This window comes from Pseudolabrys sp. FHR47, from assembly GCF_005153485.1.
Classification (GTDB): Bacteria; Pseudomonadota; Alphaproteobacteria; order Rhizobiales; family Xanthobacteraceae; genus Pseudolabrys.
The window spans coordinates 1952085-2007586 of sequence record NZ_CP039740.1 but is presented as its reverse complement, the minus strand read 5'-3'; the positions used below and the strand labels follow the sequence as shown (position 1 = coordinate 2007586).

The following is a 55502-nucleotide window of genomic DNA, read 5'->3' as shown; positions in this document are numbered from 1 at the left end:
GCCTGCCGCGTCATGCCCGGCAGACCGGCACAAAGCTGGTTGAGGGTCTGGCCGTTGTCGGCGCGCAGCCGGTCGAGCAGCCGTCTGCGGCTCTCATCGGCAAGGGCTTTGAACACCAGATCCATGAATACAATATGCAACCATTTGGTTGCCTGTCAAGTCCGACGGCCTGTTCCGAAAGCGGAACTTGGCGACACGCCTGCGCGTTAACGCGGAACTTCCACGCAGGATGGGACCACATGGCGAAGCGGAAATCGCCGGCGGCGAAGAATGGCCGCGGCATCACCGATGAAGAAGTGCGCGACGTCGAGGAATTATCGGCGCCGCGCGTGCCGGTGATCTATGAGATCGTGCGCCGCCTTGGCGAAGAGGAAATGGAGCGCCCCGCCACCTCCCTGTGGTGGTCGGGCATCGCGGCCGGGCTTTCGATCAGCTTCTCGGTGCTCGCAGAAGCGATCCTCATCACCCACCTGCCCGATGCCGAATGGCGCCCCCTGATCGCCGACCTCGGCTACAGCGTTGGCTTCCTCATGGTGATCCTGGCGCGCCAGCAATTGTTCACCGAAAGCACCATCACTGCCGTGCTGCCGGTGCTCAAGAACCTGTCGCCGACAACGATCTGGCAGATGGGGCGGCTGTGGGGAATCGTGCTCGCCGCAAATCTCGCGGGCACATTGTTTGCCGCATTGTTCTGCGCTTTCACGCCGGTGCTGAGTCCGGAGCTCTACGAAGGCATGATCGAGGTGAGCCGATCGCTGCTCAAGCTCGACGTACCGCAGATGTTCTTCGCCGGCATTGCGTCCGGCTTTCTCATCGCCGCCATGGTGTGGATGATCCCGAGCGCCGAGAGCGCCAAGTTCATCGTCGTCACCCTGATGACCTATCTGATCGCGGCGGGTGGGTTCACCCATATCGTTGCCGGCTCGCTCGAAGCCTATCTGCTCGTCATCAACGGAGACTGGGCGTGGTGGGAGGCGATCGTGAAATTCGCCCTGCCCGTGCTCGCCGGCAACATGGTCGGCGGCACTTGCCTGTTCGCGGTGCTTTCATACGCGCAGGTCAAGGATGAGATCTAAGCGTCACTGATTAACGCAACTGCCGAGATAAGCCGCCGGGTTGCCCGCCTCCGCGCCGTAAACGCCGAGTTGATGGGCGCAGCGCGCGGCGCGGTCCTGCCCGGTCTCGGTGCCGTTCGGCCCGGAGGGCGACAAAGTCGGCAAGTTCGGCAGCACGCGACCGGTTTGCGGCACCACGATCGCCGGCGGAACGCGGTCGCGGGGCGCGGGCGGCAAAACGTGAGACGGCGGCGGCACGGTCTCCGCGCTGCGCGGCGACTGGTACTTCGGCGGCAGCCACGGCTCGGGCTTCATGATCGTATAGGGATCGTTCTGCGCAGCCGCAGGCGCAGCGGTAATTACCGCCAACGCGACAAGAACCATGCAGAACCCGCGTTTCATCATCTTTAGATGGGGACGCAGGGCATCTTCGCCTAGAGCCTTTCCGGCTTTGATAGAATCAAAACCGGGGCTCTAGCTTCTTGTTTTGACGAGTTTTCTTCACGCGATCCGATTTCCACTTCGCTCGAAAACGCTTTAGTCCTCGTCCGGCGCATCGACGATCGGATCGAAGCGCTCGGCGTCGAGCCCAAGCAGATTCCACGATTGCTGCATATGCGGCGGCAGCGGCGCCGACACGTCGATGGTGCCGCCGCGCGGGTGCGGCACGACGATGCGGCGCGCGAGAAGATGCAGCTTGTTCTGGATACCGCCGGGCAGCTCCCAGTTTTCGATATTGAAGTATTTCGGATCGCCGACGATTGGATTGCCGATATGCGCCATATGGGCGCGAAGCTGGTGCGTGCGGCCGGTGACCGGCTTGAGCGACACCCAGGCCAGCTTCTGCGCCGAGGTCTCGACCACGGCGTAATAGGTCACCGCGTGCACGGCGTCTCTCTCGCCATGCTGCGCAACGCGCATGAATGAGTCTTCTTCCATCTCCTGCTTGGCGAGATAGGTCGAGATACGACCCTGACGCGGCTTCGGCACGCCCGCGACCAGCGCCCAGTAGATCTTTCGCGCCGAGCGGGTGCGGAAGGTCTTGGCGAGCGCGGCGGCGGCAAAGCGCGTCTTGGCGATCAGCAGGCAGCCCGCCGTATCCTTGTCGAGGCGATGCACCAGACGCGGCTTTTGCGCGTCTTTCCCCGGACCGCGCAGCGCTTCCAGTAGGCCATCGACATGGCGCGTCGTGCCGGAGCCACCCTGCACGGCCAGCCCCATCGGCTTGTTGAGCACGAGCACATCGTCGTCCTCGGCCAAGGTAATCGAATGCAGATATTCGCGATCCTTAAGCACTTGCGGCGAATCCTCGCGCAGGCGCGGCGCCGCGAGTTGCAGCGGCGGAATGCGGACCTGCTGGCCGGCCTCGAGCCGGGACTTCGGCTCGGTGCGCTTGCCGTCCACCCGCACCTCGCCCTTGCGAACGATGCGCTGGATGTGACTGAAGGACAGGCCCGGAAACCGGGCCTCGAAGAAACGATCGACGCGCATGCCGTTCTCGTCCGGCGTTACCGTGACGGTCTGGACCTTGGTGGCAGCGGCGAGCTCGGGGCTTATACCCTCCCCCGGCGAGCGCTCGCGAGCAGTGGGGAGGGTCGGCCGCGCAGCGGCCGGGGTGGGGGCATCTTGATTGAAGCGCCCCCCACCAAAGCCGACGCTATGCGTCGGCAAGTCTTTTGAGAAAGACGGCGGCCGCGGGCCGCCTTTCGCCCCTCCCCGCCGCTTCGCTACGCTACGCGGAGGGAGGGGGGCAGACGAGCGCTCAACGCTAGACTTTCCACGCGGACGATCTCCGGCCGCGCGCGGCTTGTCATCGCGGCGTTCACCACCGAACTTGCCGGCCGACCTGCTCGCAGATTTCCCGGCGGTTCTGCCGCCAGACTTGCGCTCGCTGCGTTCGTCCTCGAAGCGCGACTTGCCGCCGCGCCCGCCGAAGCGATCCTTGCGACCACCCCGCCCCTCGACCGGCCGGCCGCCTTTGCGTGGACCTGCCGTCTGCTTGCCGCCGCCCGGCTGACGCGGACCTTTTCTGCCACCGCCACGTTTCATGCGACACCATTGGTTAGACGCGCCAGCGCGTCATCGAGACCGTGAAGACCGTCGAGATTGATATCGAACAGGTCGGTGAGCGCGTCGCGCAATTCGTTTGCGCCGAGCGCGCGTTTGTCGCTGCCGCCATCCATGTGATGCACGGTCAGCATGTTGTTCGCCAGCGCATAGCGCTTGCCCGGCAGAGCCCGCGCGCCCATCAACTGCTTCGTAAAGATCGACTGCGGATGGGTCGAAACGAACCAGTTGCTTTGCACATGATCCTCGTAGATCTGCTCCGACAAATCGAAGCGCAGCAGCCTGAGCCATTCGCCGCGCGGATTGAACTCGACGATGTAGTCCTCGCCCTCGCGCACGATCCGGTACGGTTCGTGCGGCGTCTGCTGCGGCGAGGAATCGTCGAGCAGCAGTGGCGCGGTCAGCACGTTGCCGCCGAAACCGACATCGGAAACGTAACGCGTGCCGTCAATATCGACGACCAGCAGCAAATGCGAGCGCTGCGTGCGCACGCCCTCGGGACGATTCCAAACGACGCGCGCGGTGTGCTCGTTGAACTTGTAACCCAGGGCCCGCAGCACATGGGAGAACAGCAGATTCTGTTCGAAGCAGTAGCCGCCGCGCCCGGCATGAACCAGCTTGTTCTCGAGCGAGGCCCGGTCGATCGGCACCGGGCGGCCGAGCAGCGGATCGAGGTTCTCGAAGGCGATGGCCGCCGGATGCAGGCGGTGTAGTTCGCGCAGGGTCTCCAGCGTCGGCACGCGCGGGCCGTCATAGCCGATGCGGGCCATGTAGGCATCGAGATCGATCGTATCGCTCATCATCTCCTCACGGACAGCGTCTGAGCTCGGCGCGAAGCGCGCGATCCCAGGTCACCGATAACTTGCCGCCATGGGGCCGCAGCGCCACCGGAATGGAGCGCTCGCCGGCCATATCCCAGCACAAGGCCTGGATATGGACGGTATCGCCGGTCTTGTACATGCGACCGACGCGGCAGGAATCGCCCTTCCAGCGCACGGCGTAGTTGCTCACCGTCAGCGGTGCATCGGCCGAGAAGAACGCGGCGTTGCACGAGGCCTCGTCGCCCCAGCGGCCGGCGATGGCATCGGCCGCAGCGGCCGGCGCCGCTGCAATCACTAGCGACGCCGTTAGAAGCCCCCGAAACGCGATCATTCCCCGCCCTTCTCCCGGCGCAGTCTGGCCCAGTAGTCCAGCCGCTTCCTGATCTCACGCTCGAATCCGCGCTCCGGCGGGTTGTAGAACTGCTGGCGGGGCAGCGCATCGGGAAAATAGTTCTGGCCCGAGAAGGCGTCCTCCGCGTCGTGGTCGTAGGCGTAGCCGCGGCCGTAACCTTCCTCTTTCATCAGATTGGTCGGCGCATTGAGGATGTGCTTGGGCGGCACCAGGGAGCCCGCCGTCTTCGCAACCTGCCGTGCCGCGCCATAGGCCTTGTAGCCGGCATTCGATTTCGGCGCCGTGGCGCAATAGATCACGGCCTGCGCGATAGCGAGTTCGCCTTCCGGCGAGCCGAGAAAGTCGAAAGCGTCCTTGGCGGCGTTGGCGATGACGAGCGCCTGCGGATCGGCCAGGCCGATATCCTCGATCGCCATGCGCACGACGCGGCGCGCGATATAGAGCGGCGGCTCGCCGGCATCGAACATGCGCGCGAGATAATAGAGAGCTGCATCTGGATCGGAGCCGCGCACCGACTTATGCAGCGCCGATATGAGATTGTAATGGCCGTCCTGCGACTTGTCGTAGATCGGCGCGCGGCGCTGCACGATCTCCTGCAGCTTGACGCTGTCGAAGATTTCATCCGGCCGCGCGGCGCGCCAGACTTCCTCCGCCAAGGTCAGCGAAGCGCGACCGTCGCCGTCCGCCATACCGGCCAGCATCAGCCGCGCGTTTTCGTCGAGGGGGAGCGGCCTGCCTTCGATGTGTTCGGCGCGTTCGAGGAGTTGCTCGACGTCGTCGGGGCCGAGCGATTTGAACACCAGCACCCGCGCGCGCGACAGAAGCGCGGCGTTGAGCTCGAAAGACGGATTCTCCGTGGTGGCGCCGACCAGCACGATGGTGCCGTCTTCCATCACCGGCAAGAACGAGTCCTGCTGGGCGCGGTTGAAACGATGCACCTCGTCGACGAAGAGCAGCGTGCCCTGCCCCAGTTCGCGGCGGCGGCGCGCTTCCTCGAACACCTTCTTGAGGTCGGCGACGCCGGTGAAGATCGCCGAAATCTGCTCGAAATGCAGGTCGGTCGCCTGCGCCAGCAGCCGCGCCACCGTGGTCTTGCCGGTGCCGGGCGGGCCCCAGAAAATCATCGAGCCAAGCGAGCGCGTTCCCAGCATGCGCGTGAGCACGCCATCCGGGCCGAGCAGATGGTCCTGCCCCACGACCTCGTCGAGCTTTTGCGGGCGCAAGCGGTCGGCCAGCGGCCGCGGCGCATCGCGCTCGAGGCCGGCGGCGGCAAACAGAGACGGCCCGCTTTGCTTGCCGCGCGCGACCATCGTCAGCCCCCGAACATTGCGGAGATCTTCTGCCCGCGCCGCAGGATGATGATGCGCCAGCCATTGGCCGGCGCATGCGCGATGCGATCGAGATCCCGCGTCCGGCCGATCGGCTTGCCGTTGACTTCCTGGATCACATCGCCACGCTGAAAGCCAAGGCTGCCGGCGACCGAGCCGTCGTCGGTGCCGACGATGACCACGCCTTGATCGACATTCTGCAGTTGCAGTTCATCGGCCAGCGCCGGCGAGAGATTGGCGACACGCGCGCCGGCAAAGGGCGAACGTGCGGTGATGGTGATCTCGTCACGCGGTGCGTCGGGCGCGGTCGCAAGTTCGATGGTCGCGGCCATGTCGCGGCCGCCCCGCACGATGCCAAGTTTGGCCGTTCCCCCAAGCGGCTTGGTGGCGAAGCGATAATCGAAGGCGTTGCTGTCATCGACGTCCTGACCGTCGATTGAAACAATGAGGTCGCCGGCCTTCAGCCCGGCCTTGGCCGCCGGCCCATCCGGCCGCACGCTGGCAACGAGCGCACCGGTCGGGCGCTTGAGATTGAGACCGTCGGCAATGTCGGGGGTCACGCTCTGCAGCGTGGCGCCGAGCCAGGGCCGGCGCACCCCGCTGCCGCCGGCTTTGGCGGAGGCGACCACGACGCGCACCATGTTGGCGGGAATGGCGAAGCCGACGCCCTGCGAGCCGCCGGAGCGCGAGAAGATCGCGGTGTTGATGCCGACGAGCTTGCCGCCGATATCGACCAGCGCGCCGCCGGAATTGCCGGGATTGATGGCGGCATCGGTCTGGATGAAGAATTGATAGTCGGACACGCCGACCTGGGTGCGCGCCAGCGCCGAGACGATGCCGTGCGTCACCGTCTGACCGACGCCGAACGGATTGCCGATGGCAAGCACAAGATCGCCGACCTCGAGGGCATCGGAGTTGGCGAATTCAAGGAACGGAAAGGCGGCGCCGTCCTTGATGCGCATCACGGCCAGATCGGTGCGCGGGTCCTTCAGCACCACGGTCGCCTCGAACTCGCGCTTGTCCGCGAGCGAGACCTTGATCTCGTCAGCGCCTTCGATGACGTGGACATTGGTCACGATCAGTCCCGTCGGATCGACGATGACGCCGGAGCCGAGCGAGCGCTGGACCTGGTTCGGGCCGCCCGGCCCGCCGCCGAAGAAGCGACGGAAGATCGGATCGTCGAACAACGGATTGCGCGTCTGCACGGTCTTGGCGGCGTAGACGTTCACCACCGCGGGCGACACGTGTTTGACGATCGGCGAATAGGACAGCCGCACTTCATTGGCGGTCGGCACACGGCGGTCCTGCGCCGGCGCGGCCGCAGCCGAAGCAGCGACAAGAACAAGAGCGGCAACAATCGAGCGGATCATTGAGAAGTCCCGGCAACGCGATCGGAAGGAGCTTTGATCGATAAACCTGTTGGCCGAATGAAGGCGGTTACAGCCGCGCTTCGTCGGCCGGCATGGCATTGATCGGGCCGGCCTCGCCGCGCTTACGGCCCTTGAGATAGGTCTCGCCCCAGCCCTTCAGCGTCTGGATCACCGGCTGCATGGTCTCGCCTAGCGGCGACAGCCGGTATTCGACCCGCGGCGGCACCTCGGCAAACACCTGCCGCAGGATCAGCCCGGCCTGCTCCAGCTCGCGGAGTTGCTTGGTCAGCATGCGCTGGGTGATGCCATGAAGACTGCGGCGCAGGGCGTTGAAGCGCACCGGGCCGTCCTGCAGGTGGTAGAGGATCACGCCCTTCCACTTGCCGTCGATCAATTCGAGGGTCGCTTCAACCGGGCATCCGGCGGCGCAGTCATAGTCGCGCGGCGGCTTCGGCGCCCGCTTCGGCAGACGCGTCGGGGTCATCAACATCATGTAACCTCTTGATTCGTCGCATTAGTATCTTTTGAGGCACTAGATACAATAAAATTCCATACTTGCAAGATGGTGCCTGATCGAAGATGTGGAGGGTCCCATTCCGGAGACCGCCATGAAAGCCGTCGGATACCTCAAATCGCTCCCCCTCACCGATCCCAAGGCCCTCGTCGACTTCACCGCCGACAAGCCCGTCCCCGGCCCGCGAGACCTCCGCGTCGCCGTCAGGGCGATCTCGGTTAATCCGGTCGACACCAAGGTGCGGATGCGCGCCGAGCCCAAGCCCGGCGAGCCGCCCAAGGTCTTGGGCTATGACGCCGCCGGCGTCGTCGAAGCGGTCGGTTCCGAGGTGACCTTGTTCAAGGCCGGCGACGAGGTGTTCTACGCCGGGTCGATCGCACGCTCTGGCACCAACGCGGAATTCCATCTGGTCGACGAGCGCATCGTTGGCACCAAGCCGAAGTCCCTCACTTTCGCCCAAGCGGCGGCGCTGCCGCTCACCAGCATCACCGCCTGGGAAATGCTGTTCGACCGGCTCGGCGTGAAACCGACCAAGACGCCGGACGGCCGCGCCTTGCTGGTGATCGGCGGCGGTGGCGGCGTCGGCTCGGTCATGATCCAGCTCGCGCGGCGGCTGACCGGCCTCACCATCATCGCCACCGCCTCACGCCAGGAGACGCGGGACTGGTGCCTCAAGCTCGGCGCCGATCATGTCATCGACCACCACAAGCCGCTGGCCGAGCAATTGAAGGCGATCGGCCATCCGCAGGTGGCGATGGTCGCCGGCATTACCGGCACCGATCAGAGCGCGCCGCAGCTTGCCGACATCATCGCGCCGCAGGGTCAATTCGTCCTGATCGACGACCCGAAGACACTCAACGTGATGCCGTTCAAACCGAAGTCGATCTCCGTGCACTGGGAATCGATGTTCACCCGCTCGGTGTTCGGCACCGCCGACATGATCGCTCAGCACAAATTGCTCAACGAGGTGTCGGAGATGATCGACGCCGGCCTGATGATCACCACGGCGGCGCAGGAGCTGTCACCCATCAACGCCGCCAATCTGATCAAGGCACATGCCCAGATTGAAAGCGGCACGACCGTCGGAAAGGTGGTGCTCTCAGATTGGTGATGAATCACCGTCATTCCGGGGCGCTGCGAAGCAGCGAGCCCGGAATCCATATTCGCAGACAGGGGTTATGGATTCCGGGTTCGCGGCCAAAGCGGCCGCGCCCCGGAATGACAAGAGTTACTCCTTCGCCGGCACCGTGCGCAGATAGGCAACGATGGCGTCGATGTCCTCGCTCTTCATGCGCGCGTAATAGGGATATCCCATCGGCGGCTTGAGCTTGTGGCCGTCCTTCGACACGCCTTGCGTGATCGCGGCCTTGATCTGCGCATCGGTCCAGTCGCCGAGGCCCTTGGTCTTGCTCGACGTGATGTTGGCGGACACCGACTTGCCCCAAGGCCCCGGGAATTCCATGCCGCCCTTACCGAGGTCGCCGACGAAGTCCTTGCCCTTGGCGCCGAACGGCGTGTGGCATTCCATGCAGTGGCCGATGGTAGCGAGATAGAAGCCGTTCTTCACCTTGTCGCTCAGCATCGCCTCCGTGTACGGCTTCTCGCCGCCGGGGAACAGGTGATGCGGCAACTGGATCTTGTAGACCGGGTCCGCCACCTTGTTCTTCACCGGCTTCACCGTGCGCAGGTAAGCGACGATCGCGTCCATGTCGCGCTCGGTGAGAATGCCGTAGAACGACGTTGGCATCACCTCGGCGATCTGCACGCCGTTCGGGCGCTGACCTGTTCGGAGCAAATGTTTGATCTGCGCGTCGGTCCAGCCGCCGATGCCGGTTTCCTTGTCCTGCGTGATGTTCGAGGCCACGACCTTGAACGGCGGCTCGTCGAACAGCAGACCGCCCGATAGCGCCTTGGAGAAATCCGGCCCGTTCGGGCCCATGGGCGTATGGCAGTTCTGGCAGGTCATGATCGTATTGACGAGATAGTCGCCGCGCGCGACCAGATCGCCATTGGCTTGCGCCGTGGCTGTGCCGACGCCGGCGATCATCGAGATAACAAAGGCTGCGGCCGCGCCGAACGCGCCCCGCAACGGATGCTTGAGCATTTGGAGGTTCCCCCGGATGAGACATGCGCTTCTAAACGGCGCTCGAATATCACGATACCGGAAGGCTGATGTGATCGCCATCACAGGCGCGATAGTGCCCGCGGCGGCGCGGCAATAGAAACAACTGCAACTAATAGATCGGATTCACAATTTTCAGGCCGCGGCCGCGCCTGGCCTTGCGTAACCCGTGGCGCTCCGCGCCGACGTCGCCTGCCCGGCGGCGCCTTTGACGATCACGCCATACCAGCCCAACCCCTTATAGGTCTCGTAGCCGGGCGTGAGGTGGAAAGCGACAAGCGCGCCGGATTTGTCCCTGTCACAGCCACTCTTGCGCTTACCGATGTCCAGGTTGAGGCGCTCGGTGAGCAGGCCCTGGCCATCGGAAGCCGCGATCACTCGCAAATTGGCGTCGACCAGCAGCACGCGCGAAGTGTCATCGTCAACCCGCACACCTTGCACGATGGCCCGCGCCTGAGTCTCCCAATCGAAGTGGATGGCGAGAATGCCTGATGGACGGCCCCGCGCCTGACCGCCGAGCCGCACGCTGGCGCAATAGGTCGCGACCTGGGCATTGCCCAGCAGCGGCTGCCGTTCGACGTCGCCCGCGACGTAATCGTCGCCCGTGCGCAGGCCAACAGCCTGCCGGAACCACGGCGCATCGGCGACATTGCGGCCCTGCACCTTGAACTTGTCCGGCCGGCCGTTGGCGAGAATATTGCCGTCGAGGTCGCACAGCCACAGATCGAGATAGACCGTGTAAGCGCCGAGGATGACGCCGAGCCGTTCGCTGGCATAGGCGACGCGTTCCGGCCCGGGCTCGGCGGCGCAATCGACCACCGCCGAATCGGTCGCCCACCACCGCACGTCGCAGGTGCGCTCATAAAGGTTGCGGTCGATCAGTTCGACGGCATTGAGCGACAGGTCGACCATGCGTTCGCTGGTGCTGCGCTCCGTCATCTGCGCGATGGATTTCATCAGCGCGTCGGTGCGCTTGACGAGTTCGGTCTCGAGCTCGCGGGCGATGCCTTCGATACGCTGGCTGACGCCGCCGACTTCCTTGGCGACGACGGCGAAACCACGCCCCTGCTCGCCAGCCCGCGCGCTTTCGACCAGCGCGTTCAGCGCCAGCATCTTGATGTGCTCGGTGATCTCCCGGATCGTGGAGGCCTTGTCGCAGGCAATATGGTTGACCTCCGCCGTCAGGCGGGCGGTCAAGGCCGAGATGTCCGAGGTTTCCTCGTCGGCTCGCTTTGTCGATTCAAGGCGCGACATCGATTCGAGATCCGATCTTGAAAGCGACGCGAATAGACCACATCCCCTATTAGTAGCTGTTTAACATCAGCGGCATGATGAATTAAGAACGTCCGCCCAAAAAAGCGGCAATAAATACTACAGCAATGTTACGTTATTTTAGTCCAATAAAAAAAGGCGGCACCGGAAGCGCCGCCTTTTTTTTATTTATCCCGAACGCGAGGTCAGGCGTCGGCTTCTTCGCTCTGCCGCGCCTGCACCGGGCCCGAATCCAGGCCCTTGGCATCGACGTCGCGATCGACGAACTCGATCACGGCCTGCGCGGCGTTGTCGCCGTAGCGGAAGCCGGCCTTCATGATGCGGGTGTAACCGCCCTGGCGATCCTTGTAGCGCGGCGCCAGCGTGTCGAAGAGCTTCTTGACCATGTCGACGTCGCGCAGCTCCGAGATCGCCTGGCGGCGGGCGGCGAGATCGCCCTTCTTGCCGAGCGTGATCAGCTTCTCGACGATCGGGCGAAGTTCCTTCGCCTTCGGCAGAGTCGTGATGATCTGCTCGTGCTTGATCAGGGAAGCGGCCATGTTCGCCAGCATCGCCATACGATGCGAGGAATGCCGACCCAATTTCCTGTAAACTTTACCGTGACGCATCGCGTAACTCCCTGCCTCTATCCTGTTTGCACCGGACCATTCCGGCACGCCGCGGAAGGCGGCTCTCAAAAAATGCCGCGGAAGGCGGCATAAAAAAGCCGAAGCGGGCGTCATACCCGCTCCGGCCAACCGTTAAACTCAGTAGTGGTCTTCGAAGCGCTTGGCGAGCTCTTCGATGTTTTCCGGCGGCCAGCCCGGCACTTCCATGCCGAGGTGGAGGCCCATCTGCGCCAGCACTTCCTTGATCTCGTTGAGCGACTTGCGGCCGAAGTTCGGCGTACGCAGCATCTCGGCTTCGGTCTTCTGAACGAGATCGCCGATGTAGACGATGTTGTCGTTCTTGAGACAGTTGGCCGAACGCACGCTGAGCTCGAGCTCGTCGACCTTCTTGAGGAAGGCCGGGTTGAAGGCGAGGTCCGGGATCGTCTCCGCGGCCTGCTCCTTGCGGGGCTCCTCGAAATTCACGAACACGTTGAGCTGGTCCTGGAGGATGCGCGCGGCATAAGCGAGCGCGTCTTCCGGCGACACGGCGCCGTTGGTCTCGATGGTCAGCGTCAGCTTGTCGTAGTCGAGGATCTGGCCTTCGCGGGTGTTCTCGACCTTGTAGGAGACCTTGCGCACCGGCGAGTACAGACTATCGACCGGAATGAGACCGATCGGCGCGTCTTCCGGACGGTTGCGCTCGGCGGCGACATAGCCCTTGCCGGTGTTGACGGTGAACTCCATGCGAATCTCGGCGCCCTCGTCGAGGGTGCACAGCACGAGGTCCGGATTGAGCACGACAACGTCGCCGACGGTCTGGATGTCGCCCGCGGTCACGGTGCCCGGGCCCTGCTTCTTCACCACCATGCGCTTGGGGCCTTCGCCCTGCATCTTGATGGCGATGTCCTTGACGTTGAGCACCAGGTCGGTGACGTCCTCGCGCACGCCGGCGATCGAGGAGAACTCATGCAGCACGCCGTCGATCTGGACCGACTGCACCGCCGCGCCCTGCAGCGACGACAAGAGAATACGCCGCAGCGCGTTGCCGAGCGTCACGCCGAAACCGCGCTCGAGCGGCTCGGCGACGACCGTCGCGAAGCGCGACGGGTCGGACCCGGCGGTGACCTGGAGCTTGTTCGGCCTGATCAGTTCCTGCCAATTTTTCTGAATCACGTGTTCACCCATTATGAGCGTCGCTCGTTAGAAGAGCGCATCGCTGAGCCTGCCCAGCGCACCCCACCCGCCGCGTGTGGGGTCAATGAACGGCGGCGGCGGACGCGGGCGATCCCAAGCGTCCGCCTTACGAAATCAATTACACCCGGCGCCGCTTGCGCGGCCGGCAACCATTGTGCGGGATCGAGGTCACATCACGGATCGAGGTGATGGTGAAACCCGACGCCTGCAACGCACGCAACGCCGACTCGCGGCCCGACCCCGGACCGGACACTTCCACTTCAAGCGTGCGCATGCCGTGTTCCTGCGCCTTCTTCGAAGCGTCTTCCGCGGCCATCTGCGCCGCATAGGGCGTCGACTTGCGCGAGCCCTTGAAACCCATCGTGCCCGACGACGACCAGGCGATAGCGTTGCCCTGCGCGTCGGTGATGGTGATCATGGTGTTGTTGAACGACGCGTTCACGTGCGCGACGCCCGACGCGATGTTCTTGCGCTCGCGCCGGCGGACGCGGGTGGTGGCTTCCTTCGCCATAGTCAGTCAGTCCTTTTTGGCCTGTTGGCCCGTTTAAGCCCGCCTGCCGTTACGCGGCGCGGGCGCGTTCAGCTCGGTTAGGCGGTCTTCTTCTTGCCGGCGATGGTCTTCGCCGGGCCTTTACGCGTGCGCGCGTTGGTGTGCGTGCGCTGGCCGCGGACCGGCAGACCCTTGCGATGACGCAGGCCGCGATAGCAACCGAGATCCATCAGGCGCTTGATGTTCATCGACGTCTCGCGACGAAGATCGCCTTCCACCAGATATTCCTGGTCGATGAGTTCGCGGATCTGCAGGACTTCCGCGTCGGTGAGCTGCGACACGCGGCGCTCAGCCGGCAGGTTCAGCTTGGTGACGATATCCTTGGCGATCTTCTGACCGATGCCATGGATGTACTGGAGCGCGATGACGACACGCTTGTTGGTGGGCAAATTAACGCCCGCGATACGAGCCACGGATGCTCTCTCCTGTTACCGGCCAGCCGCTGTGAGGCGGCAAATTCTTGTTTCCCCGAAGGGGGTTAGGCAAAGCGTAAGACGACACCCGTCCCCCGCCCTCTGGGGGAACCGGTATCGCGCCAAACTCTTGGATACGCACTCTATTAGGGGATTCATGAGGGCTTCGTCAACCTCTGCTAGGCGGTCTTTGATGGTTTCAGGATACCATCCAAGGCAGCGGTTACCTGGTCTACCGGGGCCATGCCATCGACGCTCCTGAGCATGCCCTTGGCGTCGTAATAGCCGGCCAGCGGCGCGGTCTGGGCCCGGTACGCGTCCAGACGGCCCTTCAGGACCTCCGGTTTGTCGTCCGAGCGCACTTTCTCGCCCCGCGCGGTCATTTCCGCGACCCGGGTCTCGATGCGCTTGAGAAGGATGCCCTCGTCGACCTTGAGCTCGATCACGGCATCCAGCTTGAGACCGCGGTCGGCGAGCAGCTTGTCCAGCGCCTCGGCCTGCGGCACCGTGCGCGGGAAGCCGTCGAGCACGAAGCCCTTGCTGGCATCCGGCTGGCCGATTCGGTCGGCGATGATCGCGACCACGACCTCATCCGGCACAAGCTGTCCGGCTTCCATGATGCTCTTGGCTTTCAGGCCGACCGGCGTACCGGCCGCGACCGCTGCACGAAGCATATCTCCGGTCGAAAGCTGCACGATGCCGTGCTTCTCGACCAGCCGCTGCGCCTGCGTGCCCTTCCCCGCCCCCGGCGGGCCGAGCAGGATCAATCTCATCTATTGCGCCCCCGCAATTTGGATTTCTTGATCAAGCCTTCGTACTGATGCGCCAGCAGATAGCCCTGCACCTGCGCCACCGTGTCCATCGTCACCGATACGACGATCAGCAGCGAGGTGCCGCCGAAGTAGAACGGCACCGCCGCGTAGGAAATCAGAATTTCCGGAATCAAACAGACAATCGACAGATAGATCGCGCCGACGACGGTGATGCGCGACAGCACATAGTCGATATACTCGGCGGTACGCTCGCCCGGACGGATGCCGGGAATGAAGCCGCCATGCTTCTTCAGGTTCTCCGCCGTCTCGGTCGGGTTGAACACGACCGCAGTGTAGAAGAAGCAGAAGAACACGATCAGCGCCAGATACAGCACCAGGAACAGCGGACGGCCGTGGCCGAGCAGCGTGGTGATCGTGGTGAGCCATTCCGGGCCGGAGCCGGCATTGAAATTGGCGACCGTCGTCGGCAGCAGCAGCAGCGACGAGGCGAAGATCGGCGGAATGACGCCCGAGGTGTTGAGCTTGAGCGGCAGATGCGAGGACTGGCCCTCGAACATGCGGTTGCCGACCTGGCGCTTGGGATACTGGATCAGCAGGCGGCGCTGCGCGCGCTCCATGAACACGATAAACGCGATGACGACCACCGCCATCACGATGACCAGCAGGATGAAGCCGGTCGAGATCGCGCCCTGGCGGCCGAGCTCGAGGGTGCCGGCGATTGCCGACGGCAATTCAGCGACGATGCCGGCGAAGATAATCAGCGAAATGCCGTTGCCGATGCCACGCGCGGTGATCTGCTCGCCGAGCCACATCAGGAACATGGTGCCGCCGGTGAGCGTGATGGTCGTCGAGATCAGGAAGAACAGGCCCGGCTCGCTCACGACATTGCCGGCGCCCTGCAGGCCGACGGCGATGCCGTAGGACTGGAACAGCGCCAGCACCACGGTGAGATACCGGGTGTACTGGTTCATGACCTTGCGGCCGGCCTCGCCTTCCTTCTTCAGCGCTTCGAGCTGCGGCGACACGGTCGTCATCAGCTGAATAATGATCGAGGCCGAGATGTAGGGCATGATGTTCAGGGCGAAGATCGCCATCCGGTGGATGCCGCCACCGGAGAACATGTTGAACATGCCGAGAATGCCACCCGACTGGGTGTTGAAGAGCTGCGCCCAGGCCGTGGGGTCGATGCCGGGCAGCGGGATGTAGGTGCCGAGCCGGTAGACCAGCAGCGCGCCGACGGTGAACCAGATGCGCTTCTTGAGCTCGTCGGCCTTGGCGAGCGCGCCGAAATTGAGATTGGCTGCCAGTTGTTCCGCTGCCGAAACCATTCGCTCGCTCCTGCCGACGCCTGAAAGCCGCTCCCCCGGATCGCCGCTTGCTTGACGAGGAGTGGCGCGGCGTCTTCTTCACGTGGATCCCGCCCCTGCCACCCTATTTAGGGTCTGGCGAACGGAACCGGTAGTCGTCGCAAAGGCCCCGCCTTTTGGGCGAGGCCTCAAAATCGTCCTGGCGCTCAGGCTTCCTTGGCAGCCTTGCGCTTGTTCTTGCCGCGCGGCTCGGCGTCTTCCTCGACCACCGGCTTGAGGATCTTGACCGATCCGCCCGCCTTTTCGATCGCGGCGACGGCCGACTTGGTGGCGCCGTAAACGGCGACATCGACCTTGGCCTTCAGTTCGCCGGTGCCGAGCAGCTTCACGCCGTCCTTGGCGCGGCGCATCAGGCCAGCCTTGACCATCGCTTCGGCGTCAACCGTCGCCTTGGCGTCGAGCTTGCCGGCGTCGATCGCGGCCTGCAGCTTGCCGAGGCTGACCTCGTTGAGGCGCGCCTGGAACGCAGTGTTGCGGAAGCCGCGCTTCGGCAGGCGACGATGCAGCGGCATCTGGCCGCCTTCGAAGCCCTTGATGCGCACGCCGGTACGCGCGGTCTGGCCTTTGCCGCCGCGGCCGCCGGTCTTGCCCATGCCGGAGCCGATGCCGCGGCCGATGCGCAGGCGGTTCTTGCGGGCGCCGGGATTGTCGGCGATCTCGTTGAGTTTCATTGCTCTCGTCCTTTGATCGTCCCTCGTCGCTCAATGAGCAACGCTGGATGAAATCACTTCGTCTCTTCGACGATCCGCACCAGATGCGGCAGCTTGCGGATCATGCCGTGGGTTTGCGGCGTGTCCGGCAGCTCGCTGACGCGGCCGACCTTGTTCAGGCCGAGGCCGATCAGGGTCTGGCGCTGATCGAAATGCTTACGCAGCGGGCTGGCGATCTGCTGCACCTTCACGGTCTTCTTAGCGGTAGCCATGACCTAGAGTTCCTTACCTGTCAGTCGGCCAAATTAATCGGCGACGGCTTCGTCGGCGCCTTCGCGGCGGCGAGCCTGCAAGGCCGAGACCTTGAGGTTGCGGCGCGACGCGACCGAACGCGGCGAATCCTGGTGCTTGAGCGCATCGAAAGTCGCACGCACCACGTTGTACGGGTTCGACGAGCCGATCGACTTGGCGACGATGTCCTGCATGCCGAGCGTCTCGAACACGGCGCGCATCGGACCGCCGGCGATGATGCCGGTGCCGGGAGGCGCCGCGCGCAGATAGACCTTGCCGGCGCCGTGGCGGCCGAACACGTCGTGATGCAGGGTGCGGCCCTCGCGCAGCGCGACGCGGGTCAGCGAACGCTTGGCGGCATCGGTCGCCTTGCGGATCGCTTCCGGCACTTCGCGCGCCTTGCCGTGGCCGAAGCCGACGCGGCCCTTCTGATCGCCGACAACCACCAGCGCGGCGAAGCCGAAGCGCTTGCCGCCCTTGACCACCTTGGCGACGCGATTGATGTGCACCAGCTTGTCGGTGAACTCGCTATCGCGCTCCTCGCGGTCGCGGCTGCGCTCGCGGTCTCTGCGGGGTTCTTGTGCCATCTAATAAATCCGTTCGTCTTTACGAATGCGTTTAGAAGTTCAGCCCGCCTTCGCGGGCGGCTTCGGCCAGCGCCTTGATGCGGCCGTGATAGATGTAGCCGCCGCGATCGAACACGACGTCCTTGATGCCCTGCTTCTTGGCACGCTCGGCGATCAGCTTGCCGACCTGCTTGGCGGCCTCGATGTTGGCGCCGGTCTTAAGGCTGCCGCGCAGGTCCTTCTCGAGCGTCGAGGCGGACGCGACGGTCACGCCCTTCTCGTCGTCGATGAGCTGGACATGCATGTGCTTCGACGAGCGGAACACCGACAGGCGGGCGCGACCGCTGGACACGGCCTTGATCTTGCGCCGAACCGACGCCGTCCGCCGCGCGGTGCGGATATTGGCTTTCGACATGGCTCTCGCCCCTTACTTCTTCTTGCCTTCCTTGCGGAAGATGAATTCGTCGGCGTACTTGACGCCCTTGCCCTTGTACGGTTCCGGACCGCGGAAGGCCCGGATTTCGGCGGCGACCTGGCCGACGACCTGCTTGTCGATGCCGGTGATCACGATTTCCGTCGGCTTCGGCGTCGCGATCGCGATGCCGGCCGGGATCGGATAAACGACGTCGTGCGAGTAACCGAGCTGGAGCTGCAGGTTCTTGCCCTGCACCGCCGCGCGGTAGCCGACGCCGTTGATCTCGAGCTTCTCTTCGAAGCCCTTGCTGACGCCGGTCATCAGGTTCGACACCAGCGTGCGCGCGGTGCCGTACATCGAACGCGAGCGCTTGGTCTCGTTGCGCGGTGCAACGGTAATGGCGCCCTTGTCCATGGACACGACGACATCATCCGGCAGAGCAAGCTGCAGAGCGCCCTTGGCACCCTTCACCTTGACGGTCTGACCTTCGACGTTGGCGGTGACGCCAGACGGAACAGCGACCGGTTTTTTGCCAATACGAGACATCAGAACACCGTGCAGAGAATTTCGCCGCCGACATTGGCGTCGCGGGCGGCGTGATCGGCCATGACGCCCTTCGGCGTCGAGACGATGGCAACGCCGAGACCATTGTTGATGCGCGGCAGGTTCTTGACCGACGCATAGACGCGGCGGCCGGGCTTCGAGACGCGCTCGATTTCGCGGATGACCGGCGTGCCGTCGAAGTACTTGAGCTCGATCTCGAGCTCGCTGCGGCCGTTGGCATGCGCCACCACGGCATAACCGCGGACGTAGCCTTCGACCTTGAGCACTTCGGCAACGCGTTCGCGCTGCTTGGAGCCAGGCATCGAAACCTTGGACTTGTTACGCATCTGCGCGTTGCGGATGCGCGTGATCATATCGCCGATCGGATCGTTCACCATCTCGGCCCCCTTACCAGCTCGACTTCACAAGGCCCGGAATCAGGCCTTTGTTGCCGAGGTCGCGCAGCGCGATACGGCTGAGCTTGTGCTTGCGGTAGAAGGCGTGAGGACGGCCCGTCAGTTCGCAGCGGTTATGGATACGCACCTTGGCGGAGTTGCGCGGCAGCTCGGCGAGCTTCAGGGTCGCGGCGAACCGCTCCTCCATCGGCAACTCCTTGTTCTGCACGATCGCCTTCAGGCGCGCACGACGCGGCCCGAATTTCTTCGCCATGCGGCGACGGCGCTTGTTCTTCTCGACCGAACTCGTCTTAGCCATCTAGTTGCTCCTTGCGGTTCCGCGTATGAGCGACGGGAAATCGTCTCTCACTGCCGGAACGGGAAGTTGAATGCCGCCAGCAGCGCGCGCGCTTCTTCGTCGTTGCGCGCGGTGGTGCAGACGGTGATGTCCATGCCCCAGGTATCGGTGACCTTGTCGAAGTCGATTTCCGGGAACACTGTGTATTCCTTGATGCCGAGGCTGTAGTTGCCGCCGCCATCGAAGCTCTTCGGGTTGAGACCGCGGAAGTCGCGAATACGCGGCAGCGCGATATTCACCAAGCGATCGAGGAAGTCGTACATCTTCGCCTTGCGCAGCGTGACCTTACAGCCGATGGCCTGGCCGTCGCGCAGCTTGTAGTTCGCGATCGACTTGCGCGAGCGGGTGACGACCGGCTTCTGACCGGCAATCAGCGCCAGATCGGCAGCCGCGTTCTCGACCTTCTTGCGGTCCGCGACGCCCTCGCCAATGCCCATGTTGAGCACGACCTTGGTGATCTGCGGAATCTGCATCGGGTTGTCGTAGCCGAACTGCGTCTTCATCTGCTCGCGCACGACCTTGTCGTAGTGCGTGCGCAGACGCGCCGTGTAATCGGACGGCACCTTGGCCTTCTTGACCTTCGGGGCGTCGCCGCCGGCGGGCTTGGCGGCGGGCTTGGCCGCCTTCGGCTTCTTCTGTTCAGTCTGCGTATCAGCCATCGATTTCCGCTCCCGAGCGCTTGGCGACACGCACTTTCTTGCGGTCGGCGCCCTCGCCGATAAATTTGAAACCAACCCGGGTCGGCTTGCCGTCCTTGGGGTCCGCGATCGCGAGGTTCGACAGGTCGACCGCGCTCTCCTTGGAGATGATGCCGCCCTGCTGCTGCGCGGTCTGGCGCTGGTGGCGCTTGACCATCGCGACGCCGCGCACCAGAGCGCGGTTCTCGCCGGGGCGAACCTCGATCACCTCGCCGGTGCGACCCTTGTCGCGGCCGGTGAGCACGATCACCTTGTCGCCTTTACGGATCTTGGCAGCCATCACAGCACCTCCGGGGCGAGCGAGAGAATCTTCATGTGGTTCTTGGCGCGCAGTTCGCGCGGCACGGGCCCGAAGATACGGGTGCCGACCGGCTCGGCCTGGTTGTTGATCAGCACCGCAGCGTTGCGGTCGAAGCGGATCACGCTACCGTCGGCGCGCTTGATATCCTTGCGGATGCGCACGACGACGGCCTTCATGACCTCGCCCTTCTTCACGCGGCCGCGCGGGATCGCTTCCTTCACCGAGACGACGATGACGTCGCCGATGGTCGCGTATTTCCGCTTCGAGCCGCCGAGCACCTTGATGCACATGACGCGGCGCGCGCCGGAATTGTCGGCGACGTCGAGGTTGGTTTGCATCTGAATCATGATGCGGCTCTCGTTCCTTGCGGGCGGGCGGCCCCTTAAGACCACGGCCCCATTAATTTCTATTCGTCTTCATCGGCGAAGCGCATTGCGGCGCTTCGCGTCGAACCTCGGTCGTCAGACCTTGGCTTTCTTCTCGCCGCGGATCACTTCCCAGCTCTTGAGCTTGGAGAGCGGACGGCGCTCTTCGATCCACACCTTGTCGCCGACTTTGAACTCGTTCTTCTCGTCGTGCGCGTGGTATTTCTTCGAACGGCGAACAACCTTGCCCATGGTCGGGTGGGCAAAGCGCCGGTCGACCTGAACGACAATGGTCTTGGCCTGCTTGTCGCTGACGACGACACCCTGAAGGGTACGCTTCGGCATCTTTGACCCCTTACTTCTTCTTCGTCTTGTTGGGCTTGTTGGCGATCGCGCGCGCCGGCTCACGGGCCGGCGACGGACGCGAAGCCTTCAGGCGGCGCGACTTCGCGACCGGCTTGGCGGACTTCTGAGCCTCGGCCTTGACGGCCGGGGTCTCGCCTGCCCGCTTCTGCGAGGCGATCGTCTTCAGCCGCGCGATGTCGCGGCGGATGACGCGCACGCGCGCGGTGTTCTCGAGCTGACCCGTGGCCCGCTGAAAGCGCAGATTGAACTGCTCCTTCTTGAGCTTGAGCACTTCGTCGTCGATCTGGTCGAGTGTCATCACTCGGGCGTCGGAGGCTTTCATGGTCGTCACTCGGCGATACGTTCAATGAAACGGGTCTTGACCGGCAGCTTGGCTGCGGCGAGCGCCAGGGCTTCCTTGGCGATGGCCGGGCTGATGCCGTCGACCTCGAACAGGATCTTGCCCGGCTTGACGCGCACCACCCAGAGCTCGGGCGAACCCTTGCCCTTGCCCATGCGGACTTCGATCGGCTTCTTCGACACCGGCACGTCCGGGAACACGCGAATCCAGACGCGGCCGGCGCGCTTCATGAAGCGGGTCAGCGCACGGCGGGCGGCCTCGATCTGGCGCGCGCTGACGCGCTCCGGCTCGAGCGCCTTGAGGCCGTACTGGCCGAAGGCCAGCGTGGCGCCCGAAGAGGCGGAGCCGTGGATGCGGCCCTTGAAGGCCTTGCGGAACTTGGTTTTCTTTGGCTGCAGCATGACTCTATCTCTTACGCCGCGTTTTCACGGCGCGAACGGCCGCCGGTGTCGCCTTCGGCGAGCTTCTTGTCCTGCGCCATCGGATCGTGCTCGAGGATTTCGCCCTTGAAGATCCAGACCTTGACGCCGCAGGTGCCGAACGTGGTGAAAGCCGTGGCGACGCCGTAATCGACGTCGGCGCGCAAGGTGTGCAGCGGCACGCGGCCTTCGCGGTACCACTCCATGCGCGCGATTTCCGAACCGCCGAGGCGGCCCGAGCAGTTGATGCGGATGCCTTCGGCGCCGAGACGCATCGCCGACTGCACGGCGCGCTTCATGGCACGGCGGAACGCGACGCGGCGCTCGAGCTGCTGCGCGATCGACTCGGCGACCAGCTGCGCGTCGAGCTCCGGCTTGCGGATTTCGACGATGTTGATGACGACGTCGCTGTCGGTCAGCTTGGCAACGGTCTTGCGCAGCTTCTCGATGTCGGCGCCCTTCTTGCCGATCACGACGCCCGGACGGGCCGAGTGAACGGTGACGCGGCACTTCTTGTGCGGTCGCTCGATGATGATCTTGGACACCGCGGCCTGCTTCAGCTCCTTCATCAGAGCCTCGCGGATCTTGATGTCCTCGTGCAGCAGCGTGCCGTACTCGGTCTTGTTCGCGAACCAGCGCGAATCCCAGGTCCGGTTGATGCCGAGGCGCAGACCGATCGGATTGATTTTTTGACCCAATGAAGCCTCCTCAGGCCTTAGCCGCGGCTTCGACCTGACGAACGACGATCGTCAGATGCGAAAACGGCTTCAGAATTTGACCGACGCGGCCGCGGCCGCGTGGGGAAAAGCGCTTCATGACGAGCGACTTTCCGACGTGAGCCTCGGCGACGATGAGATCGTCGACGTCGAGGTCATGATTGTTCTCGGCGTTGGCGATCGCCGACTCGAGGCACTTGCGCACATCCTTGGCGATGCGCTTGCGCGAGAATTCGAGGTCGGCGAGCGCGCCCGCGACCTTCTTGCCGCGGATCATCTGCGCGACGAGATTGAGCTTCTGCGGCGACACCCGGATGTTGCGGGTCACCGCCTTGGCTTCGTTGTTCGGGAGGTCCCGATCGCGTGAACGCTTGCCCATATCTCTATCCTCAGGCCTTCTTCGCCTTGCGGTCGGCGCTGTGGCCGTGGAACGTGCGGCTCGGCGAGAACTCGCCGAACTTGTGGCCCACCATCTCCTCGGTCACCAGCACCGGAACGTGCTTCTGGCCGTTGTAGACGGTGAAGTGCAGGCCGACGAACTGCGGCAGGATGGTCGAGCGCCGGCTCCAGATCTTGATCATGTCGTGGCGGCCGGACGCGCGCGCGGCTTCCGCTTTCTTGAGCAGAAAGCCGTCAACGAACGGGCCTTTCCAGGCTGAACGGGTCATCGCTGCAAATCCTACTGCTGCTTCTTCTTACGGTCGTGACGGCTGACCATAATGAATTTGTTGGTGCGCTTGTTCTTGCGCGTCTTGGCGCCCTTGGTCGGCTTGCCCCACGGGGTGACCCAGTGCTTGCCGCCCTTGGTACGGCCGCCATGCGGATGGTCGACCGGGTTCATCATGATGCCGCGGTTGTGCGGCATGCGGCCGCGCCAGCGCTGACGGCCGGCCTTGCCGATCGTCGTGTTCATGTTGTCGGGGTTCGACACCGCGCCGATCGTGGCCATGCAGCGGCCGTGAACCAGGCGCTGCTCCGAGGTCGACAGACGCAGGATGACGTAATCCTGGTCGCGGCCGACGATCTGAACGTAGGTGCCGGCCGAACGCGCGAGCTGGCCGCCCTTGCCGATCTTGAGTTCGACGTTGTGCACGATGGTGCCGACCGGAATCGCGCCGAGCGGCATCGCATTGCCCGGCTTCACGTCGGCCTGGTCCGCCGAGACCACCTTGTCGCCCGGGGCCAGACGCTGCGGCGCCAGGATGTAGGAGAGCTCGCCGTCCTCGTACTTGATCAGCGCGATGAACGCCGTGCGGTTCGGATCGTATTCGAGACGCTCGACCGTCGCCACCATGTCCTTCTTGGCGCGGCGGAAATCGATGACGCGATAAGCCTGCTTGTGACCGCCGCCGCGGAAACGCGACGTGATGCGGCCGTGATTGTTGCGGCCGCCGGTCGAGTGCTGACCTTCGGTGAGCGCCTTCACCGGCGCGCCCTTGTACAGCGTCGTGCGATCGACACTGATCAGGTGACGCTGGCTCGGGGTCGTCGGATTATATGTCTTGAGTGCCATCGCCGACCTCTTACAGACCCGTGGTCACGTCGATGCGGTGGCCCTCTTCGAGGGTCACAACAGCGCGCTTCACGTCGGACTGCTGTCCGAGCCTATTGCGGAACGCCTTGATCTTGCCCTGGCGCACCAGCGTGTTGACGTTCTTGACCTTCACGTCGAACAGCTTCTCAACCGCTTCCTTGATCTGCGGCTTGGTCGCGTCGCGACGGACCTTGAAGGTCACCTTGTTGAACTCCGACGCCATGGTCGCCTTTTCGGTGATCACGGGCGAGAGAATGACGTCGTAATGACGGGGATCGCTGGTGCTCATTTGAACCGCGCCTCCAGCGCGTCGACGGCGGCCTTGGTGAGGACCAGCGTCTTGCGCCGCATGATGTCGTAGACGTTGATGCCCTGGATCGGCAGCACGTCGATGTTCGGGATGTTGCGCGCCGCGATGGCGAAGTTCGCCTCGAGCTCGGCGCCGTCGATGATCAGCGCATTGGCCAGCGACAGCTTGCCGAACTGCGCGGCGAGCGCCTTGGTCTTGGCTTCGGCGAGCGAAGCCTTGTCCACGATAAGAATGGCGCCGTCCTTGGCCTTCGACGACAGAGCGTGCTTGAGCGCGAGAGCGCGCACCTTCTTCGGCAGGTCGATGGCATGGCTGCGCACGACCGGACCGAAGGCACGACCGCCGCCGCGGAACTGCGGCACGCGAGCCGAACCGTGACGGGCGCCACCGGTACCCTTCTGGCCGTACATCTTCTTGCCGGTGCGCCAGACCTCGGAACGATCCTTGGTCTTGTGCGTACCGCGCTGACGGCGGGCGAGCTGCCAGTTGACGCAGCGCTGAATGATGTCGGCGCGCGGCTCGAGGCCGAAGATGTCGTCCGACACCTTCACCGAGCCCGCTTCCTTGCCTTCCAGCGTGGTGATCTTGAGATCCATGTTATGCGCCCTCCTTCTCGGCGGCGGCCTCGGGGGCCGGAGCCTCGGCGCTTTCAGCCAGGCGGAACTTGCCCGGCTTGGCGGCTTCCTTCGGCAGCTTCTTCTTCACCGCGTCACGCACGGTGATCCAGCCACCCTTGGAGCCCGGCACCGCGCCTTCGACCATGATCAGGCCGCGCGCGACGTCGATCTTGGCGACCTTGAGGTTGAGCGTGGTGACACGGTCGGAGCCCATGTGGCCCGCCATCTTCTTGTTCTTGAAGGTCTTGCCCGGGTCCTGACGGCCGCCGGTCGAACCGATCGAACGGTGCGAGATCGACACGCCGTGCGAGGCGCGCAGACCGCGGAAGTTCCAGCGCTTCATGCCGCCGGCAAAGCCCTTACCAACCGAGATGCCGCAGACATCGACGAACTGGCCTTCGATGAAGTGGTCGGCGGTGATTTCCGCGCCCACCGGGATCAGCCCGGCTTCGTCGACGCGGAATTCGGCGAGCTTGCGCTTCGGCTCGACCTTCGCCTTGGCGAAGTAGCCGCGATCGGCCTTGCTCATGTTGCCAGCGCGACGCGAGCTCGAACCGAGCTGCAGCGCGACGTAACCGTCCTTGTCCTTGGAACGGTGGGCAACGACCTGGCACTCCGCGAGACGGAGAACCGTGACCGGAACGTGCTCACCGCCATCGGTGAACAGCCGGGTCATACCCACTTTTTGTGCGACGACACCCGTGCGCATCTTTCTAATCCTTCACCCGGCCTTACAGCTTGATCTCGACGTCGACACCGGCCGCCAGGTCGAGCTTCATCAGCGCGTCCACTGTCTGCGGCGTCGGATCGACGATGTCCAAGAGACGCTTGTGCGTGCGCATCTCGAACTGTTCACGGCTCTTCTTGTCGACGTGCGGCGAGCGGTTCACGGTGAACTTCTCGATGCGCGTCGGCAGCGGAATCGGCCCACGCACCTGCGCGCCGGTGCGCTTGGCGGTGTTGACGATCTCGCGCGTCGACGCATCGAGCACGCGATGGTCGAACGCCTTGAGCCGGATCCGAATATTCTGGCCGTTCATTTGTCTGTCTCTCTGGACTGTCATCATCCGTTCAAACGGATGATCCAGTATTCGCTACCTGCTCGTTGTCCCTGCCCGGACACGGGAAACGGTTTGTCCCGCGCACATTCAGGATTGCCGAGCCCCCGCCCTGTTCGGACGGGGGCCCAAGCGACTTGCTTACTCGATGATCGACGCCACGACGCCGGCGCCGACGGTGCGGCCGCCTTCACGGATGGCGAAGCGCAGCTTCTCTTCCATCGCGATCGGCACGATCAGGTGCACTTCCATGGCGACGTTGTCGCCCGGCATCACCATTTCGGTGCCGGCCGGCAGGTGCACGACACCGGTCACGTCGGTGGTGCGGAAGTAGAACTGCGGACGGTAGTTGGTGAAGAACGGCGTATGACGGCCGCCCTCTTCCTTGGTGAGGATGTAAGCCTCAGCCTTGAACTTGGTGTGCGGCTTGACCGAACCCGGCTTGCAGAGCACCTGGCCGCGCTCGACTTCCTCGCGCTTGGTGCCGCGGAGCAGCGCGCCGATGTTGTCGCCGGCCTGGCCCTGATCGAGCAGCTTGCGGAACATTTCGACGCCGGTGACGGTGGTCTTCTGCGTCGGCTTGATGCCGACGATTTCGACTTCCTCGCCAACCTTGACGATGCCGCGCTCGACACGGCCGGTGCAGACGGTGCCGCGGCCCGAGATCGAGAACACGTCTTCGACCGGCATCAGGAACGGCAGGTCGACCGGACGCTCCGGCTGCGGGATGTATTCGTCGACGTTCTTCATCAGCTCGAGGATGGCTTCCTTGCCGAGCTTCGGATCCTTGTCTTCCAGCGCCATCAGGGCCGAGCCCTTGATGATCGGGATCTTGTCGCCCGGGAACTGGTACTTCGACAGGAGCTCACGGACTTCGAGCTCGACGAGCTCGAGCAGTTCCGGATCGTCGACCATGTCGCACTTGTTCATGAACACGACGATCGCCGGCACGCCGACCTGGCGGGCGAGCAGGATGTGCTCGCGGGTCTGCGGCATCGGGCCGTCGGCAGCCGACACGACCAGGATCGCGCCGTCCATCTGCGCGGCGCCGGTGATCATGTTCTTCACATAGTCGGCGTGGCCGGGGCAGTCGACGTGGGCGTAGTGGCGGTTCGTCGTCTCGTACTCGACGTGAGCGGTCGAGATGGTGATGCCGCGCGCCTTCTCTTCCGGCGCCTTGTCGATCTGGTCGTAGGCCGTAAAGGTCGCGCCGCCGGTCTCAGCGAGCACCTTGGTGATCGCCGCGGTCAGCGACGTCTTGCCGTGGTCGACGTGACCGATGGTGCCGATGTTGCAGTGCGGCTTATTGCGGTTGAATTTCTCTTTGGCCATGGATCTCTCCGTTCAGAAACCTAGAGTTTGTTGATCGCCGATTACGCGAACTTCTTTTGAACTTCCGCCGACACGTTGGCGGGCAGTTCAGCGTAATGGTCGAATTGCATGGTGAAGGTCGCGCGGCCCTGAGACATGGACCGCAACGTGTTGACGTAACCGAACATGTTCATCAGCGGCACCATCGCGTTGATCACGTTGGCGTTGCCGCGCATGTCCTGGCCCTGGATCTGGCCGCGCCGCGAGTTCAGGTCGCCGATGACCGAGCCGGTGTAGTCTTCCGGGGTCACCACTTCGACCTTCATGATCGGCTCGAGCAGAACCGGCTTGGCCTTCTGCATGGCTTCACGCAGCGCCGCGCGCGAAGCGATTTCGAAGGCGAGCGCCGACGAGTCGACGTCGTGATAGTTGCCGTCCACGAGGCGAACCTTGAGGTCCACCACCGGGAAGCCGGCCAGGATGCCCGAGTTCAGCACCGACTCGAGACCCTTCTCGACGCCCGGGATGAACTCCTTCGGCACCGCGCCGCCGACGATCTCGTTCTCGAATGCGAACGGCGTGCCCGGCTCGGTCGGCTCGGCGATGATCTTGACGCGCGCGAACTGGCCCGAACCGCCGGTCTGCTTCTTGTGGGTGTAATCCACTTCGGCCGGCTTGGTGATCTTTTCGCGGAACGCCACCTGCGGCGCGCCAATGTTGGCGTCGACCTTGTAGGTGCGCTTCAGGATGTCGACCTTGATGTCGAGATGGAGTTCGCCCATGCCCTTGAGGATGGTCTGGCCACTCTCCTGGTCGGTCGACACGCGGAACGACGGATCTTCCGCGGCGAGCTTGGCGAGCGCAACGCCGAGCTTTTCCTGGTCGGCCTTCGACTTCGGCTCGATGGCGATTTCGATGACCGGCTCGGGGAACTCCATCTTCTCGAGGATCACCGGGGCCTTCGGATCGCACAACGTATCGCCGGTGCGGGTTTCCTTCAGGCCGGCCAGCGCGACGATATCGCCGGCATAGGCTTCCTTGATGTCTTCACGGTTGTTGGCATGCATCAACAACATACGGCCAATGCGCTCTTTACGCTCTTTGGTCGAGTTGATGACGCCGGTGCCGCTCATCAGCGTGCCGGAATAGATGCGGCAGAAGGTGATGGTGCCGACGAAGGGGTCGTCCATGATCTTGAACGCCAGCAGCGACAACGGCGCCTCGTCCTTCGGCTCACGGGTGGTCTCTTCGTTATTCTTGTCCGGATCGATGCCCTTAATCGCCGGCACGTCGAGCGGCGACGGCAGATAATCGACGACCGCGTCGAGCAGCGGCTGCACGCCCTTGTTCTTGAAGGCCGAGCCGCAGAGCACCGGATAGAAGGCGCCGGTGATGACGGCCTTGCGGATGAGCTTCTTCAGCGTATCGACGTCCGGCTCCTTGCCGTCGAGAAACGCGGTCAGCGCATCGTCGTCGAGTTCGACGGCGGCTTCGACCATCTTCTCGCGATATTCCTTCGCCTTGTCGGCAAGGTCGGCCGGAATGTCGACGGTGTCGAACTTGGCGCCGAGCGCCTCGTTGTTCCAGACGTAAGCCTTCATGATCACGAGATCGACCATGCCGGTGAAATTGTTTTCCGCGCCGATCGGCAGCTGGATCGCAATCGGCTTGGCGCCGAGGCGGTCGACGATATCGTCCAGACACTTGTAGAAGTCGGCGCCCGTCTTATCCATCTTGTTGGCGAAGACGATGCGCGGCACGCGATATTTGTCGCCCTGACGCCAGACGGTCTCGGTCTGCGGCTCGACGCCCTGGTTGCCGTCGAGCACAACGACGGCACCGTCGAGCACGCGCAGCGAACGCTCGACTTCAATGGTGAAGTCGACGTGGCCGGGGGTGTCGATGATGTTCAGGCGCTTGCCGTTCCAGAAAGCGGTCGTCGCGGCCGACGTGATGGTGATGCCGCGCTCCTGCTCCTGCTCCATCCAGTCCATCGTCGCGGCACCTTCGTGCACTTCGCCGATCTTGTGCGACTTGCCGGTGTAATAGAGAATCCGCTCGGTCGTCGTCGTCTTGCCCGCATCGATGTGGGCCATGATGCCGAAGTTGCGGTAATTCTGGATTTCGTGAGCGCGAGCCATAGTCGTCGTTCCTGAATGCTTGCGCCGCTGTTACCAGCGGTAGTGCGAGAACGCGCGGTTGGCTTCCGCCATCTTGTGCGTGTCTTCGCGCTTCTTGACGGCATTGCCGCGGTTGTTCGAGGCATCGAGCAGCTCGGCCGAGAGACGCTCGGTCATGGTGCGCTCGTTGCGATCGCGGGCGGCGTTGATGATCCAGCGGATGCCGAGAGCCTGACGGCGAGTCGTGCGGACTTCGACCGGCACCTGATAGGTGGCGCCGCCGACGCGACGCGAGCGAACCTCGATCGAGGGCATCACGTTGTCGAGCGCCTGCTGGAAGACGGTCAGCGGATTGGCCTTGGTCTTCGCTTCGATGGTCGAGAGCGCGCCATAGACGATCGTTTCGGCGACCGACTTCTTGCCGTCGTACATGACGGCGTTCATGAACTTCGAAACGACGATGTTCCCGTACTTCGGATCCGGGATGATTTCGCGCTTCTCTGCGGCGTGACGGCGGGACATGTGCGGACCCCTTACTTCGGACGCTTCGCGCCGTATTTCGAACGGCGCTGCTTGCGGTTCTTGACGCCCTGCGTGTCGAGCACGCCGCGCAGGATGTGATAGCGGACGCCCGGCAAGTCCTTCACGCGACCGCCACGGATCATGACCACCGAGTGCTCCTGGAGGTTATGACCCTCGCCCGGGATGTAGCCGATGACTTCGAAGCCGTTGGTCAAACGAACCTTGGCGACCTTACGAAGCGCCGAGTTCGGCTTCTTCGGGGTCGTCGTATAGACGCGGGTGCACACGCCACGCTTCTGCGGGGACGCCTGCAGCGCCGGCACCTTGTTGCGCGCCTTGAGCGGGTGGCGCGGGTTCGCAATCAACTGGTTGATCGTCGGCATCGTTCGCCTTCGTTACGTGTTGAACCTTTGCAGGTCCGGAATTGTTGTGAGCGCGTCCCGTAAGAGGTGTGCGCCCGGCATCGTCGTCGTGCGGCCCGCGAAGGCCGCGCGTTCTCTTTCCGTGCGTTGTCCGCACGCAAAACGAAATCGCGCCATCCGCTTTCAATCAGCGGGGGCGCTTTCCCGTTCTGACGAAGGCGCGCCATCGCGAGATGACGAGCATCCGTTCACGTCTGAACTGACAGTGGCTGTCAGCGACAGCGTTTGAGCTTCTTTGATCGAGGCGAAGGCGCCGGAAACCCGCGAAAACCTGTAGGATTTTCAGTGGATGGCCCGGGCGGCCGTTCCGATCAGACGAAGCTCACCGCCTGTCGAAAAGTGGGTGGTGTGTATCGGCAGGGTCGGTTGAAGTCAAGGCGAAAAAGCCCCGAAAACACTAAGCCGCACGCAGCTTTGCATCGCAAACGGCTCAGCCTTTGCAACATATGAGGAGGCCTTCGTTCGGGCGCAAGACGATGCGGTCCCCTACCACTTCGCCGTCCCGGTCCGGCAAGGTTCCCAAGGCCACATGCCCGGCCCAATCCATTGATTTAAAATACAATTCTGTCTGCTCGCCGGTAAAATTGAGCGCGACGACCCACCAGGCACCCTCCGCCACCCGGACGAAGGCCAGTGCTTTGTCCGACTGGGCCAGTGGCCGATAGTTGCCGCGGTTGAGCGCCGGTTCGCTCCGCCGGAGGGCGATCAGCCGCCGGTAGAGGGTGAGCAAAGAGGTAGAATCGCTGTCTTGCTTCGCGACATTGCGAATCCCCGCGTCCGGATTGAGCGGTAACCACGGCTCGACCGCCGAAAACCCGGAAAACGGGCCTACATCCCACGGCATCGGCGTCCGGCACCCATCCCGGCCCTGCCCCGGTACGTTGCGCCCCCAGGGATCGCGCACGAGCCCTGGCGGGATGTCCACCTGAGGCAGGCCAAGCTCGTCGCCGTAATAGAGCGTCGGCGTACCCCGAAGCGTCAGCAGCAGCATGGCCGCCACCCTCGCCTGCGCGTCTCCGATGCGGCTCGCCAGGCGTGGCCGGTCGTGATTGCCGAGCACCCAGGTCGGCCAGGCTCCCGGCGGCAAGGCCGCCTCGTAGCGCTCGATCAGGGCGGCGATGGCGCCGGCTTCCCAACGCGTCTCGATGAGCGAGAAATTGAACGGCAGATGCGCGCCTGAGAGGTTTTCGCCGTAGTAGGCGACCAGCCTCTCGACCGGCAGGTAGATTTCTCCGATCAGGACCCGCCCTGGATACTCGTCCACCACCGCCCGCAGGCCGCGGACGATCTCATGCACCTCCGGCCGGTCGGTCGAATGGACCGGCAGATTGCGCCGGTAATCCGCCTCGCCTTCCTTCCAATCCGGATTGAGCGGATTGTCGCGAAAGGCTTCGTCCTTCATCAGGTGCCACATTACGTCGACGCGGAAGCCATCGACGCCGCGATCAAGCCAGAAGCGCATGACCTCGTGCATGGCGCAACGCACCTCGGCATTGCGCCAGTTGAGGTCCGGCTGCTCCTTCAGGAAGGCGTGGTAGTAGTACTGGTCAGTGGCCGCATCATGCTGCCAGGCGGAGCCGCCGAATTCCGACAGCCAGTTGTTCGGCGGGCCGCCTTCGGGGGCGCCGTTGCGCCAGATATACCAGTCTCGCTTGGCCGACTGCCGCGACACCCGGCTTTCCACAAACCACGGATGCCGGTTCGAGGTGTGGTTGGGGACGAGGTCGAGAATAATCTTCAGCCCGAGCGCGTGCGCGCGAGCAACCAGCGCATCGAAGTCAACGAGCGTGCCGAACAGAGGATCGATCGCTTTGTGATCGGCGATGTCGTAGCCGAAGTCGGCCATTGGCGAGACGAACACAGGCGACAGCCACACCGCGTCGACGCCAAGGCCAGCGATATAGTCGAGGCGCTGCGCGATGCCCTTGAGATCGCCGACACCATCGCCGTTCGTGTCCTGAAACGAGCGCGGATAGACTTGATAAACGATGCCAGTCTGCCACCAGTCCATGAGCCGGTGTAGCGGCTCATGGATTACTGGCGTGTGACAGGCTCCGCGGCTGGGCGCGTCAGCGGCCCTTCCAGCCGGCCTGAGCAGAGCAGGCTTCCATCTCACGCTTGTGAGACTTCTCCCACTGCGTGATCGAGCGCGTCTCGTCGGACGACATCTTGTTGTTCATGCAGGTGCAGTAGGACGTGATGACCTCCACGGTCTGGCCTTCGTCCTTGTTGTCCTTGACGCATTGCGCCACCCATTTAGCGTCGTTGGCATCGGCGCGGGCGGGACCGGCAGCCATGACGGCACCGACAGCCACGGCGGCGGCAAGGGTGAGGATGTGCAGCTTCATCGCGAATCTCCCAAGTTGGAGCCGCAGCAGTCCTCCTTTTCCGTCCAGGAGTCCTGAAAGCCGGACTGATATTTTGGCAAAGGTTCTGAGGATTTTCTGACGCCGGCAACGCGCCGCGCCGGCCATGTCGGGGTCTCAACAACGCATAAACAAAAAGGCCGCCCCGGAGGGCGGCCTTTGATTTTGGATGTAGACTCGGGTCCACGGACCAGCCGGCTTACTCCGCCGACGGCATCGGCAGCGCCGGGGCTTCGACCGGAGCGGCAGCCTGCTTGGCGGCCGACTTCTCGCGCTCGTCCAGGATCAGCGCATCGCGCTTCATGGCGACTTCGCGGAGCTGGTTCATCATGGCGCCGGTACCCGCCGGGATCAGGCGGCCAACGATGACGTTCTCCTTGAGGCCGTCGAGCGTGTCCGCCTTGCCGTTGACCGCGGCTTCGGTGAGGACGCGCGTCGTCTCCTGGAACGAGGCCGCCGAGATGAACGACCGCGTCTGCAGCGACGCCTTGGTGATACCGAGCAGAACCGGGTGACCGACGGCGGGCTTCTTGCCCTCCTCGGCCGCCTTGGCGTTGATCGCGTCGAACTCGCTGCGATCGACCTGCTCGCTGGCCAGGAGATCGGTCTCGCCGGCGTCGGTGATCTCGACCTTCTGCAGCATCTGGCGAACGATCACCTCGATGTGCTTGTCGTTGATCATAACGCCCTGCAACCGATAGACCTCCTGAATTTCGTTGACCAGGTAGGCCGCAAGCTCCTCGACACCCTTGATGGCGAGAATGTCGTGCGGAGCGGGGTTGCCCTCGACGATGTAATCGCCCTTCTCGAGCACGTCGCCATCCTGCAAGTGGATGTGCTTGCCCTTCGGGATCAGATACTCCTTCGGCTCGAGCGACTTGTCGGTCGGCTCGATGGTAATGCGGCGCTTGTTCTTGTAGTCCTTGCCGAACCGCACCGTGCCGCCGATCTCGGCGATGATCGCCGCATCCTTCGGCTTGCGCGCTTCGAACAGCTCCGCCACCCGCGGCAGACCGCCGGTGATGTCGCGCGTCTTGGCGCTCTCGGTCGGAATACGCGCGAGAATGTCGCCCGCCTTCACCGTGCTGCCGGGGTCGACCGAGATAATCGCATCGACCGCGAGCAGGTAACGCGCCTCGCCGCCGCGGGCGAGCTTGAGGATGCTGCCATCCTTGCCCTTGACGACCATGGCCGGACGCAGGTCCGCCTGGTTACGGGACGAACCCGTACGCCAGTCGATGACCACGCGCTTGGCGATGCCGGTCGATTCGTCGAGCTGTTCGGACATCGACAGACCGTCGACCATGTCCTCGAAATCGACGGTGCCGTCGACTTCGGTGAGGATCGGACGGGTGTAGGGATCCCACTCGGCGATACGCTGGCCGCGCTTGATCTGGTCGCCCTCGTCGACGCGCATACGCGCGCCGTAAGGGATACGGTGATGGGCGCGCTCGGTCCCGTCGGGATCGACCACCGCCACCACCATGTTGCGAACCATGCCGATCGACTGCCCTTCGGAGTTGCGGGCAATGTTCTTGTTCTTGATGACGATCTTGCCGTCAAAGTTCGACTCGATGAACGACTGCTCGTTGATCTGAGCGGCGCCGCCGATGTGGAACGTACGCATGGTGAGCTGGGTACCCGGCTCGCCGATCGACTGGGCGGCGATGACGCCCACCGCCTCGCCCATGTTGACCGGGGTGCCGCGCGCCAGATCGCGACCGTAGCAGGCGCCGCAGACGCCGACCTTGGTTTCGCAGGTGAGCACGGAGCGGATCTTCACTTCCTGCACGCCCGCCTTCACGACGCGATCGACTTCCGGCTCGGTGAGCAAGGTGTTGGCCTTGATCACGACGTTGCCCGAGGTCGGGTCCTTGATGTCTTCGGCCGTGGTGCGGCCGAGGATACGGATCGCAAGCGGCGCGACGACGGTGCCCGCATCGATGATGGCACGAACGGCGATGCCGTTGGTGGAGCCGCAATCGGTCTCGGTGATGATGCAGTCCTGCGCCACGTCGACGAGACGACGGGTCAGATAGCCCGAGTTCGCGGTCTTCAAGGCGGTGTCGGCCAGACCCTTGCGGGCGCCGTGGGTCGAGTTGAAGTACTCGAGCACGGACAGGCCTTCCTTGAAGTTCGAGATGATCGGCGTCTCGATGATCTCACCCGACGGCTTGGCCATGAGGCCGCGCATGCCGGCGAGCTGACGCATCTGGGCCGGCGACCCGCGCGCGCCGGAGTGGGCCATCATGTAGATCGAGTTGATCTGCATGTCGCGGCCTTCCTTGTCCTTCTTGACCGCGGAGATCTCCTTCATCATCGCCTCGGCGATGGCGTCGGTGGACTTCGACCAGGCGTCGACGACCTTGTTGTACTTCTCGCCCTGGGTGATGAGGCCGTCGTTGTACTGCTGCTCGAACTCCTTGGCGAGCTCGCGCGTCTTGTCGACGGTCGCCCACTTCGAACCCGGCACCACCATGTCGTCCTTGCCGAACGAAATGCCGGCCTTGAAGGCGTGATAGAAGCCGAGCGCCATGATGCGATCGCAGAAGATCACCGTCTCCTTCTGACCGCAGTGGCGATAGACCGTGTCGATCATCCCCGAAATCTCACGCTTGGTCATGAGCTTGTTGACGATGTCGAACGGCGCCTTAACGTTCTTGGGCAGCACGTTGCCGAGCAGCACGCGGCCCGGCGTCGTCTCGTACCACTTCTTGATCGGCTTGCCGTCAGCGTCGATGCCCTCCCAGCGATACTTGATCTTGGAGTGCAACGAGATCGCCTTGACGTTCAGCGCGTGCTCGATCTCGGCCAGGTCGCCGAACAGCTTGCCCTCGCCGGGCGAGCCTTCGCGGATCAGCGACAGATAATAGAGGCCGAGCACGATGTCCTGCGACGGCACGATGATCGGCTGGCCGTTCGCCGGATGCAGAATGTTGTTGGTCGACATCATCAGGACGCGCGCTTCCAGCTGCGCTTCGAGCGACAGCGGAACGTGCACGGCCATCTGGTCGCCGTCGAAGTCGGCGTTGAAGGCGGCGCAGACCAGCGGATGCAGCTGGATCGCCTTGCCTTCGATCAGCACCGGCTCGAAGGCCTGGATGCCGAGGCGGTGCAAGGTCGGCGCGCGGTTCAACAGCACCGGATGTTCACGGATGACCTCGTCGAGGATATCCCAGACTTCCGGCTTTTCCTTTTCGACCAGCTTCTTGGCCTGCTTCACGGTCGTGGACAGACCCTTGGCGTCGAGCCGCGAGTAGATGAACGGCTTGAACAGTTCGAGCGCCATCTTCTTCGGCAGGCCGCACTGGTGCAGCTTGAGCTCGGGACCGACCACGATCACCGAACGGCCCGAATAGTCGACGCGCTTGCCGAGCAGGTTCTGGCGGAAGCGGCCCTGCTTGCCCTTGAGCATGTCGGCGAGCGACTTCAGCGGACGCTTGTTGGCGCCGGTGATGACGCGGCCGCGGCGGCCGTTGTCGAACAGCGCATCCACCGCTTCCTGCAGCATGCGCTTTTCGTTGCGGATGATGATGTCCGGCGCGCGCAGCTCGATCAGCCGCTTCAGGCGGTTGTTACGGTTGATGACGCGGCGATAGAGATCGTTGAGATCGGACGTCGCGAAGCGGCCGCCGTCCAGCGGGACGAGCGGGCGCAGGTCCGGCGGGATCACCGGCACCACGGTCAGGATCATCCACTCCGGCTTGTTGCCGGAGGCGACGAAGGCCTCGATCAGCTTGAGACGCTTGGCGAGCTTCTTCTTCTTGATGTCGCTGTCGGTCTCGGACAGTTCGGTGCGCAGCTCGACCTGGAGCTTCTCGAGGTCCATGCCCTTGAGCAGCTCACGGATCGCCTCGGCGCCGATCGCGGCGGTGAAGGAATCCGGGCCGTACTCTTCCTGCGCCTTGAGGTACTCGTCCTCGGACAGCAGTTGACGGTCCTTGAGCGGGGTCAGGCCCGGCTCGAGGACGACGTAGTACTCGAAGTACAGGATGCGCTCGAGGTCCTTGAGCGTCATGTCGAGCAGCATGCCGATGCGGCTCGGCAGCGACTTCAGGAACCAGATGTGCGCAACCGGCGCGGCGAGCTCGATGTGGCCCATGCGCTCGCGGCGCACGCGCGACAAGGTCACTTCGACCGAGCACTTTTCGCAGATGATGCCCTTGTACTTCATGCGCTTGTACTTGCCGCACAAGCACTCGTAGTCCTTGATCGGCCCGAAGATGCGCGCGCAGAACAGGCCGTCGCGCTCGGGCTTGAAGGTCCGGTAGTTGATCGTTTCGGGCTTTTTGATTTCGCCGTAGGACCACGACAAAATCTTCTCAGGGCTCGCGATCGAGATGCGGATCTGGTCGAAGACCTGAGCCGGCGTCGCCGGGCTGAAAAGATTCATGATCTCTTGGTTCATATTCTTCTCCGCTATGCCGGCATGCCGCCGGCCGCAAATTCAAAACAAAGGCGTGAACGCCGGGCCACGTCCGTGACGGGCCCGGCAATCGCTTCTGTTATTCGGCGGCTTCCGCCGTCGGTCCCTGGCCCGCGCCAGGCGCCTTGGAGTTGTGCAGGTCGACGTTGAGGCCGAGCGAGCGCATTTCCTTGACGAGCACGTTGAACGACTCGGGGATACCCGCTTCGAACGTGTCGTCGCCGCGCACGATCGCCTCGTACACCTTGGTGCGGCCGGCGACGTCGTCCGACTTCACCGTCAGCATTTCCTGCAGCGTGTAGGCGGCGCCGTAAGCCTCGAGCGCCCAGACCTCCATTTCGCCGAAACGCTGGCCGCCGAACTGCGCCTTGCCACCGAGCGGCTGCTGGGTGACCAGCGAGTACGGACCGATCGAACGGGCGTGGATCTTGTCGTCCACGAGATGGTGCAGCTTCAGCATGTAGATGTAGCCGACCGTGACGTTACGATCGAACGGCTCGCCGGTGCGGCCGTCATAGACGGTCGACTGACCCGACGGGTTCTGGCCCGCGAGATCGAGCATGCTCTCGATGTCGGTCTCCTTGGCGCCGTCGAACACCGGCGTCGCGATCGGAACGCCGTGACGCAGGTTGTTGCCGAGTTCGATCAGGCCGGCTTCGTCGAGCGACTTGATGGTCTCGTCGTCGCCATAGACCTTCTTGAGCATCTCCTTGAGCGGCTTGGCGTCGTGCTTCTGGTTGTAAGCATCGACCGCCTGACCGATCTTGAGACCGAGGCCGGCGCAAGCCCAGCCAAGGTGCGTTTCGAGGATCTGACCGACGTTCATGCGCGAGGGCACGCCCAGCGGATTGAGCACGATATCGGCATGCGTACCGTCGGCGAGGAACGGCATGTCCTCGATCGGCACGATGCGCGACACCACGCCCTTGTTGCCGTGGCGGCCGGCCATCTTGTCGCCGGGCTGGATCTTGCGCTTCACCGCGACGAAGACCTTGACCATCTTCATCACGCCGGGCGGCAGTTCGTCGCCACGCTGCAGCTTCTCGACCTTGTCGAGGAAGCGCTGCTCGAGCAACTTCTTGGACTCGTCGTACTGCTTCCGGATCGCCTCGATCTCGGCCATCAGCTTGTCGTTGGGCGAAGCGAACAGCCACCACTGCGAACGCGGATACTCGTCGAGCACCGCGCGGGTGATCTTGGAGTCCTTCTTGAAGCCCTTCGGACCGGCGACGCCCTGGCGGCCTTCGAGCAGTTCGGCGAGACGGCCGTAAACGTTACGGTCGAGGATCGCCTGCTCGTCGTCGCGGTCCTTGGCGAGACGCTCGATCTCCTCGCGCTCGATGGCGAGTGCGCGCTCGTCCTTCTCGACGCCGTGGCGGTTGAAGACGCGGACTTCGACGACGGTGCCCTGCACGCCCGGAGGCACGCGGAGCGAGGTGTCGCGGACGTCGGAGGCCTTCTCGCCGAAGATGGCGCGCAGAAGCTTTTCTTCCGGCGTCATCGGGCTTTCGCCCTTCGGCGTGATCTTGCCACAAAGGATGTCGCCGGCGTGAACTTCAGCGCCGATGTAGACGATGCCGGCTTCGTCGAGGTTCTTCAGCGCTTCTTCCGACACATTCGGAATGTCGCGGGTGATTTCCTCGGGGCCGAGCTTGGTGTCACGCGCCATCACCTCGAACTCTTCGATGTGGATGGAGGTGAACACGTCTTCCTTCACGATCCGCTCGGAGAGCAGGATCGAGTCTTCGAAGTTGTAACCATTCCACGGCATGAACGCGACGAGCACGTTGCGGCCGAGCGCGAGTTCGCCGAGGTCGGTCGACGGACCGTCCGCGATGATATCGCCCTTCTCGACGCGGTCGCCCACCTTCACCAGCGGACGCTGGTTGATGCAGGTCGACTGGTTCGAGCGCTGATACTTCATGAGCCGGTAGATATCGACGCCCGGCTTGGTCGGGTCCATTTCGCCGGTGGCGCGCACGACGATACGGGTGGCGTCCACCTGGTCGATGATGCCGGCGCGACGCGCGGCAATGGCCGCGCCCGAGTCACGGGCGACGACGCTCTCCATGCCGGTGCCGACGAACGGCGCTTCGGCACGAACCAGCGGCACCGCCTGGCGCTGCATGTTCGACCCCATCAGCGCGCGGTTGGCGTCGTCGTTCTCGAGGAACGGGATGAGCGCCGCGGCGACCGAGACGAGCTGCTTCGGCGACACGTCCATGAAGTCCACCTTCTCCCGCGGGATGGGGTGAACGTCGCGGTTCGAGCCGTCGCGGCAGATGATCATCTCGTCGGTGAACTTGCCCTTGGCGTCGACCGAAGCATTGGCCTGAGCGACCGAGTAACGGCCCTCTTCCACCGCCGAGAGATAGACGACTTCGTCGGTGACGCGGCCGTCCTTGACCTTGCGGTACGGCGTCTCGACGAAGCCGTACTTGTTGACGCGCGCGAAGGTCGCCAGCGAGTTGATCAGACCGATGTTCGGGCCTTCCGGCGTTTCGATCGGGCAGATGCGGCCGTAATGCGTCGGATGCACGTCGCGGACTTCGAAGCCGGCGCGCTCGCGGGTCAGACCGCCCGGGCCAAGCGCCGAGAGACGACGCTTGTGGGTGATCTCCGACAGCGGGTTGGTCTGGTCCATGAACTGCGAGAGCTGCGAGGAGCCGAAGAACTCGCGCACCGCGGCGGCGGCCGGCTTGGCGTTGATCAGGTCCTGCGGCATGACGGTGTCGATATCGACCGACGACATGCGCTCCTTGATCGCGCGCTCCATGCGCAGGAGACCGATGCGGTACTGGTTCTCCATGAGCTCGCCGACCGAACGCACGCGGCGATTGCCGAGATTGTCGATGTCGTCGATCTCGCCGCGACCGTCGCGCAGGTCGACCAGCGTCTTGATGACGGACAGAATGTCTTCCTTGCGCAGCACGCGCATGGTGTCCGGCGCATCGAGTTCGAGGCGCATGTTCATCTTCACGCGGCCGACGGCCGAGAGGTCGTAGCGCTCCGAATCGAAGAACAGCGAGCGGAACATCGCCTCGGCGGTGTCCACGGTCGGCGGCTCGCCCGGACGCATGACGCGATAGATGTCGAACAGCGCGTCCTCGCGCGTCATGTTCTTGTCGACCGCCAGCGTGTTGCGGATGTAGGCGCCGACATTGACGTGGTCGATGTCGAGCAGCGGCAGTTCCTTGTAGCCGGCTTCGGTCAGGACCTTGAGGTTCTTCTCGTCGAGTTCGGAACCGGCTTCGAGATAGATTTCGCCGGTCTTCACGTTGACGAGGTCTTCGGCGACGTAGTTGCCGATCAGCTCCTCATCCGCCATGCGCAGGGCCTTGAGGCCCTTTTCGGCAAGCTGGCGGGCCTGACGCACCGACAGCTTCTTGCCGGCTTCGACGACGACCTTGCCGGTATCGGCGTCGACCAGGTCGTTGACCGCCTTGTAGCCCTTCATGCGGTTGGCATCGAAGGGCACGCGCCAACCGTCCTTGGTGCGCTTGTAAGTGACGTGCTTGTAGAACGTGCGGAGGATTTCCTCGCCGTCGAGGCCCAGCGCATAGAGCAGCGACGTCACCGGAATCTTGCGGCGGCGGTCGATACGCGCATAGACGATATCCTTGGCGTCGAACTCGATGTCGAGCCAGGAGCCGCGATACGGGATGATGCGGGCGGCGAACAGCAGCTTGCCCGACGAGTGGGTCTTGCCCTTGTCGTGGTCGAAGAACACGCCCGGCGAACGGTGCATCTGCGAGACGATGACGCGCTCGGTGCCGTTGACGATGAAGGTGCCGTTCGACGTCATGAGCGGGATGTCGCCCATGTAGACGTCCTGCTCCTTGATGTCCTTGACCGACTTGGCGCCGGTCTCTTCGTCGATATCGAACACGATCAGGCGCAGGGTCACCTTGAGCGGCGCAGCGAAGGTCATGCCGCGCTGGCGGCACTCGTCGACGTCGTATTTCGGCTGTTCGAACTCGTACTTGACGAATTCCAGCATCGAGGAGCCGGAGAAGTCCGAGATCGGGAACACCGAGCGGAATACGGCCTGCAGGCCTTCGTCGAGGCGTCCGCCTTCCGGCTCATTGACCATCAGGAACTGGTCATAGGATGCCTTTTGAACCTCGATGAGGTTCGGCATCTCCGCGACTTCTTTGATAGACCCGAAAAACTTGCGTACGCGCTTGCGACCGGTGAACGTCTGCGCCATCGTTTCTTTCTCTCAATTGTTTTCGGGGTAAGCGCGGGCGCCTCTCCGAAAAGCCGCATTCCATCGCGGCAATCAGGACAGGCGTCGGGGGCTACCCGGTTCTCTTATTTGATTCGGAACCAGCGTCCGAACCGCACTCAGTCACAAAGTCAGGAGCCGGGACCGCTCTTTGGGGCGATTTCACGGCGGCGGAGCCCGGATCGACCTTGTAGTCGAGGCTGGCCCAGCTCTCTAAAGTCAGACACCCCGGCACTTAAGCACCGGAAATATCGATCGTTTTGTCGGAAATGGCGGGTCCTTGGTAACCCGGCACGTTCCGTAGATAGTCAGACTTCCAGCTTTTGCGAGCCCCGGACCGGTTTGCACCGGTCCGGCACTCTGCAGTCTTTGGCGATCCTCGGGTCTCGCGAAGTGCTCGCCCCGGGGATTTCGCTCGAGTAACCTTCGGTTACTTGAGCTCAACCTTGGCGCCGGCCTTCTCGAGCGTGGCCTTGATCTTCTCGGCCTCGTCCTTGGCAACGCCTTCCTTGACGGTCTTCGGCGCGCCTTCGACCAGGTCCTTGGCTTCCTTGAGGCCGAGGCCGGTGAGCGCACGCACTTCCTTGATCACCTCGATCTTCTTGTCGCCGGAGTTGGCGAGAACGACGGTGAACTCGGTCTTCTCTTCGGCGGCAGCGCCACCGCCGGCAGCACCGGCCGGGCCAGCGGCCACGGCAACAGCGGCGGCAGCCGAGACGCCCCACTTCTCTTCAAGCATCTTCGCCAGATCCGCCGCTTCGAGGACGGTCAGGCTCGACAATTCGTCGACGATCTTCTGCAGGTCAGCCATTTTAAGTTCCTATCGGTTTCGAACCAGTTGGGTTGTTTCAGTAGGCCGTCAGGCCGCTTCGCCCTTGGAGGCATAAGCCTGGACCACGCGCGCGACCTTGGCCGCGGGAGCGTTGGTGAGCTGCGCGATCTTGGTCGCCGGCGCCACGAGGAGGCCGAGGATCTTGGCACGCAATTCGTCCAGCGACGGCAGCGAGGCGAGCGCCTTCACGCCGTTCTGGTCCAGGGCAGTCTTGCCCATCGATCCGCCGAGAATGACGAACTGTTCGTTCGCCTTGGCGAAATCGGTTGCAACCTTCGGCGCCGCGATCGGATCCTTGGAATAAGCAAGAACCGTCGGCCCCTTGAGAAGGGACGCGATCGAAGCGACGTCGGTGTCCTTGAGAGCGATTTGGGCGAGACGGTTTTTCGCGACCTTCACCTGGCCGCCAGCCTGCCGCATCTGCTTGCGCAGCTGCTGCATCTGGGCGACGGTGAGGCCGGCATAGTGAGCCACGACGACGACCGACGAGGTCTTGAAGACCTCGGTCAGCTCGGCGATGGACTCCTGTTTTGCCGCTCGATCCACTGCAAGCTCTTTCCGGTTTGGCGGCCGTTCGCACGATGCTCGGGCCGCCGGTTGCACCAGCCGTCCCGCCATCGGCGCCGCAAGTGGACGCAGGTGGGCAGGACAACCATGAAGCCTGCCCCCGATCCGGCCTTGGCCGTCTCGGTATCCGAGGTTCGAACCGTCTTGGCGCGGTCTTGCGACCGTGCAAATTCGGTATCTCATCCCCGTCTATGCTGGTCTCTCATCCGAGAGTTTAAGCGTCAGGCTCGAAAGCCATCGGCGCCGGCAGTCTTGGACAGGTCCGCGCTTCGCAAGATCAAATGATGCCGGTTCGCCCCTTCCAGATGACCAAATGGCTCTCTAAAAGGAATGCTGTCCGTTCACCACTGAGTTTGAGAGACGCGCAAAGGCGCGCCGACAAGTGGGCCGGCACGCCCTCGGGAGACGGTTTAGTGCCTTCCATCACTCTTGCCAAGGGGGAATTTTCGGAAATTCCCCAGTCGGATCAGGCCTGAGACGTCAGGAAGCCATCGAAATAGGCCGAAAGCTCCCGGAAACCGTCCAGCGGCAGGACCTGGGCCACATATTGGTCCGGCCGGACAACGACCAGACAGCCCTGCTCCCGGTCGATCCCCCGCATGGAAAAGATGTCCCGACCGCTCTTCAGGTCAGGCGCGAAAGCCTTCTCGTAGTCGGTCAGGCCAAATTTGCCCTTCGCTGGCTTGAGCAATGCCGGCAATCCGCCGACGTCAAGATCGCGGTGTCCCTGCTGGAACACGGCGCGCAGATCGATGACCGCATCGATATCGGCGCCTTTCGGCGTGTATTTGCGCACCGGCGAGTCCGGCGCTCCGGTCAGAAAGTCACACAGCGAGCGAATGGGGCCGCCCGCCTGCCCCGCATCGCCCTTTGGAGCGAAGGCGAACAGCCGCCAGCGGCCATCGGCCTTCACCATATGCCCGAGCTCCACCGCCATGGCGTCGGCAACGCGGATCACCGGCGCCGAATGGAACCGCATGCCGATGGCGAAGCCCTTGGCGAGATCTTGATGCGCCGGCTCACCGGTGAGCAGCGCCGGCTGATAACGCGTCGCGGTGCCGGCGGTGTAACGGCCGTGCTGAACGAAGTAGCGCTGTGTCTCGGCAGGATCGGCGCCCTTCGACGACGAGATTACCTGCGCCCATTCGCGGTCAAAGTCGATCAGCTCCTTGGCGACAGCTTGCCGCTCGGCGGAATAGGTCTTCAGAAGATGCGGCGCGGCGCGCTTGCGCAGCACGGCGGCCAGCTTCCAGCCGAGATTGAAGCCGTCCTGCATCGACACGTTCATGCCCTGCCCGGCTTTCGGCGAATGCGTGTGGCAGGCATCGCCGGCGATGAACACGCTCGGCAGCTTGTGATCGCCGTCGTCGACGTCATCGAACTTGTCACAGAGGCGCTGTCCGATTTCGTAGACCGACCACCAAGCCACTTCCTTGACGTCGAGTGTATAGGGATGGAAAACGCGCTGCGCGGCGGCGACCACGTCATCGGATGTGATCTTGCGATCCGATACGCGCTCGTGCTCGGCAAGCTTGTCCATCTCCACATAAATGCGAAACAGGTAGCCGCCCTCTCGTGGAATGATGATAACCGATCCGTCCTTCGCCGACTGGATCAGGCACTTCATGCGGATGTCGGGAAAGTCGGTGACTGCAAGCACATCCATCACGCCCCAGGCGTGATTGGCGGAATCGCCATGCAGGTTGCGGCCAATGGAACGGCGCACCGCGCTGCGTGCGCCGTCGCAACCGACGACAAACCGCGCCTTGACGGTTTCGATCTCGGGATACTGCCCTTCTTTGAGATGCTCGAGACGCGCGGTGACGCGATGCTCGTTTGGGTCGTTGCTGTTACGAACCTCCAGATCGACGAGGCGGCGCGAGTAGTACGGCTCGATCGCCGCCGCCGAGCGGCGCATGACGTCGAGATAAAAATCGTGAACGCGCGCCTGATTGAGCACGACATGCGGAAATTCGGACAGGCCGTCCTCGACATCCTGAATGCGGCCCGAGCGCACGATGTTCGCCGGCTGCTTGTCGTCCGGCTTCCAGAACGTGGTCTCGTTGATCCAGCACGCCTCTTTCAGCACGCGCTCACTGAAACCGAACGCCTCGAACATCTCCACGGTGCGACAGGCAATGCCATCGGCCTGGCCACGCAGCAGCGGGCCGGACTTCTGTTCGACGATACAAGTCTTGATGTCCGGAAAGGCGGATAGTTGTGCCGCCAGCGTCAGCCCGGCCGGACCGCAGCCGACGATGAGCACATCGACTTCCTTCGGCACCGGGCCGAACGAGCCGGCCGGCGGCAGGCGGTGTTGCGCATCGGCAATAGCGGGATCGCCCGGCTCAAAACCATTGAGATGAAACTGCATGACGCCTCCCCGGACCTGGACCGCGAACTGCTTGAGCCCTCATTCTGGCGCGAGGGCCGTCTTGGATATTGATCAGTATGCTGATTATCAGTATACTTGTCAAATCGGCGAAGGAGATCCGCCAAAGGAGATCCACATTGAGCGAACTCTATGAAAAGCCCGGCCATCTGGTGCGCCGCTTCCAGCAGATCGCCGTCGCGGTGTTTCATGCCGAAGTGGAAGCCGCCGGCTACGACCTGACGCCGGTGCAATATGCGGCGCTGGCGGCGATCTCGACGCGCGCCGGTCTCGATCAGGCGACGCTCGCCGGCCTCATCGCCTATGACCGCACCACCATCACCGGCGTCATCGATCGGCTCGTGCAAAAAGGTCTCGTCGCGCGGCTGCCGAGTGAGCGCGACCGACGCGCCCACGAATTGCAGATCACCGCAGCCGGAAAGAAGACGCTGCGTGGCATCGAGCCCGCAGTGGAAGCCGCTCAGAAGAGCATGCTGCGCGGCCTCACCGCGTCTGAATCGAAAGAGCTGATGCGCCTGCTTGGCAAGGCGATCGACGCCGGCAACGAACTCAGTCGCGCGCCGATGCGCGAGATGGCGGCTGCGAAATCCTGACCTGCACGGCCGAAGGCTCCTGCGTTCCGACCTGCGATCTTGCCTGTGCTGCTTTCAGAGCCTGAAGGCCCTGCTTTGACATCAGCCACATTTTCGAGGCGATGCCGGAGGGCGTCAGGCGCAGCAGGTTCTCCTGATAGCGCATGCCCTTGCCGCCGGGGACCAAACCCAACGGCCGAACGAGGCAATAGTCCCCGTTCGACATACGCACCAATTCCAGGTCCTTCAGGTATTTGTCCTTGAAGTACTGGCTGAAGAAATCCCGCACGCCCATGCGCGCAGAATGCATCGGCGCTTGATTCGGTCAAATGCAGCGGATGTTGCGTTGCAACAGGTCTCTTACCACGCGTAACGCAAGCTGCCCTTGCCGGAATAGCTCGCGGTGGTGCGCGAGAACTCGCCGTCGAACGATGCGCCGGCACGCCAGCCGCCCCCGAGGGCGGCATCGGCGCCGAACGACAACAGCGCCGAGTCCGCAGCCGGCGCCGCGCCGTTCATGGTGAAGGTCGCTCCCGGCAATTGCTGGAAGGTCGCGGTGGCGACGGGATCGTTGTTCCAGTCATGTGCCCAGGCCGCCTTGGCCTTCAGCATCAGCGGCGTGCCGCCGAGCAGGATTGCCTTGTCGAAACGTGCGCCGAGTTCGCCGCGCGTCACAGTGACGGTGCGCGACGCGTAGGACAATGCGAAAGCGCCGGTGCCCGACGTCGCGGTTTCGCCATAGGACGGCATGAACACCGACGTCGTCTGTACGGCGGCGTAAGGCGTCACCCCGAATGCGGTGGTGACGAACCGGCGGCCGCCTTCGAGGCGCGCGGTCAAGGTCTGCGGCCGGAACGCAGCGTGGAGCTGCTCGGTGGTGCCGCCGGCCGTCACAGTGCGGTCGGTGGTCGCGTCCTGCCAGGAATAGCCGAGCGCGGTGGCGATGTAGCCGGCGCCGATGGCGCGGCGGCCGTAGAGCGCCGCGTTGAAGGCGTCCGCCTTGCCCGAGCCGAAACCGCCGGCGACACTGAAGCTCGAGCCCGCGCCGCCGAGCGCGAAGCCGAGCAGCATGTCTGCCGACGCGCGCCATGTCGCGCCGGCGGCGGCGCCGTAAACACGGCTGGTGGTGTCATGCGATCCCACGCCGCCGTAGCCGGACACGCGCGCGCTGCCGCCGTAGCCGGAGGCCCATACCGACCAACGCTGTTCGAACGACGGCAAGCGATCGCGCAGCGTCATCGCGGCGTAAGCCTCCTGCGCTGCCGGAGACACACGCGGTTGCGAGACATAGCCGAGCGCGCCGCCAGACACGCCCCCTTGCCCGCTCGCGCCGAACGGATTGCCAAACGCATTGTCGAAAACGCTGGTCATGAACAGGTTGGCGCCGGTCAGCAGCGATTGCTGCGCGCCGGCACCCGGCTCGCCCGAGAGCTGACTCAACGCGGTCAGCAGCGTGTCGCCTGACAGATAGAAGAGGCTCTCCAGCGCTGTCGGCAGCGTTGAACCGGCAGCAACGCCGTCATCCAGTGCCCGGGCGACATTGCGCTGATTTGAATTCGCCCCCGACGGCACCTGCGACGTGAGCAGGAATTGGTCTACCGTCAAAAGGACATCGCCGGCCGTGTAGGTCAGCACCGGATTGCGCAGCAACGGATCGTAAGTGACGGTACTGAAGGTCGAGCCGCCGAGACTGCTGCTGCTCACCAGCGTATAGGTCGTGCGCGCGATGTTGTGGCCGGTGACGACGAGCGTGCCGTTCAGCGTCGCGGTGCCAGCGCCGGCATTGATCTGGCCGGCGGACGCGCCGCGCAGGCCAAAACTGGTCGTCACGCCGGCCGTCGCGGAATAATTGCCAACGTTGAGCACGCTGCCGGCGCCGACGGTGATGCTGTCGCCGTTGAAAGTATTACCGGTGACATTGACGACGGCGCCGTCCGAGATCGTCAGTGCGCCGGTGCCGATGCCGCCCAAGCCGACGAAAAGAACGCCGCCGAACGTCATGGTCGATCCCGTCCCGGTGACACTGACGGTGCCGTTCGAGCCGGCGTTGTTGCCGACGATGCCGTTGACCGCCGTTACGGCAGCGCCACTGCGCACGGTCAGGATGCCGGTGCCGCTGTCGCCGACCGTCAGATCGCCAGTCGCCGTCAGCGTCGAGCCGGTGCCCGAGACCGTGGCGGTGCCGTTCGAGCCGGCGCCAAAACCGACATAAATATTGGCTGCCGTGGCAGCCGCGCCGCTCTCGATGGTCAACGTACCGATGCCGAGGCTCGCGACCTGCAGATCGCCCGTCGCCGTCACGGACGTGCCGCTGCCGCTGATCGTCATAGCGCCGGTGCCGCCCGCGCCTTCGGCGATGGTCCAGTTATTGCCGATCGTCACGGTCGAGCCGCCGCCGACCGTTACCGTGCCGGACGAGCAGTTGCAGGTGCCGATCGAAAGATCCGTGTTAACGGCGAACGTGGCGCGATCGAGGATATTGATCGTGCCGATGCTGTTCCAGCCGACGAAGACATTATTGGCGGTCCACGTCGAGCCGACGCCTGTGACGGTCACCGTGCCCCGGCTCGTATTCGTGCTGTCGTTGCCGATGATGACGTCGCCTGTATTCAGCGCGCCGCCGTTACGGACCGTCACCGTGGCATTGCCGCCCGCCGTCGAGCCGTCATTGCCGCCGACAATCAAGCCGGAGCCGGTTTCATTCCAGGCCGAGCCTGCACCATCAATGATAACCGTTGCTGTCGAACCGGCGCTGTAGCCGAAATAGGTAATGCCGCTCGTGGTGTTGACCTGACCGCCGCTGGTGATGTTGACCGTGCCGGAGCCGACAAGTCCGACATACATCTCGCCATTGGCCGTATAGGTGCCGCCGCTTGATACGTTGAGCGCCGCCGTGCCGCCGACGCCGGGCGTCGTCACATTGCCGCTGAGGATCGTGGAACCCGTCGTGGTCCAAACCGAAGTTGCACCCGAGATGTTGACGGTGCCGTTGCTCCCGGTGTTGGCGCCGATAACGGTATCACCGCCGACATTCACGGTGCCGCCATTCGACAGGTTGAAGATACCCGTGCCGAAATTGCCGATGAAGATGTCGCCGCTGTTGGTCCAGGCGCCGTTATTGACGGTGACGGTGCCGCTCGCGCCCTGCAGATGGCCGATATAACTGTCGACGGTGGTGGCTTGCGCGCCATTCTGCACGGTAAAGGCGCCGGTGCCGCTGGCACCGACAACAATCATGCCGCCCGAAGCCGGCGTGCCAGTCACCGTGAAGGTGGTGCCGGCACCATCGAGGATGATCGTGCCATTCGCACTCGTGGCAACACCGGACATGTCGCCGCCGATGACGGCAAGATTATTGGTGATGGCAACGTCGGCACCATTGTTGATCGTAAGACGGCCGGTCGCGTTGAAGCCGACATTCAGACCGTTGAGATCGACCGCGGAGTATCCGCCACTGGCGCCATCAATGACCGTCGGATTCGGGGTTACCGTGTCCAGTGTCGCACTGTCGCCGGCAACGGGTGCGGTAGCGCTGTCCCAGTTTGTACCGACGAACCAGTCGGTGCTTGTATTGCCGTTCCAGGTTTGCGCCGTCTGCGCCGCGGCCGGCAGCGCGGCGATGGAGAGGGTCGTCGCGGTCAAAAATACCGCGCGCAGCCGACGCTCCGCGCCGCCGCGCATGCCTCTGCATCGCTCCAGAAAATGGCCCACCCGCACGCGTCCCAAACGTGATCGCCCCCGCGCCGTTTGGGCGCGTTTGTTGCGGTACTATGTGGCATAGCGTTGCGGAAATGGGAACGCGGCCAAGTGGCTTGTGCCCGCGGAAACAGTGTTTTATCGGCGAATTTCAGTAATTTAAGAAATTTTCAGAAATGCCAGCGAACGGCAAATAAACAAAGGCCGGGTTTGAGCCCGGCCTTTGTCATGTTTCAACGTCCGTGTTGCGTTACTTCGGCGCGGCCAGCGTCGAGGTGTCGACCTTGACGCCCGGGCCCATGGTCGAAGACACCGAGACGCGGTTGATATAGGTGCCCTTGGCGCCCGCTGGCTTGGCCTTGTTCACCGCATCGACGAAGGCGATGATGTTCTGGACGAGCTGTTCCTCGCCGAACGAGGCCTTGCCGACGCCGGCCTGCACGATGCCAGCCTTCTCGACGCGGAACTCGACCGAGCCGCCCTTCGACGCCTTCACCGCATTGGCGACGTCCATGGTCACGGTGCCGACCTTCGGGTTCGGCATCATGCCGCGCGGGCCGAGCACCTTACCGAGACGGCCGACCAGCGGCATCATGTCCGGGGTGGCGATGCAGCGATCGAAGTCGATCTTGCCGCCGTTGACGATCTCGAACAGGTCTTCCGCGCCGACGACATCGGCGCCCGCGGCCTTGGCCTCTTCCGCCTTGGCGCCACGCGCGAACACGCCGACGCGCACGGTGCGGCCCGAGCCGTTCGGCAGGTTGCACACGCCGCGTACCATCTGGTCGGCATGCTTGGGATCGACGCCGAGATTCATCGCGATCTCGATGGTCTCGTCGAACTTCGCCTTGGCGCGCTCCTTCACGAGCTTGATGGCCTCGGCGATCGGATAGGCTTTCGACGGATCGATGCCCTTCTTGATAGCTTCAGTACGCTTGCCTGACATCGTCATTACCCCTCGACCTTGAGGCCCATAGACCGGGCCGAACCTTCGATCATCTTCATCGCCGCTTCGATGTCGTTGGCGTTGAGGTCCTTCATCTTCTGCTCGGCGATTTCCTTGACCTGCGCCTTGGTCACCGAACCGACGAATTCGCGGCCCGGCGTCTTCGACGCCGATTCAAGCTTGGCGGCCTTCTTGAGGAAGTAGGACACCGGCGGGGTCTTCAGTTCGAAGGTGAACGAGCGATCCTGGTAGGTCGTGATCACGACCGGGATCGGCATGTTCTTTTCCATCTTCTGGGTCTGCGCGTTGAACGCCTTGCAGAACTCCATGATGTTGAGGCCGCGCTGGCCCAGCGCCGGACCGATCGGCGGCGACGGGTTGGCAGCGCCGGCAGGCACCTGCAGTTTGAGGAATCCAGTTACTTTCTTGGCCATGTACTCTCTCCATAAGTGGTGCGGATTTTGACAGCCGGCCAGGCCGCCTCACCTCCCACGCTTCATTCTTCAGACCGCTTCGCGGTCTGAAGCCTTCTAATTGCGCATGATCTGATCCGAAAACCGGTACCCACTTTTCGGGATCATGCGCTAGACGATCAGACCTTCTCGACCTGACCGAATTCCAGTTCGACCGGCGTCGCGCGGCCGAAGATCGACACTGCGACCTTGACGCGCGAACGCGCTTCGTCGACTTCCTCGACGGTGCCGTTGAACGAGGCGAACGGGCCGTCAGAGACGCGAACCTGCTCGCCGACCTCGAACGATACCGAGGGCTTGGGCCGCTCGATGCCTTCCTGCACCTGCTGTAGCAGGCGCGAAGCTTCCGCGTCCGAGATAGGCTGCGGCTTGTCGGTGGCGCCGAGGAAGCCGGTGACCTTCGGCGTGTTCTTGATGAGATGGAATATCTCGTCGGTCAGCGCCATCTTCACCAGCACATAGCCGGGATAGAACTTGCGCTCCGAATTGACCTTGCGGCCGCGGCGGACCTCGGTGACTGTCTCGGTCGGCACCAAGACCTCGTCGACGAACTCCTCGAGGCCGCGCTGCTTGGCCTGCTCGCGGATCGACTCGGCGACCTTCTTCTCGAAGTTCGAATAGGCATGCACGATGTACCAGCGCTTCGGCCGGGTGGTCGTGGTGGTAGCGGTATCGTTCATCGCTTCAATGGCTTTCAGCTGTCGGTGCCGGATCAGCCGCCGAGCCCGAGCACGAAGCTCACGGCAAGCCGGATCACCTGATCGGCGACCAGAAAGAAGATCGAGGCGATCATGACCATGACGAAAACCATCGCCGTCGTGATCATGGTTTCCTTGCGCGAAGGCCAGGTGACCTTGCGCGTTTCCTCACGCACTTCCTGAAGAAACTTGAACGGAGACGTTGCCATTCAATCCGATCCTAACATCAAGTCGCGGCGCCCTGCTCTCGTCAGGGTGCCGAGTATCTAGTTACGCGGGAGCGAAATTGCCGCTCTATTCCGACGCTCGAAATTCCGTCATTCGAAGACCGTTTCCGTCCGGACCTGCAAGCGTCCGGCTCATTTCTGGCCGGAAAGCCAGAACGACAAGCCGAACCGCCTTGGCAGGGGCGGCAGGGATCGAACCCGCGACCCCCGGTTTTGGAGACCGGTGCTCTACCAGCTGAGCTACACCCCTCCGGAAGCGGAAGCGGCGGACCATAGAAGGGTCCGCCGCCGCGACTTCATGCATGATAGTGCGCGGCTTTGCAAGAGCTTAAGAGGCACCCCGATCCAGGCAGAATCCGGGCGAAATGGCCCCCCAGGCGGGTTTTCCGGGACGTCCAGCCCGGCCGAGTGGAAAGGGAACTGGAGCGGGTGAAGGGAATCGAACCCTCGTATTCAGCTTGGAAGGCTGCTGCTCTACCATTGAGCTACACCCGCGCCGAGGCGGACAGATGAACCGTATTGGTGACGCGCTGTCAACCCGAAGCCCTTCAACACATTGATAAGCAACAATTTTCGTCAACACCGGGCCTCGGCCCAGGCCGGACGCTGGCGCACCAGGATTGGCCCATAGGCGGCGGCGAACAACGCGAAGCCGCCGATCCACAACAGCCCGGCCGCCTCAAGGATCGCGACATGGCCGGTCAGGGCTGCCCAGACGCGCAAAATGGCGCCCGCAAACACCAGTATATAAATGAGTTGCGTGGCCGGGCCGGCGCGGAGGGCGTGCCCGGTGTGGCCGAGCGAAGCCCGAGTCATGACCGCCAGAGTCATAAGCCCGACGGCCCCCGCCCCCAGGCGTGGATGCCGGCACTGCCAGCCAGGTCAGCCACGACAGCCAAGCCGGTCAGGACAAAGCCGAGCGGCACGAAGGCATAGGCGACGTGCAGCACTAGGACGAGCGGATCGCCCGCCGCCCGGTAGCCGACCCAGCGCACGAGCCGCACCGCCTGCATTGCCCCGGCGACCAGCAGTGCGACTCCGGACCATTCGTCGGTCGGCGCGACGACCCATCCCACGAGTGCCAGCACCGACACCGCGAGCGTCGCCGCGTCGTAACGTGAGAACGGCACCGGCATGCGCCCCGGATTGTTCCGCGCCAGCCAGTTGTTGGTGAAGCTCGGCACGATGCGGCCGCCGATCAGGCAGATGAGTACGATCACCGTCGAGAAGGCCAGCCGCAGGCTGTAGTCGGCGCCGCCAAGCACATAGACCTCGGCGTGAAAGAACACGTTGGCAGCCGTCAGCGCCGCGATCACGACTAGCACGCGCAGGTTCCGCCAGTTCTTGCCGGCGACGATCTCGCGGGCGCAGACGAAGGCTAATGTCGCCAGAAACGACACATCGATCGCCCCGGTCGCCAGCGGGCCGAGGCTCGCCGACGCCAGCACCGCGATACGACCGGCCAGCCATAAGGCGGCGAGACCGGCGAGCGGCCAGCCATTGACCGGCAGGCGACCGGTCCAGTTCGGAATTGCGGTGAGCAGGAAGCCGGCGATCGCCGCAGCCGCATAACCGAAGATCATCTCGTGAACATGCCAGTCGTGCGGACCGAACGCGGTGACGAAAGGCACATAGCCCAGATAGATCGGCAGCCAGATGAGAACGCCGAAGGCAGCCCACACCGACGCGCTGAGAAAAAAGATACGGAACCCGTAGGAGAACAGTGCCGGGCCGGCGTAGCGGCGACGGCGATCCAGAGATGGATTCGAGATGGCGGCGTTCGACATGAGCATGATCCCGGCAAGAATAATCGCGACAAGCATGATCGCGATAAGCGTGATGCCGGTACCGTGACGCTGCCGACGCGACGAGACGTTGATCTATGTCAGAACAAGCATCGATGCAGCGCCGACGAGAATGGTTCTAAAGAAGTGCCATCAATCGGCTTCGATTGCCGATGGCTTGGCGAATTCGGTAAGTCCCGCCGGATCGCTGATGGTGATCAGCGCCCCGTGGCTTTGCACGCCGTGCTTCTCGAGAACGGCAATGCTGCGTGAGTAGCTCTCCGGCGTCATGCCGAGGAACGAAGCCAGTTTTCGCTTCTCGAGCGGCAGCTCGAACTCATTGCTGCCCGCGCGCTGTGCCATGCCGAGCAGCCAGTTGGCAAGCCGTTCGGCGGAGGAGCGCATGCGATCGTTTTTAAGCACCCGCGTCACAGCACGATAACGCGCCGCCAGTTCATCGACGATGCCGCGCGCGAAGGCTGGATCGCGATTGAAGGCGTCGCGGACGACCTGTGACGGGATCATCAGGATTTGCGACGGCACCAAGGTGCGCGCCGATTTGAGATAGGGCTCATCGCGCATGACCGCCGCCAGAATGAAACTCGATGACGGATAAACAATATCGATTGTTGTCTCCTCTGCATCGCGGGTTGCGTAAAGATCGACCGCGCCTTCAACGACGATATAGAGAAAGTCCGGAAGCTCCCCTTCCCTGATGAGTTCGGCGCGCGCGGGAAAGCGCTGCAGCATCGACTGCGCCATCAGCTCGGCAAAAGCCTGCTCCGACATCTGCTGGAACAGCGGCAGAACCCGAATCGACTGCACGTCGGACGGCCGTACCGGCATTTTTCATTCCCCCCGAGTCATCACCCGCGTCACATGATGCATTACAGGTTCGCATGTGCATCTGCGAGATATCGTGACTTGATTAGTATCAATCGCCTTAGCAAGTTATGTCAAACGTTCGGCTCTACTTGATCAATACTAGCAGTATTCCACACTATTACTGATCGAGTTGATCAACCTCAAAGTATCATCGTCTTCGGTGAGGCTTCCTGCTCGCGAGATTTTTATGCGCGAACGGAGAGCGTCATGCCGACGGAAATTGCGAGAGCTACACCGGGTCAGAGCCAGGCCCTGTGGATGTCAACCATCGCCTTCACGGTGTGCTTCGCGGTCTGGACCATCTTCGCCATCATTGGCGTCCAGATCAAAAAGGATCTCGGCCTCAATGAGACGCAGTTCGGGCTTTTGGTCGGCACGCCGATCCTGACCGGCTCGCTGATCCGCATCTTCCTCGGCATCTGGACCGATCAATACGGCGGTCGCCGCGTCTACACGGTGGTCATGCTGGCGGCGGCGCTCGCAACCTTCCTACTCACCTATGCGCAGACCTACACGCAGTTCCTGATCGCCGCGCTCGGCGTCGGTATCGCCGGTGGCTCCTTCGCAGTCGGCATCGCCTATGTCTCGCGCTGGTATCCGCCAGAGAAGCAAGGCACCGCCCTCGGTATCTTCGGCGCCGGCAATGTCGGAGCGGCGGTGACCAAGTTCTTCGCGCCGTTCATCATGGTGGCCTATGGCTGGCAGGCGACCGCACAGGTCTGGGCCGTCGGTATCGCATTGATGGGCATCGTCTTCTGGTTCACCACCAAGGAAGACCCGGTCGAGATGGCGCGCCGCGCCAAGGGTGAGCGCCCGCGTAGCGCCTGGCTGGAACTCGACGCGCTGAAGAACGTCCAGGTCTGGCGTTTCTCGCTCTACTACTTCTTCGCCTTCGGCGCCTTCGTCGCGCTGGCGCTGTGGCTGCCGCGCTATCTGATTGGCGTCTACGGCCTCGACATCACCACCGCCGGCATGATCGGCGCCGCCTATTCCGTCCCGGCCAGCCTTTTCCGCGCCTATGGCGGGCATCTCTCCGACAAATACGGCGCTCGCCGCATCATGTACTGGATGTTTGGCGTCTCGGTTCTGATCACCTTCATCCTCGCCTATCCGCCGACCACCTACACGATCCAGGGCATCAAGGGCCCCATCGTCTTTCACATGGCGACCGGCGTCGTCACCTTCACCGCGCTGATGTTCGTGCTCGGCTTCTTCATGAGCCTGGGCAAAGCCGCAGTCTACAAGCACATCCCGGTCTATTACCCGAAGAACGTCGGCGCCGTTGGCGGCCTGGTCGGCATGATC

58 protein-coding genes, 2 tRNA genes and 2 pseudogenes (2 of these 62 cut by a window edge) are annotated in these 55502 nt (G+C 63.5%); 4 read left to right on the top strand and 58 right to left on the bottom strand.

Features of this window, described 5'->3' with window-relative positions:
• Positions 1-125, bottom strand: partial view of a helix-turn-helix transcriptional regulator gene (locus E8Q40_RS09860; protein ID WP_137044214.1) — the beginning only. Its footprint begins 193 nt before the window's first position; the window shows 125 of its 318 coding nt (coding positions 1-125); the start codon lies at positions 123-125; its stop codon lies beyond the left edge, outside the window.
• Positions 126-239: 114 nt separating this feature from the next.
• Between E8Q40_RS09860 and E8Q40_RS09855 the strand changes: the two genes are divergently transcribed.
• Entirely contained in the window at positions 240-1076 is an 837-nt protein-coding gene (locus E8Q40_RS09855; RefSeq protein WP_137044212.1) for a formate/nitrite transporter family protein, read from the top strand.
• Positions 1077-1079: 3 nt separating this feature from the next.
• Here E8Q40_RS09855 and E8Q40_RS09850 read toward each other — a convergent pair whose 3' ends face one another.
• From E8Q40_RS09850 to E8Q40_RS09820, 7 genes are all read right to left on the bottom strand, one after another.
• Positions 1080-1439, bottom strand: coding sequence for a hypothetical protein (locus tag E8Q40_RS09850; protein WP_137044211.1), 360 nt, complete (start codon positions 1437-1439; stop codon positions 1080-1082).
• 153 nt (positions 1440-1592) lie between these two features.
• Positions 1593-3104 carry an RluA family pseudouridine synthase gene (locus E8Q40_RS09845; protein WP_137044209.1) on the bottom strand — a complete coding sequence of 504 codons (1512 nt, stop codon included), beginning with the start codon at positions 3102-3104 and terminating at the stop codon, positions 1593-1595.
• Complete coding sequence (locus E8Q40_RS09840; protein ID WP_205995755.1) at positions 3101-3922, bottom strand: arylamine N-acetyltransferase; 822 nt, start codon at positions 3920-3922, stop codon at positions 3101-3103. Before E8Q40_RS09840 ends, E8Q40_RS09845 begins: the two co-directional genes overlap by 4 nt.
• A 7-nt stretch (positions 3923-3929) precedes the next feature.
• Positions 3930-4274, bottom strand: a complete 345-nt coding sequence (locus tag E8Q40_RS09835; RefSeq protein ID WP_137044206.1) for a hypothetical protein — start codon at positions 4272-4274, stop codon at positions 3930-3932.
• Positions 4271-5605, bottom strand: coding sequence for a replication-associated recombination protein A (locus tag E8Q40_RS09830; RefSeq protein ID WP_137044204.1), 1335 nt, complete (start codon positions 5603-5605; stop codon positions 4271-4273). The genes E8Q40_RS09835 and E8Q40_RS09830 overlap by 4 nt, the downstream gene beginning before the upstream one ends.
• A gap of 2 nt (positions 5606-5607) precedes the next feature.
• Positions 5608-6993 carry a DegQ family serine endoprotease gene (locus tag E8Q40_RS09825; protein WP_137044201.1) on the bottom strand — a complete coding sequence of 462 codons (1386 nt, stop codon included), beginning with the start codon at positions 6991-6993 and terminating at the stop codon, positions 5608-5610.
• A gap of 67 nt (positions 6994-7060) precedes the next feature.
• Positions 7061-7486, bottom strand: a complete 426-nt coding sequence (locus E8Q40_RS09820) for a helix-turn-helix domain-containing protein (protein ID WP_137044200.1) — start codon at positions 7484-7486, stop codon at positions 7061-7063.
• A gap of 115 nt (positions 7487-7601) precedes the next feature.
• On the opposite strand from E8Q40_RS09820, the gene E8Q40_RS09815 reads away from it, so the two are divergent.
• Positions 7602-8618: a zinc-binding alcohol dehydrogenase family protein gene (locus E8Q40_RS09815; RefSeq protein ID WP_137044199.1), complete on the top strand. Its 1017-nt coding sequence runs from the start codon at positions 7602-7604 to the stop codon at positions 8616-8618.
• Between the two features lie 117 nt (positions 8619-8735).
• Here E8Q40_RS09815 and E8Q40_RS09810 read toward each other — a convergent pair whose 3' ends face one another.
• From E8Q40_RS09810 to E8Q40_RS09615, 40 genes and pseudogenes are all read right to left on the bottom strand, one after another.
• Positions 8736-9611: a cytochrome c gene (locus E8Q40_RS09810; RefSeq protein WP_246663059.1), complete on the bottom strand. Its 876-nt coding sequence runs from the start codon at positions 9609-9611 to the stop codon at positions 8736-8738.
• A 153-nt stretch (positions 9612-9764) separates the two neighbouring features.
• Complete coding sequence (locus tag E8Q40_RS22385; protein ID WP_137044198.1) at positions 9765-10883, bottom strand: methyl-accepting chemotaxis protein; 1119 nt, start codon at positions 10881-10883, stop codon at positions 9765-9767.
• A 203-nt stretch (positions 10884-11086) separates the two neighbouring features.
• Positions 11087-11509: a 50S ribosomal protein L17 gene (gene rplQ / locus E8Q40_RS09800; RefSeq protein WP_137044197.1), complete on the bottom strand. Its 423-nt coding sequence runs from the start codon at positions 11507-11509 to the stop codon at positions 11087-11089.
• A 138-nt stretch (positions 11510-11647) separates the two neighbouring features.
• Entirely contained in the window at positions 11648-12676 is a 1029-nt protein-coding gene (locus tag E8Q40_RS09795; protein WP_137044196.1) for a DNA-directed RNA polymerase subunit alpha, read from the bottom strand.
• Positions 12677-12803: 127 nt separating this feature from the next.
• Positions 12804-13196, bottom strand: a complete 393-nt coding sequence (gene rpsK / locus E8Q40_RS09790; protein WP_115517457.1) for a 30S ribosomal protein S11 — start codon at positions 13194-13196, stop codon at positions 12804-12806.
• Positions 13197-13273: 77 nt separating this feature from the next.
• Positions 13274-13648 (bottom strand): 30S ribosomal protein S13, encoded by a 375-nt coding sequence (rpsM, locus tag E8Q40_RS09785; RefSeq protein WP_115517456.1) that lies wholly within the window; start codon positions 13646-13648, stop codon positions 13274-13276.
• Positions 13649-13827: 179 nt separating this feature from the next.
• The gene (locus E8Q40_RS09780; RefSeq protein WP_137044195.1) at positions 13828-14421 is read right to left on the bottom strand and encodes an adenylate kinase; all 594 of its coding nucleotides are present in this window, start codon (positions 14419-14421) and stop codon (positions 13828-13830) included.
• On the bottom strand, positions 14418-15749 hold the full coding sequence (gene secY / locus E8Q40_RS09775; protein ID WP_137044194.1) for a preprotein translocase subunit SecY: 1332 nt from the start codon (positions 15747-15749) through the stop codon (positions 14418-14420). Before secY ends, E8Q40_RS09780 begins: the two co-directional genes overlap by 4 nt.
• Before the next feature lie 185 nt (positions 15750-15934).
• Complete coding sequence (gene rplO, locus E8Q40_RS09770) at positions 15935-16459, bottom strand: 50S ribosomal protein L15 (protein ID WP_137044193.1); 525 nt, start codon at positions 16457-16459, stop codon at positions 15935-15937.
• Positions 16460-16512: 53 nt separating this feature from the next.
• Positions 16513-16710, bottom strand: coding sequence for a 50S ribosomal protein L30 (gene rpmD, locus E8Q40_RS09765; RefSeq protein ID WP_137044192.1), 198 nt, complete (start codon positions 16708-16710; stop codon positions 16513-16515).
• A 33-nt stretch (positions 16711-16743) separates the two neighbouring features.
• On the bottom strand, positions 16744-17316 hold the full coding sequence (rpsE, locus tag E8Q40_RS09760) for a 30S ribosomal protein S5 (protein ID WP_137044191.1): 573 nt from the start codon (positions 17314-17316) through the stop codon (positions 16744-16746).
• Positions 17317-17347: 31 nt separating this feature from the next.
• Positions 17348-17710 carry a 50S ribosomal protein L18 gene (gene rplR / locus E8Q40_RS09755; protein WP_137044190.1) on the bottom strand — a complete coding sequence of 121 codons (363 nt, stop codon included), beginning with the start codon at positions 17708-17710 and terminating at the stop codon, positions 17348-17350.
• Positions 17711-17722: 12 nt separating this feature from the next.
• Positions 17723-18256: a 50S ribosomal protein L6 gene (gene rplF / locus E8Q40_RS09750; protein WP_137044189.1), complete on the bottom strand. Its 534-nt coding sequence runs from the start codon at positions 18254-18256 to the stop codon at positions 17723-17725.
• The gene (gene rpsH, locus E8Q40_RS09745) at positions 18256-18651 is read right to left on the bottom strand and encodes a 30S ribosomal protein S8 (RefSeq protein WP_137044188.1); all 396 of its coding nucleotides are present in this window, start codon (positions 18649-18651) and stop codon (positions 18256-18258) included. Before rpsH ends, rplF begins: the two co-directional genes overlap by 1 nt.
• A 10-nt stretch (positions 18652-18661) precedes the next feature.
• Entirely contained in the window at positions 18662-18967 is a 306-nt protein-coding gene (gene rpsN, locus E8Q40_RS09740) for a 30S ribosomal protein S14 (protein WP_115517447.1), read from the bottom strand.
• A 47-nt stretch (positions 18968-19014) separates the two neighbouring features.
• Entirely contained in the window at positions 19015-19665 is a 651-nt protein-coding gene (gene rplE, locus E8Q40_RS09735) for a 50S ribosomal protein L5 (protein ID WP_137044187.1), read from the bottom strand.
• The gene (rplX, locus tag E8Q40_RS09730) at positions 19658-19984 is read right to left on the bottom strand and encodes a 50S ribosomal protein L24 (RefSeq protein ID WP_137044186.1); all 327 of its coding nucleotides are present in this window, start codon (positions 19982-19984) and stop codon (positions 19658-19660) included. The genes rplE and rplX overlap by 8 nt, the downstream gene beginning before the upstream one ends.
• Entirely contained in the window at positions 19984-20352 is a 369-nt protein-coding gene (gene rplN / locus E8Q40_RS09725) for a 50S ribosomal protein L14 (protein ID WP_137044185.1), read from the bottom strand. Before rplN ends, rplX begins: the two co-directional genes overlap by 1 nt.
• Before the next feature lie 114 nt (positions 20353-20466).
• Positions 20467-20715 (bottom strand): 30S ribosomal protein S17, encoded by a 249-nt coding sequence (gene rpsQ, locus E8Q40_RS09720; protein WP_137044184.1) that lies wholly within the window; start codon positions 20713-20715, stop codon positions 20467-20469.
• 148 nt (positions 20716-20863) lie between these two features.
• A pseudogene (gene rpmC, locus E8Q40_RS22220) lies at positions 20864-21058 on the bottom strand (50S ribosomal protein L29); the annotation flags it as partial.
• Between the two features lie 5 nt (positions 21059-21063).
• On the bottom strand, positions 21064-21477 hold the full coding sequence (gene rplP, locus E8Q40_RS09710; RefSeq protein ID WP_137044182.1) for a 50S ribosomal protein L16: 414 nt from the start codon (positions 21475-21477) through the stop codon (positions 21064-21066).
• A gap of 11 nt (positions 21478-21488) precedes the next feature.
• Positions 21489-22193, bottom strand: coding sequence for a 30S ribosomal protein S3 (gene rpsC / locus E8Q40_RS09705; RefSeq protein ID WP_137044181.1), 705 nt, complete (start codon positions 22191-22193; stop codon positions 21489-21491).
• A gap of 10 nt (positions 22194-22203) precedes the next feature.
• On the bottom strand, positions 22204-22590 hold the full coding sequence (gene rplV / locus E8Q40_RS09700; protein WP_137044180.1) for a 50S ribosomal protein L22: 387 nt from the start codon (positions 22588-22590) through the stop codon (positions 22204-22206).
• A gap of 10 nt (positions 22591-22600) precedes the next feature.
• Positions 22601-22879 (bottom strand): 30S ribosomal protein S19, encoded by a 279-nt coding sequence (gene rpsS, locus E8Q40_RS09695; protein ID WP_137044179.1) that lies wholly within the window; start codon positions 22877-22879, stop codon positions 22601-22603.
• An 11-nt stretch (positions 22880-22890) separates the two neighbouring features.
• Complete coding sequence (gene rplB, locus E8Q40_RS09690; RefSeq protein WP_137044178.1) at positions 22891-23724, bottom strand: 50S ribosomal protein L2; 834 nt, start codon at positions 23722-23724, stop codon at positions 22891-22893.
• A 10-nt stretch (positions 23725-23734) separates the two neighbouring features.
• Positions 23735-24034, bottom strand: a complete 300-nt coding sequence (locus E8Q40_RS09685; RefSeq protein WP_115517436.1) for a 50S ribosomal protein L23 — start codon at positions 24032-24034, stop codon at positions 23735-23737.
• Positions 24031-24651: a 50S ribosomal protein L4 gene (gene rplD / locus E8Q40_RS09680; protein WP_137044177.1), complete on the bottom strand. Its 621-nt coding sequence runs from the start codon at positions 24649-24651 to the stop codon at positions 24031-24033. The genes E8Q40_RS09685 and rplD overlap by 4 nt, the downstream gene beginning before the upstream one ends.
• Position 24652: 1 nt before the next feature.
• Entirely contained in the window at positions 24653-25381 is a 729-nt protein-coding gene (rplC, locus tag E8Q40_RS09675; RefSeq protein WP_137044176.1) for a 50S ribosomal protein L3, read from the bottom strand.
• A 22-nt stretch (positions 25382-25403) separates the two neighbouring features.
• Positions 25404-25712, bottom strand: coding sequence for a 30S ribosomal protein S10 (gene rpsJ, locus E8Q40_RS09670; RefSeq protein ID WP_056910741.1), 309 nt, complete (start codon positions 25710-25712; stop codon positions 25404-25406).
• Positions 25713-25871: 159 nt separating this feature from the next.
• On the bottom strand, positions 25872-27062 hold the full coding sequence (gene tuf, locus E8Q40_RS09665) for an elongation factor Tu (protein WP_137044175.1): 1191 nt from the start codon (positions 27060-27062) through the stop codon (positions 25872-25874).
• Between the two features lie 41 nt (positions 27063-27103).
• Positions 27104-29182 carry an elongation factor G gene (gene fusA / locus E8Q40_RS09660; RefSeq protein WP_137044174.1) on the bottom strand — a complete coding sequence of 693 codons (2079 nt, stop codon included), beginning with the start codon at positions 29180-29182 and terminating at the stop codon, positions 27104-27106.
• A gap of 30 nt (positions 29183-29212) precedes the next feature.
• Positions 29213-29683: a 30S ribosomal protein S7 gene (gene rpsG, locus E8Q40_RS09655; RefSeq protein WP_137044173.1), complete on the bottom strand. Its 471-nt coding sequence runs from the start codon at positions 29681-29683 to the stop codon at positions 29213-29215.
• A gap of 11 nt (positions 29684-29694) precedes the next feature.
• Positions 29695-30066 (bottom strand): 30S ribosomal protein S12, encoded by a 372-nt coding sequence (rpsL, locus tag E8Q40_RS09650; protein WP_056910737.1) that lies wholly within the window; start codon positions 30064-30066, stop codon positions 29695-29697.
• 469 nt (positions 30067-30535) lie between these two features.
• On the bottom strand, positions 30536-32116 hold the full coding sequence (locus tag E8Q40_RS09645) for an alpha-amylase family glycosyl hydrolase (RefSeq protein ID WP_137044172.1): 1581 nt from the start codon (positions 32114-32116) through the stop codon (positions 30536-30538).
• A gap of 58 nt (positions 32117-32174) precedes the next feature.
• On the bottom strand, positions 32175-32453 hold the full coding sequence (locus tag E8Q40_RS09640) for a hypothetical protein (protein ID WP_137044171.1): 279 nt from the start codon (positions 32451-32453) through the stop codon (positions 32175-32177).
• A gap of 217 nt (positions 32454-32670) precedes the next feature.
• Positions 32671-36879: a DNA-directed RNA polymerase subunit beta' gene (gene rpoC / locus E8Q40_RS09635; RefSeq protein WP_137044170.1), complete on the bottom strand. Its 4209-nt coding sequence runs from the start codon at positions 36877-36879 to the stop codon at positions 32671-32673.
• Positions 36880-36976: 97 nt separating this feature from the next.
• Entirely contained in the window at positions 36977-41107 is a 4131-nt protein-coding gene (gene rpoB / locus E8Q40_RS09630; protein ID WP_137044169.1) for a DNA-directed RNA polymerase subunit beta, read from the bottom strand.
• Between the two features lie 448 nt (positions 41108-41555).
• A complete protein-coding gene (gene rplL, locus E8Q40_RS09625; protein WP_137044168.1) occupies positions 41556-41936 on the bottom strand; it encodes a 50S ribosomal protein L7/L12 in 381 nt (126 codons plus the stop codon).
• A 48-nt stretch (positions 41937-41984) separates the two neighbouring features.
• The gene (rplJ, locus tag E8Q40_RS09620; protein ID WP_137044167.1) at positions 41985-42503 is read right to left on the bottom strand and encodes a 50S ribosomal protein L10; all 519 of its coding nucleotides are present in this window, start codon (positions 42501-42503) and stop codon (positions 41985-41987) included.
• A gap of 487 nt (positions 42504-42990) precedes the next feature.
• Positions 42991-44898 (bottom strand): FAD-binding monooxygenase, encoded by a 1908-nt coding sequence (locus E8Q40_RS09615; protein WP_137044166.1) that lies wholly within the window; start codon positions 44896-44898, stop codon positions 42991-42993.
• A gap of 137 nt (positions 44899-45035) precedes the next feature.
• Between E8Q40_RS09615 and E8Q40_RS09610 the strand changes: the two genes are divergently transcribed.
• Entirely contained in the window at positions 45036-45509 is a 474-nt protein-coding gene (locus E8Q40_RS09610; RefSeq protein WP_137044165.1) for a MarR family winged helix-turn-helix transcriptional regulator, read from the top strand.
• Here the strand turns inward: E8Q40_RS09610 and E8Q40_RS09605 are convergent.
• The 10 genes and pseudogenes from E8Q40_RS09605 to E8Q40_RS09560 all read right to left on the bottom strand — a co-directional run bounded on the left by E8Q40_RS09605 (position 45466) and on the right by E8Q40_RS09560 (position 54158).
• Positions 45466-45798 (bottom strand): hypothetical protein, encoded by a 333-nt coding sequence (locus E8Q40_RS09605; RefSeq protein ID WP_246663058.1) that lies wholly within the window; start codon positions 45796-45798, stop codon positions 45466-45468. The genes E8Q40_RS09610 and E8Q40_RS09605 overlap by 44 nt on opposite strands.
• 50 nt (positions 45799-45848) lie before the next feature.
• Positions 45849-49169, bottom strand: a complete 3321-nt coding sequence (locus E8Q40_RS09600; protein ID WP_137044164.1) for an autotransporter outer membrane beta-barrel domain-containing protein — start codon at positions 49167-49169, stop codon at positions 45849-45851.
• A 265-nt stretch (positions 49170-49434) separates the two neighbouring features.
• A complete protein-coding gene (gene rplA, locus E8Q40_RS09595; RefSeq protein WP_137044163.1) occupies positions 49435-50130 on the bottom strand; it encodes a 50S ribosomal protein L1 in 696 nt (231 codons plus the stop codon).
• Positions 50131-50135: 5 nt separating this feature from the next.
• Complete coding sequence (gene rplK / locus E8Q40_RS09590; protein ID WP_137044162.1) at positions 50136-50564, bottom strand: 50S ribosomal protein L11; 429 nt, start codon at positions 50562-50564, stop codon at positions 50136-50138.
• A 158-nt stretch (positions 50565-50722) separates the two neighbouring features.
• The gene (gene nusG / locus E8Q40_RS09585; protein WP_137044161.1) at positions 50723-51283 is read right to left on the bottom strand and encodes a transcription termination/antitermination protein NusG; all 561 of its coding nucleotides are present in this window, start codon (positions 51281-51283) and stop codon (positions 50723-50725) included.
• 32 nt (positions 51284-51315) lie between these two features.
• Positions 51316-51510 carry a preprotein translocase subunit SecE gene (gene secE, locus E8Q40_RS09580; protein ID WP_115517418.1) on the bottom strand — a complete coding sequence of 65 codons (195 nt, stop codon included), beginning with the start codon at positions 51508-51510 and terminating at the stop codon, positions 51316-51318.
• A 192-nt stretch (positions 51511-51702) separates the two neighbouring features.
• Positions 51703-51778: transfer RNA gene (locus E8Q40_RS09575), tRNA-Trp, on the bottom strand.
• Between the two features lie 171 nt (positions 51779-51949).
• A tRNA-Gly gene (locus E8Q40_RS09570) sits at positions 51950-52023 on the bottom strand.
• A gap of 81 nt (positions 52024-52104) precedes the next feature.
• A pseudogene (locus E8Q40_RS09565) lies at positions 52105-53315 on the bottom strand (NnrS family protein).
• A 150-nt stretch (positions 53316-53465) separates the two neighbouring features.
• Positions 53466-54158, bottom strand: coding sequence for a cyclic nucleotide-binding domain-containing protein (locus tag E8Q40_RS09560; RefSeq protein WP_137044160.1), 693 nt, complete (start codon positions 54156-54158; stop codon positions 53466-53468).
• Between the two features lie 246 nt (positions 54159-54404).
• Here E8Q40_RS09560 and E8Q40_RS09555 point away from each other — a divergent pair, with 246 nt between their 5' ends.
• Positions 54405-55502, top strand: the 5' end (the start) of a protein-coding gene (locus E8Q40_RS09555) for an MFS transporter (protein WP_137044159.1). It continues 1662 nt past the right edge of the window; 1098 of the gene's 2760 nt are visible here — the first part of the coding sequence; it begins with the start codon at positions 54405-54407; its stop codon lies beyond the right edge, outside the window.

Bases quoted from the DNA above. Each gene is read 5' to 3' on its own strand.
- rpsG (WP_137044173.1), bottom strand. From the start codon at position 29,683: ATGTCCCGCCGTCACGCCGCAGAGAAGCGCGAAATCATCCCGGATCCG.
- rpsS (WP_137044179.1), bottom strand. From the start codon at position 22,879: ATGACCCGTTCAGCCTGGAAAGGCCCGTTCGTTGACGGCTTTCTGCTC.
- E8Q40_RS09615 (WP_137044166.1), bottom strand. From the start codon at position 44,898: ATGCAGTTTCATCTCAATGGTTTTGAGCCGGGCGATCCCGCTATTGCC.
- secY (WP_137044194.1), bottom strand. From the start codon at position 15,749: ATGGTTTCGGCAGCGGAACAACTGGCAGCCAATCTCAATTTCGGCGCG.
- E8Q40_RS09685 (WP_115517436.1), bottom strand. From the start codon at position 24,034: ATGAGCACCAGCGATCCCCGTCATTACGACGTCATTCTCTCGCCCGTG.
- E8Q40_RS09810 (WP_246663059.1), bottom strand. From the start codon at position 9,611: ATGCTCAAGCATCCGTTGCGGGGCGCGTTCGGCGCGGCCGCAGCCTTT.
- E8Q40_RS09645 (WP_137044172.1), bottom strand. From the start codon at position 32,116: ATGGACTGGTGGCAGACTGGCATCGTTTATCAAGTCTATCCGCGCTCG.
- rplC (WP_137044176.1), bottom strand. From the start codon at position 25,381: ATGCGCACGGGTGTCGTCGCACAAAAAGTGGGTATGACCCGGCTGTTC.
- rplF (WP_137044189.1), bottom strand. From the start codon at position 18,256: ATGTCTCGTATTGGCAAAAAACCGGTCGCTGTTCCGTCTGGCGTCACC.
- nusG (WP_137044161.1), bottom strand. From the start codon at position 51,283: ATGAACGATACCGCTACCACCACGACCACCCGGCCGAAGCGCTGGTAC.
- rplL (WP_137044168.1), bottom strand. From the start codon at position 41,936: ATGGCTGACCTGCAGAAGATCGTCGACGAATTGTCGAGCCTGACCGTC.
- rplA (WP_137044163.1), bottom strand. From the start codon at position 50,130: ATGTCAGGCAAGCGTACTGAAGCTATCAAGAAGGGCATCGATCCGTCG.
- E8Q40_RS09835 (WP_137044206.1), bottom strand. From the start codon at position 4,274: ATGATCGCGTTTCGGGGGCTTCTAACGGCGTCGCTAGTGATTGCAGCG.
- E8Q40_RS22385 (WP_137044198.1), bottom strand. From the start codon at position 10,883: ATGTCGCGCCTTGAATCGACAAAGCGAGCCGACGAGGAAACCTCGGAC.
- E8Q40_RS09815 (WP_137044199.1), top strand. From the start codon at position 7,602: ATGAAAGCCGTCGGATACCTCAAATCGCTCCCCCTCACCGATCCCAAG.
- rpsK (WP_115517457.1), bottom strand. From the start codon at position 13,196: ATGGCGAAGGAAGCCACCACCCGCGTCCGCCGGCGCGAGCGCAAGAAC.
- E8Q40_RS09795 (WP_137044196.1), bottom strand. From the start codon at position 12,676: ATGGGTGAACACGTGATTCAGAAAAATTGGCAGGAACTGATCAGGCCG.
- rplX (WP_137044186.1), bottom strand. From the start codon at position 19,984: ATGGCTGCCAAGATCCGTAAAGGCGACAAGGTGATCGTGCTCACCGGC.
- rpsJ (WP_056910741.1), bottom strand. From the start codon at position 25,712: ATGAACGGCCAGAATATTCGGATCCGGCTCAAGGCGTTCGACCATCGC.
- rplB (WP_137044178.1), bottom strand. From the start codon at position 23,724: ATGGCACTCAAGACATATAATCCGACGACCCCGAGCCAGCGTCACCTG.
- E8Q40_RS09640 (WP_137044171.1), bottom strand. From the start codon at position 32,453: ATGAAGCTGCACATCCTCACCCTTGCCGCCGCCGTGGCTGTCGGTGCC.
- rpsQ (WP_137044184.1), bottom strand. From the start codon at position 20,715: ATGCCGAAGCGTACCCTTCAGGGTGTCGTCGTCAGCGACAAGCAGGCC.
- rpoB (WP_137044169.1), bottom strand. From the start codon at position 41,107: ATGGCGCAGACGTTCACCGGTCGCAAGCGCGTACGCAAGTTTTTCGGG.
- E8Q40_RS09845 (WP_137044209.1), bottom strand. From the start codon at position 3,104: ATGAAACGTGGCGGTGGCAGAAAAGGTCCGCGTCAGCCGGGCGGCGGC.
- rpsL (WP_056910737.1), bottom strand. From the start codon at position 30,066: ATGCCGACGATCAACCAGTTGATTGCGAACCCGCGCCACCCGCTCAAG.
- rplQ (WP_137044197.1), bottom strand. From the start codon at position 11,509: ATGCGTCACGGTAAAGTTTACAGGAAATTGGGTCGGCATTCCTCGCAT.
- rpsN (WP_115517447.1), bottom strand. From the start codon at position 18,967: ATGGCTAAGACGAGTTCGGTCGAGAAGAACAAGCGCCGTCGCCGCATG.
- E8Q40_RS09855 (WP_137044212.1), top strand. From the start codon at position 240: ATGGCGAAGCGGAAATCGCCGGCGGCGAAGAATGGCCGCGGCATCACC.
- E8Q40_RS09840 (WP_205995755.1), bottom strand. From the start codon at position 3,922: ATGAGCGATACGATCGATCTCGATGCCTACATGGCCCGCATCGGCTAT.
- rplO (WP_137044193.1), bottom strand. From the start codon at position 16,459: ATGAAACTCAACGAGATCGCCGACAATCCCGGCGCCCGCAAGAACCGC.
- rplK (WP_137044162.1), bottom strand. From the start codon at position 50,564: ATGGCCAAGAAAGTAACTGGATTCCTCAAACTGCAGGTGCCTGCCGGC.
- tuf (WP_137044175.1), bottom strand. From the start codon at position 27,062: ATGGCCAAAGAGAAATTCAACCGCAATAAGCCGCACTGCAACATCGGC.
- fusA (WP_137044174.1), bottom strand. From the start codon at position 29,182: ATGGCTCGCGCTCACGAAATCCAGAATTACCGCAACTTCGGCATCATG.
- rplD (WP_137044177.1), bottom strand. From the start codon at position 24,651: ATGGATCTCAAGATCACCACGCTGGAAGGCAAGGAAGCGGGCTCGGTG.
- secE (WP_115517418.1), bottom strand. From the start codon at position 51,510: ATGGCAACGTCTCCGTTCAAGTTTCTTCAGGAAGTGCGTGAGGAAACG.
- rplP (WP_137044182.1), bottom strand. From the start codon at position 21,477: ATGCTGCAGCCAAAGAAAACCAAGTTCCGCAAGGCCTTCAAGGGCCGC.
- E8Q40_RS09560 (WP_137044160.1), bottom strand. From the start codon at position 54,158: ATGCCGGTACGGCCGTCCGACGTGCAGTCGATTCGGGTTCTGCCGCTG.
- rpoC (WP_137044170.1), bottom strand. From the start codon at position 36,879: ATGAACCAAGAGATCATGAATCTTTTCAGCCCGGCGACGCCGGCTCAG.
- E8Q40_RS09825 (WP_137044201.1), bottom strand. From the start codon at position 6,993: ATGATCCGCTCGATTGTTGCCGCTCTTGTTCTTGTCGCTGCTTCGGCT.
- rplN (WP_137044185.1), bottom strand. From the start codon at position 20,352: ATGATTCAGATGCAAACCAACCTCGACGTCGCCGACAATTCCGGCGCG.
- rpsE (WP_137044191.1), bottom strand. From the start codon at position 17,316: ATGGCACAAGAACCCCGCAGAGACCGCGAGCGCAGCCGCGACCGCGAG.
- rplV (WP_137044180.1), bottom strand. From the start codon at position 22,590: ATGGGCAAGCGTTCACGCGATCGGGACCTCCCGAACAACGAAGCCAAG.
- rpsH (WP_137044188.1), bottom strand. From the start codon at position 18,651: ATGGTGAACGATCCGATCGGCGATATGATCACGCGCATCCGCAACGCG.
- E8Q40_RS09600 (WP_137044164.1), bottom strand. From the start codon at position 49,169: ATGCGCGGCGGCGCGGAGCGTCGGCTGCGCGCGGTATTTTTGACCGCG.
- rplE (WP_137044187.1), bottom strand. From the start codon at position 19,665: ATGGCTGATACGCAGACTGAACAGAAGAAGCCGAAGGCGGCCAAGCCC.
- E8Q40_RS09605 (WP_246663058.1), bottom strand. From the start codon at position 45,798: ATGCATTCTGCGCGCATGGGCGTGCGGGATTTCTTCAGCCAGTACTTC.
- E8Q40_RS09850 (WP_137044211.1), bottom strand. From the start codon at position 1,439: ATGGTTCTTGTCGCGTTGGCGGTAATTACCGCTGCGCCTGCGGCTGCG.
- rplR (WP_137044190.1), bottom strand. From the start codon at position 17,710: ATGTCGAAAGCCAATATCCGCACCGCGCGGCGGACGGCGTCGGTTCGG.
- E8Q40_RS09820 (WP_137044200.1), bottom strand. From the start codon at position 7,486: ATGATGTTGATGACCCCGACGCGTCTGCCGAAGCGGGCGCCGAAGCCG.
- E8Q40_RS09780 (WP_137044195.1), bottom strand. From the start codon at position 14,421: ATGAGATTGATCCTGCTCGGCCCGCCGGGGGCGGGGAAGGGCACGCAG.
- rpmD (WP_137044192.1), bottom strand. From the start codon at position 16,710: ATGGCTACCGCTAAGAAGACCGTGAAGGTGCAGCAGATCGCCAGCCCG.
- E8Q40_RS09830 (WP_137044204.1), bottom strand. From the start codon at position 5,605: ATGGTCGCGCGCGGCAAGCAAAGCGGGCCGTCTCTGTTTGCCGCCGCC.